The 57,671-nt window shown below is 62.9% G+C and carries 50 protein-coding genes and 1 tRNA gene (1 of these 51 only partly in view); 7 read left to right on the plus strand and 44 right to left on the minus strand.

The window, feature by feature from the left end:
- Window positions 1–89: 89 nt before the first annotated feature.
- A complete protein-coding gene (gene murJ / locus YQ44_RS19615) occupies window positions 90–1,637 on the plus strand; it encodes a murein biosynthesis integral membrane protein MurJ (RefSeq protein WP_071324810.1) in 1,548 nt (515 codons plus the stop codon).
- Between the two features lie 131 nt (window positions 1,638–1,768).
- On the opposite strand, the gene YQ44_RS19620 is transcribed toward murJ, so the two are convergent.
- The 12 genes from YQ44_RS19620 to gspG form a co-directional block, all read right to left on the minus strand.
- Window positions 1,769–2,266 (minus strand): FxDxF family PEP-CTERM protein, encoded by a 498-nt coding sequence (locus YQ44_RS19620; protein WP_071324811.1) that lies wholly within the window; start codon window positions 2,264–2,266, stop codon window positions 1,769–1,771.
- A gap of 226 nt (window positions 2,267–2,492) precedes the next feature.
- Window positions 2,493–3,182, minus strand: coding sequence for a type II secretion system protein (locus YQ44_RS19625; RefSeq protein ID WP_071324812.1), 690 nt, complete (start codon window positions 3,180–3,182; stop codon window positions 2,493–2,495).
- 5 nt (window positions 3,183–3,187) lie between these two features.
- Complete coding sequence (locus tag YQ44_RS19630; RefSeq protein ID WP_071324813.1) at window positions 3,188–3,592, minus strand: type II secretion system protein; 405 nt, start codon at window positions 3,590–3,592, stop codon at window positions 3,188–3,190.
- A gap of 3 nt (window positions 3,593–3,595) precedes the next feature.
- Window positions 3,596–4,096: a type II secretion system protein gene (locus YQ44_RS19635; RefSeq protein ID WP_071324814.1), complete on the minus strand. Its 501-nt coding sequence runs from the start codon at window positions 4,094–4,096 to the stop codon at window positions 3,596–3,598.
- Window positions 4,093–6,165 carry a secretin N-terminal domain-containing protein gene (locus YQ44_RS19640; RefSeq protein ID WP_071324815.1) on the minus strand — a complete coding sequence of 691 codons (2,073 nt, stop codon included), beginning with the start codon at window positions 6,163–6,165 and terminating at the stop codon, window positions 4,093–4,095. Before YQ44_RS19640 ends, YQ44_RS19635 begins: the two co-directional genes overlap by 4 nt.
- The gene (locus YQ44_RS19645) at window positions 6,165–6,686 is read right to left on the minus strand and encodes a hypothetical protein (RefSeq protein WP_071324816.1); all 522 of its coding nucleotides are present in this window, start codon (window positions 6,684–6,686) and stop codon (window positions 6,165–6,167) included. Before YQ44_RS19645 ends, YQ44_RS19640 begins: the two co-directional genes overlap by 1 nt.
- A complete protein-coding gene (locus YQ44_RS19650) occupies window positions 6,683–7,267 on the minus strand; it encodes a hypothetical protein (protein ID WP_071324817.1) in 585 nt (194 codons plus the stop codon). Before YQ44_RS19650 ends, YQ44_RS19645 begins: the two co-directional genes overlap by 4 nt.
- Entirely contained in the window at window positions 7,264–7,812 is a 549-nt protein-coding gene (locus YQ44_RS19655) for a hypothetical protein (protein WP_071324818.1), read from the minus strand. Before YQ44_RS19655 ends, YQ44_RS19650 begins: the two co-directional genes overlap by 4 nt.
- A 49-nt stretch (window positions 7,813–7,861) precedes the next feature.
- On the minus strand, window positions 7,862–8,686 hold the full coding sequence (locus tag YQ44_RS19660) for a hypothetical protein (protein ID WP_156894916.1): 825 nt from the start codon (window positions 8,684–8,686) through the stop codon (window positions 7,862–7,864).
- Entirely contained in the window at window positions 8,679–10,382 is a 1,704-nt protein-coding gene (locus YQ44_RS19665; protein ID WP_071326632.1) for a GspE/PulE family protein, read from the minus strand. Before YQ44_RS19665 ends, YQ44_RS19660 begins: the two co-directional genes overlap by 8 nt.
- Complete coding sequence (locus YQ44_RS19670) at window positions 10,382–11,587, minus strand: type II secretion system F family protein (protein WP_071324819.1); 1,206 nt, start codon at window positions 11,585–11,587, stop codon at window positions 10,382–10,384. Before YQ44_RS19670 ends, YQ44_RS19665 begins: the two co-directional genes overlap by 1 nt.
- Before the next feature lie 35 nt (window positions 11,588–11,622).
- Window positions 11,623–12,066: a type II secretion system major pseudopilin GspG gene (gene gspG / locus YQ44_RS19675; protein ID WP_071324820.1), complete on the minus strand. Its 444-nt coding sequence runs from the start codon at window positions 12,064–12,066 to the stop codon at window positions 11,623–11,625.
- Window positions 12,067–12,531: 465 nt separating this feature from the next.
- Between gspG and YQ44_RS19680 the strand changes: the two genes are divergently transcribed.
- The 3 genes from YQ44_RS19680 (at window position 12,532) to YQ44_RS19690 (ending at window position 17,077) form a co-directional block, all read left to right on the plus strand.
- On the plus strand, window positions 12,532–13,290 hold the full coding sequence (locus YQ44_RS19680; protein ID WP_071324821.1) for an NF038120 family PEP-CTERM protein: 759 nt from the start codon (window positions 12,532–12,534) through the stop codon (window positions 13,288–13,290).
- 41 nt (window positions 13,291–13,331) lie between these two features.
- Window positions 13,332–16,484: a S8 family peptidase gene (locus YQ44_RS19685; protein WP_071324822.1), complete on the plus strand. Its 3,153-nt coding sequence runs from the start codon at window positions 13,332–13,334 to the stop codon at window positions 16,482–16,484.
- A gap of 128 nt (window positions 16,485–16,612) precedes the next feature.
- Window positions 16,613–17,077, plus strand: coding sequence for a protease inhibitor I9 family protein (locus tag YQ44_RS19690; protein ID WP_083411962.1), 465 nt, complete (start codon window positions 16,613–16,615; stop codon window positions 17,075–17,077).
- Here the strand turns inward: YQ44_RS19690 and YQ44_RS19695 are convergent.
- The 4 genes from YQ44_RS19695 to YQ44_RS19710 form a co-directional block, all read right to left on the minus strand.
- On the minus strand, window positions 17,074–17,757 hold the full coding sequence (locus YQ44_RS19695) for a LuxR C-terminal-related transcriptional regulator (RefSeq protein WP_071324824.1): 684 nt from the start codon (window positions 17,755–17,757) through the stop codon (window positions 17,074–17,076). The two genes, YQ44_RS19690 and YQ44_RS19695, sit on opposite strands and share 4 nt — an antisense overlap.
- The gene (locus YQ44_RS19700) at window positions 17,754–18,455 is read right to left on the minus strand and encodes a winged helix-turn-helix domain-containing protein (RefSeq protein ID WP_071326633.1); all 702 of its coding nucleotides are present in this window, start codon (window positions 18,453–18,455) and stop codon (window positions 17,754–17,756) included. The genes YQ44_RS19695 and YQ44_RS19700 overlap by 4 nt, the downstream gene beginning before the upstream one ends.
- Before the next feature lie 192 nt (window positions 18,456–18,647).
- A complete protein-coding gene (locus YQ44_RS19705; protein ID WP_071324825.1) occupies window positions 18,648–19,286 on the minus strand; it encodes an NF038129 family PEP-CTERM protein in 639 nt (212 codons plus the stop codon).
- Between the two features lie 10 nt (window positions 19,287–19,296).
- A complete protein-coding gene (locus YQ44_RS19710) occupies window positions 19,297–22,293 on the minus strand; it encodes an ExeM/NucH family extracellular endonuclease (protein WP_071324826.1) in 2,997 nt (998 codons plus the stop codon).
- Between the two features lie 466 nt (window positions 22,294–22,759).
- Here YQ44_RS19710 and YQ44_RS29375 point away from each other — a divergent pair, with 466 nt between their 5' ends.
- Entirely contained in the window at window positions 22,760–23,500 is a 741-nt protein-coding gene (locus YQ44_RS29375) for a PEP-CTERM sorting domain-containing protein (RefSeq protein WP_232250948.1), read from the plus strand.
- A 54-nt stretch (window positions 23,501–23,554) separates the two neighbouring features.
- Here the strand turns inward: YQ44_RS29375 and YQ44_RS19720 are convergent, their stop codons facing one another.
- From YQ44_RS19720 to YQ44_RS19730, 3 genes are all read right to left on the minus strand, one after another.
- Window positions 23,555–24,577, minus strand: coding sequence for a TIGR03790 family protein (locus tag YQ44_RS19720; protein ID WP_071324828.1), 1,023 nt, complete (start codon window positions 24,575–24,577; stop codon window positions 23,555–23,557).
- A gap of 157 nt (window positions 24,578–24,734) precedes the next feature.
- The gene (locus YQ44_RS19725) at window positions 24,735–25,313 is read right to left on the minus strand and encodes an FxDxF family PEP-CTERM protein (protein WP_071324829.1); all 579 of its coding nucleotides are present in this window, start codon (window positions 25,311–25,313) and stop codon (window positions 24,735–24,737) included.
- Window positions 25,314–25,391: 78 nt separating this feature from the next.
- On the minus strand, window positions 25,392–25,946 hold the full coding sequence (locus YQ44_RS19730) for an FxDxF family PEP-CTERM protein (protein ID WP_071324830.1): 555 nt from the start codon (window positions 25,944–25,946) through the stop codon (window positions 25,392–25,394).
- 384 nt (window positions 25,947–26,330) lie between these two features.
- On the opposite strand from YQ44_RS19730, the gene YQ44_RS19735 reads away from it, so the two are divergent.
- Entirely contained in the window at window positions 26,331–26,750 is a 420-nt protein-coding gene (locus YQ44_RS19735) for a DapH/DapD/GlmU-related protein (RefSeq protein ID WP_232250949.1), read from the plus strand.
- A gap of 3 nt (window positions 26,751–26,753) precedes the next feature.
- Here the strand turns inward: YQ44_RS19735 and YQ44_RS19740 are convergent, their stop codons facing one another.
- The 7 genes from YQ44_RS19740 to YQ44_RS19770 all read right to left on the minus strand — a co-directional run bounded on the left by YQ44_RS19740 (window position 26,754) and on the right by YQ44_RS19770 (window position 35,071).
- Window positions 26,754–28,184 carry a mannose-1-phosphate guanylyltransferase/mannose-6-phosphate isomerase gene (locus YQ44_RS19740; RefSeq protein WP_071324832.1) on the minus strand — a complete coding sequence of 477 codons (1,431 nt, stop codon included), beginning with the start codon at window positions 28,182–28,184 and terminating at the stop codon, window positions 26,754–26,756.
- A 14-nt stretch (window positions 28,185–28,198) separates the two neighbouring features.
- Window positions 28,199–29,353 carry a sugar phosphate nucleotidyltransferase gene (locus tag YQ44_RS19745; RefSeq protein WP_071324833.1) on the minus strand — a complete coding sequence of 385 codons (1,155 nt, stop codon included), beginning with the start codon at window positions 29,351–29,353 and terminating at the stop codon, window positions 28,199–28,201.
- Between the two features lie 150 nt (window positions 29,354–29,503).
- Window positions 29,504–30,613 (minus strand): non-hydrolyzing UDP-N-acetylglucosamine 2-epimerase, encoded by a 1,110-nt coding sequence (gene wecB, locus YQ44_RS19750; protein ID WP_071324834.1) that lies wholly within the window; start codon window positions 30,611–30,613, stop codon window positions 29,504–29,506.
- Window positions 30,610–31,500, minus strand: a complete 891-nt coding sequence (locus YQ44_RS19755) for a hypothetical protein (RefSeq protein WP_071326634.1) — start codon at window positions 31,498–31,500, stop codon at window positions 30,610–30,612. The genes wecB and YQ44_RS19755 overlap by 4 nt, the downstream gene beginning before the upstream one ends.
- 47 nt (window positions 31,501–31,547) lie before the next feature.
- Window positions 31,548–32,639, minus strand: a complete 1,092-nt coding sequence (locus tag YQ44_RS19760) for a Gfo/Idh/MocA family protein (protein ID WP_083411966.1) — start codon at window positions 32,637–32,639, stop codon at window positions 31,548–31,550.
- Window positions 32,640–32,713: 74 nt separating this feature from the next.
- Complete coding sequence (locus tag YQ44_RS19765) at window positions 32,714–33,736, minus strand: DUF354 domain-containing protein (RefSeq protein WP_071324836.1); 1,023 nt, start codon at window positions 33,734–33,736, stop codon at window positions 32,714–32,716.
- A gap of 54 nt (window positions 33,737–33,790) precedes the next feature.
- Window positions 33,791–35,071 (minus strand): nucleotide sugar dehydrogenase, encoded by a 1,281-nt coding sequence (locus YQ44_RS19770; RefSeq protein ID WP_071324837.1) that lies wholly within the window; start codon window positions 35,069–35,071, stop codon window positions 33,791–33,793.
- Window positions 35,072–35,402: 331 nt separating this feature from the next.
- On the opposite strand from YQ44_RS19770, the gene YQ44_RS19775 reads away from it, so the two are divergent.
- Entirely contained in the window at window positions 35,403–36,497 is a 1,095-nt protein-coding gene (locus YQ44_RS19775) for a glycosyltransferase family 4 protein (protein ID WP_071324838.1), read from the plus strand.
- Window positions 36,498–36,517: 20 nt separating this feature from the next.
- On the opposite strand, the gene YQ44_RS19780 is transcribed toward YQ44_RS19775, so the two are convergent.
- The 18 genes from YQ44_RS19780 to YQ44_RS19865 form a co-directional block, all read right to left on the minus strand.
- Window positions 36,518–37,756, minus strand: coding sequence for a glycosyltransferase (locus tag YQ44_RS19780; RefSeq protein WP_071324839.1), 1,239 nt, complete (start codon window positions 37,754–37,756; stop codon window positions 36,518–36,520).
- A 124-nt stretch (window positions 37,757–37,880) separates the two neighbouring features.
- On the minus strand, window positions 37,881–40,124 hold the full coding sequence (locus YQ44_RS19785; protein ID WP_232250950.1) for a heparinase II/III domain-containing protein: 2,244 nt from the start codon (window positions 40,122–40,124) through the stop codon (window positions 37,881–37,883).
- Between the two features lie 187 nt (window positions 40,125–40,311).
- Window positions 40,312–41,250 carry a glycosyltransferase family 2 protein gene (locus tag YQ44_RS19790; RefSeq protein WP_071324840.1) on the minus strand — a complete coding sequence of 313 codons (939 nt, stop codon included), beginning with the start codon at window positions 41,248–41,250 and terminating at the stop codon, window positions 40,312–40,314.
- Window positions 41,250–42,677: an O-antigen ligase family protein gene (locus YQ44_RS19795; protein WP_071324841.1), complete on the minus strand. Its 1,428-nt coding sequence runs from the start codon at window positions 42,675–42,677 to the stop codon at window positions 41,250–41,252. Before YQ44_RS19795 ends, YQ44_RS19790 begins: the two co-directional genes overlap by 1 nt.
- A 10-nt stretch (window positions 42,678–42,687) precedes the next feature.
- The gene (locus YQ44_RS19800; RefSeq protein WP_071324842.1) at window positions 42,688–44,196 is read right to left on the minus strand and encodes a lipopolysaccharide biosynthesis protein; all 1,509 of its coding nucleotides are present in this window, start codon (window positions 44,194–44,196) and stop codon (window positions 42,688–42,690) included.
- Between the two features lie 114 nt (window positions 44,197–44,310).
- Window positions 44,311–45,006: an exosortase-associated protein EpsI, B-type gene (gene epsI / locus YQ44_RS19805; protein ID WP_083411968.1), complete on the minus strand. Its 696-nt coding sequence runs from the start codon at window positions 45,004–45,006 to the stop codon at window positions 44,311–44,313.
- A complete protein-coding gene (gene xrtB / locus YQ44_RS19810) occupies window positions 45,003–45,908 on the minus strand; it encodes an exosortase B (RefSeq protein WP_071324844.1) in 906 nt (301 codons plus the stop codon). Before xrtB ends, epsI begins: the two co-directional genes overlap by 4 nt.
- On the minus strand, window positions 45,909–46,784 hold the full coding sequence (gene epsG / locus YQ44_RS19815) for a chain length determinant protein tyrosine kinase EpsG (RefSeq protein WP_071326636.1): 876 nt from the start codon (window positions 46,782–46,784) through the stop codon (window positions 45,909–45,911). It lies immediately after the preceding gene.
- 14 nt (window positions 46,785–46,798) lie between these two features.
- A complete protein-coding gene (gene epsF / locus YQ44_RS19820) occupies window positions 46,799–48,214 on the minus strand; it encodes a chain length determinant protein EpsF (RefSeq protein WP_071324845.1) in 1,416 nt (471 codons plus the stop codon).
- A 62-nt stretch (window positions 48,215–48,276) separates the two neighbouring features.
- Window positions 48,277–49,065 carry a polysaccharide export protein EpsE gene (gene epsE / locus YQ44_RS19825; protein WP_071324846.1) on the minus strand — a complete coding sequence of 263 codons (789 nt, stop codon included), beginning with the start codon at window positions 49,063–49,065 and terminating at the stop codon, window positions 48,277–48,279.
- Window positions 49,066–49,111: 46 nt separating this feature from the next.
- Complete coding sequence (locus tag YQ44_RS19830; protein WP_071326637.1) at window positions 49,112–50,059, minus strand: EpsD family peptidyl-prolyl cis-trans isomerase; 948 nt, start codon at window positions 50,057–50,059, stop codon at window positions 49,112–49,114.
- Between the two features lie 698 nt (window positions 50,060–50,757).
- Entirely contained in the window at window positions 50,758–52,140 is a 1,383-nt protein-coding gene (locus YQ44_RS19835; RefSeq protein ID WP_071324847.1) for an undecaprenyl-phosphate glucose phosphotransferase, read from the minus strand.
- Between the two features lie 8 nt (window positions 52,141–52,148).
- The gene (gene epsL, locus YQ44_RS19840) at window positions 52,149–53,405 is read right to left on the minus strand and encodes an XrtB/PEP-CTERM-associated polysaccharide biosynthesis outer membrane protein EpsL (protein WP_071324848.1); all 1,257 of its coding nucleotides are present in this window, start codon (window positions 53,403–53,405) and stop codon (window positions 52,149–52,151) included.
- A gap of 42 nt (window positions 53,406–53,447) precedes the next feature.
- Window positions 53,448–54,110: a CAAX prenyl protease-related protein gene (locus tag YQ44_RS19845; RefSeq protein WP_071326638.1), complete on the minus strand. Its 663-nt coding sequence runs from the start codon at window positions 54,108–54,110 to the stop codon at window positions 53,448–53,450.
- A 176-nt stretch (window positions 54,111–54,286) separates the two neighbouring features.
- Entirely contained in the window at window positions 54,287–56,179 is a 1,893-nt protein-coding gene (locus YQ44_RS19850) for an ATP-binding cassette domain-containing protein (RefSeq protein WP_071324849.1), read from the minus strand.
- Between the two features lie 171 nt (window positions 56,180–56,350).
- Window positions 56,351–56,425: transfer RNA gene (locus YQ44_RS19855), tRNA-Arg, on the minus strand.
- Window positions 56,426–56,521: 96 nt separating this feature from the next.
- Entirely contained in the window at window positions 56,522–57,544 is a 1,023-nt protein-coding gene (locus YQ44_RS19860) for a hypothetical protein (protein ID WP_156894918.1), read from the minus strand.
- A gap of 6 nt (window positions 57,545–57,550) precedes the next feature.
- A protein-coding gene (locus YQ44_RS19865; protein ID WP_071324851.1) for an MBOAT family O-acyltransferase crosses the window boundary here: on the minus strand, window positions 57,551–57,671 show its 3' end. The gene runs 1,352 nt beyond the window's last position; 121 of the gene's 1,473 nt are visible here — the last part of the coding sequence; its start codon lies off the right edge, out of view — the gene reads right to left on this strand; it ends in the stop codon at window positions 57,551–57,553.

Here is a 57,671-nt window from a genome sequence, read left to right on the forward strand (position 1 = left end):
CTGGCAAGGGCATATCCGCAGCGAATCGGCAGCAATTGTTACCATATTTTAAGCGTTTGCCGCTACCGCGCCCGCTATAATCTGCCCCCATGAACTTGCTTAAAACCCTCGCCGCCATTTCCAGCATGACCATGCTGTCCCGTGTAACCGGTTTATTGCGCGAAAGCCTGTTCGCGCGCGCCTTCGGCGCCGGCGCCTACACGGACGCCTTCATCGTTGCCTTCCGCATCCCCAACCTGTTGCGCCGCCTGTTTGCCGAGGGCGCCTTCTCGCAGGCCTTCGTGCCCATCTTGTCCGAATACAAGAACCAGCATGGCCAGGAAGCGAGCAAGCAGCTGGCCGACCATGTGGCCACCACCCTCGTCTGGGCCACCCTGCTCGTGTCCGCCATCGGCATCGTCGGCGCGCCGTGGTTCGTGTATGCGATCGCCACCGGCCTGACCAAGGATGCGGGCGCCTTCGACGCGGCCGTATGGATGACGCGCCTGATGTTCCCTTATATTACCTGCATGTCGTTCGTGGCCCTGGCGGGCGGCATTCTGAATACCTGGCGCGAATTCAAGATCCCCGCGTTCACCCCGGTACTGCTGAACCTGTCGTTCATCGCCGCCTCGCTATTCCTCGCCCCGCACCTGAAACAGCCGATCTACGCCATGGCCATTGCCGTGTTTGCCGGCGGCCTGCTGCAGGTGGCCATCCAGATTCCCGCCCTGATCAAGATCGGCATGCTGCCGCGCCTGTCGATCAATCCCGCCATCGGCCTGTCCGACGGCGGCGTGCGCCGCGTACTGAAGAAGATGGGACCGGCCGTGTTCGCCGTCTCGGCAGCGCAGATCAGCCTGATGATCAACACCAGCATCGCGTCGCGCCTGGCCGAGGGCAGCATTTCCTGGCTGTCGTATGCGGACCGCCTGATGGAGTTTCCGACCGCCATGCTGGGCGTGGCCCTGGGCACCATCTTGCTGCCCAGCCTGTCGAAGGCGAACGTGGACGGCGACAAGGTGGAATACTCGGCCCTGCTGGACTGGGGCTTGCGCCTGACCTTTTTGCTGGCCCTGCCCGCCGCCGTCGGCATGGCGACCCTGGCCACGCCGCTGATCGCCACGCTATTCCATTACGGCAAGTTTACGGCCGAATCCGTGACCATGTCGACGCAGCCGCTGGTGGCCTACAGCCTGGGCCTGGTCGGCATCATCCTCGTGAAGACGCTGGCGCCCGCGTTTTATGCGCGCCAGGACATCCGCACGCCCGTGAAGATCGCCATCGGCGTGCTGATCGCCACGCAGCTGATGAATTTGCTGTTCGTGCCCTATATCGCCGTGGCCGGCCTGGCCCTGTCGATCGGCCTCGGCGCCTGCCTGAACGCCAGCTTCCTGTACTGGGGCTTGCGCAAGCGCGGCATTTACCAGCCCAAGCCGGGCTGGGCCAAGTTCTTCCTGCGCCTGCTGCCGGCCCTGCTCGTCATGGGCGGCGTGGCGGCCTTCGGCGCCATGCGCATCGACTGGATCGCCATGCAAGCCCATCCGCTGCTGCGGGCCGGCACCCTGGCCCTGGTGGTGGCCGTCTGCGGCGTGGCCTACTTTGCCACCTTGTTACTCGTCGGTTTCCGCTTCCGCGACTTCAAGCGCAGCGCCTGACCACATGCGCGGGGCATCGCAGCCTGCGCCCTGCCATAGCGGCGTACTGCCTGCGGCCTGGCGCCCGGCCCGGCATACTGCGCAGACGAAAAAAAACCCGCCGAAGCGGGTTTTTTCATTGCGGCGAAAGCTTAAGCAGCTTTCTTTGCGCGGCGGCGGGCGACGGCGCCCACCAGTGCCAGGCCACCCAGCAGCATGCCGTAGGTTTCTGGCTCAGGTACTGGCAGGGCCGATACGGAACCCAGGTACTGGGCTTTTGCCAGGCCCGTCAGGCCGGTGACGTGCACCGTGTATTCGCCTGCAGCCAGCTGGCCGCCCCAGCTCAGGCTTTGGATGCCGGCTGCCGTGCTGTTGGTCAGGTTGCCGTAACCGAGCAGCGTGGCCGAGAAATCCTTGATCGCGCCTTCAACCACGGAGAACGTTTGCAGTGCGCCAAACGAGGTCGACGATGGGGTGACCAGCTTGAAGGTCCAGAAATCGTCAACTGCGGTGTTCGCGGCAAACTTGGTGGTGATGGCCGACAGGGTGTCCGAACCCGATGGATCCAGGATACCCAGGTCGTACGTTGCTGCCGATGCGCTGAACGATGCTGCTGCCAGAATGCCTGCAGCGATAAATTTCAATTTCATAGTTTATCCCTTAAAAAGTAATTTATGGCTGCGATGCGCAGGCCACCAATAGTTTTAGTACCGAAAGTACTGATGAGAATGGTAGCATAAATGCACTAAAATACTTATAAATATTTTATCGAAGTTTCATACGAGATAACTATTTTCAAGGTGAAATATTTGCCAGTATCGACCACTTTCCGCAGGAAAATAGTTGCTGGCACATCTATGCCATTTCAGCGCACTTTTATCGCGAGACTGCCATTTCGTCCGCATCGGCAGGCGCATCGGGTAGCTCGGCAGGCTGCGGCGGCTCCGGCGCCGGCTCTTCTTGCGGCGGGGAAATAGGCCTGGAAAACAACGGTGGCGCCGGCGTGACCGGCTGCACGTCCGCTGCGCCGCCAGGCGCAATGGTTCCTGGTGGCATGTTCATGGGCTGCGCCGGCGGCAGGGGCGCTTGCCCGCTGACCATGAAATGCCATTCCGACAGATGCGCCTTGCCTTCGAAGCCGGCGAAACGCGCCTCGAAGTTCCCCACTTTCAACGGCGCGGCCTGCGACAGGCTATGCACGCCGATGATGCCATTGCTGCCAGGCTGGTACAGCAAGCCCCATGTGGCGCGCCCCGTGATGGGATCGACAAACAGCTTGCGCAAGTGGCGGCGCATGTGCGGCACGCGGGGGTCGCGCAGCAAGGCGGCCAGGCTGGGCGGCTGTTGCGGCTGGCCGGCAGGCGTGGCGGCCGCGTAGCTGAGCAAGGCATCGGAAAACTGCGCGCCGATATCGAGCAGCTCCTGCTCCGCCGCCTGGCGCTGCAACAGCGAACCCATCTTCAACCCTGCCGCCCCCACCAGGCCCAGTATCGCCACCACGATGATCAGGCTCAGATAGGTGAAGCCATGCTGGCGGCGCAGCGGGCGGGACGGCAAGGGGCGCATCGCCGCTACCAATCGGCGAAGGGCGTGCCGCTGCGGTCCTTGCCCGGCGCGCCGCTCTTCACGTCATACACCTGGCCCGGCGTATCGTCGGGCGGCGGCACGATGATCCAGCTGGCGTCGCTTTCGGTGATGGGGTCGATCGGCATGGCGCGCAGGTATTTCTTGTCCACCAGTTGCTCCAGGGTATCCGGGTAGCGCCCCGTATCGCCATGGAACTGGTCGATGGTGGTGCGCAGGTTGCGCAAGTTATCCGCCAGCACGGTTTCCTTCGCCTTGTCGAGGCTGGGGAAATAGCGCGGCACGGCCAGGGTCAGCAGCAGCGCCACGATGCCGAGCACCACCAGCAATTCGATCAGGGTAAAGCCGCGCGCACGCCGGGCATCGCATGGGGAAGGAGTATCAGCAGGCATGGTTCACCATAAACGGTAAGGCACGTTGTTCAGGCCCGTCTTGCTGGAAGTGGAGTAGACATCGTACACGTCGTCGCCCTCGCGCGGTTCGCTCGCCTCGCTGGCGTAGCTGCGCCGCCCCCACGTCTGCGCATCGCTCAGGCTGGCATCCATATTGAACGGGTCGCGCGGCACGCGGCGCAAAAAGAACATCTTGCTGCGCTTCGGGTTGCGCTGGTCCGGCACGCCCTCGACCAGCACGTCCAGGCTTTTCGGGTAGCCGCTGGCGTCGGGGGCGCGCACGATGCGGCCCTCGTCGCCGGCGCGCTTGTAGGCATCGAGCCCCTGGCGGATCTCGCGCAGCGCGCGCCGCAAGTCCTGCTCCTGGCGCCGCTGCACCGTCACCTGCGTGACGGGCACCACCAGGGTGGCCAGCACGCCCAGGATGGCCAGGGTCACCAGCAGCTCGATCAGGGAAAAGCCGCCCTGGCCGCCGGCGCACGACTGCGCGCGCGCCAGCCTCATTTGGCGGGCGGCTGCGCCACCGGCACGGGCTGGCCGGACGACAGCGGCAACGGCGCCATCTGCAGCGGCACGGGCTGGCCCGACGATATCGGCAGGGGCGACGCGGCCGGCTCGGGCGACGGCGCCACTTCCGGCGCCGGCACGGTTTGCGGCTGCGGCTGCGGTGCCGGCAACGATGACGGCAGCTGGCCGGGCACCATCATCGGCTGCGGCGGCGCCGGCTGCATGCCGACGGCGGACGGGCCGGAACGCACGATGACCGTGCCCGGCATCTGCGTCGGCGCCTTGGCCGCCATGTCGGGCCGGCGGCGGAAGCTGCCTTCGGTACCGGCTGAAAATTCCGATTCCTTCGCTTCCGGACGCTGTACCGTGCGCACCAGGTGCGGCGTGATCGACAGCACGATTTCCGTCTTCTGGCTGTCGTCCTTGCTGCTGCCGAACAGGCGCCCCAGCACCGGTATGTCGCCCAGGCCCGGCACCTTGTTGCCGGCGCTGCGCTCTTCATTGTTGATCAGGCCCGCCAGCACCTGGTTCTCGCCATCCTTCAGCTGCAGCATGGTCGATGCCTGGCGCGTGCCGATCTGGTACAGGGTCGAACCGCTCTTGGTGATGGTGGCCGCGCCCAGGTTGCTCACTTCGAGCGAGATGCGGATGCCCACCTCGTTATTCAGGTAGATGGTCGGTTCGGCGTTGACCGTCAGGCCCACGTCCAGGTAGCTGATCGACTCGGAGGCAAAACCGCCCGTGCCCGGCGAGATGGTGGTGGTAATCACGGGCACCTTGTCGCCGATGACGAATTTCGCCTTTTCGCGGTTGCGCACGCGGATGCGCGGATTGGCCAGCATGTTCGCGTCGCCGTCCGTCTTCTTGGCGTTCGCCGTCACGGACAGGTCGCTCACGCCGATGGTGCGCCGGTTCAGGTTATTCAGGTCGTTGATGGTCAGGCCAGCGCCTCCCGACGTGCTCAATGGCGTCAGGGTCAGGCTCGTCGGCCAGGCCACGCCCAGCTCCAGCAGGCGGCTGCGCTTGACTTCGAGGATTTCCAGTTCCAGCACCACTTCCGCTTCCGGCACGTCCTGCACCGCGATCAGGCGCTCGGCCAGGCGGATCGCCTCGGGCGTGTCGCGCACGATGACCAGGTTGAGCTTTTCATCGGCCACCACGTCGCGCGTCTTGAGGATGGTCTTGAGCGTGTTGGCAATCTGCTTGGCGTCCGCATTGGCGAGAAAGAAGGTCTTTACCAGTACTTCCTGGTATTCCTTCAGCTTGGCCGCCACGTTCGGATAGATCAGGATGGTGTTCGCATCCATCACCTGCTGCTCCAGCTGGTTCGTCACCAGCAGGAAGTAGACGGCCGATTCCACCGTGCTGTTTTTCAGGAAGATGGACGTCTTCGCGTCCGCCTTGACGTCCTTATCGAAGACGAAATTGAGGCCGGAGCGGCGCGCGATCAGCTCGAACACCTGCTTTAACGGCGCATCGCGAAATTCGATCGTGATCGGCTGCTTGTACGATTTGGCCAGGCCCGACTCCACCACGGGCGGCGCCGTCTTCTCGTCGACGTCGCGCAGCAGTTCGCGTGCCCCGGCATGGTTCGGCTGCTCGGTGAGGATGGCGCTCAGGCGCTGGCGCGCCGGGTCGTAGCGCTTGGCCTCGATGTCTTTTTGCGCTTCTGTCAGCAGCTTGCCCTGGCGCTGCTCGCGCTCCAGCGCGCGCAAGCCGCTGTTGGCGCGCTCGTTCTGCGCGTCGATTTCCAGCACGCCGAGAAAAGCCGCGCGCGCCAGATCGCCCTGGCCCGCTTGCGCATGGCGCTCGGCCTGCTGCAGGCGGCTGCTCGTGGCCTGTTCGCGCGCCTGCAGGTAGGCGCTGCGGTACTGCGCGTTGCCGGGGTCCTGCTGCAACGCTTCCTGCAGCTTTTGCAGGCCGGCCGGCACCTGGTTTTGCGCGATCAGCTCGCGCCCGTCGCGGTACGCCATGTGGCCGGCGCAACCGGCCAGCAACAGCAACAGCAGCGGCGACGCCAGGCAGGCGCGCCGAAGGAACGGCGCCGTGGAAAAGGAACGAGGCATCACTCGGAAACTCCAATGTTGAGCTGCTGAACCTGGTTCAACGGCAGGTAATTGAGCGTCATGACGGGCGGCGCGATGGTCACGACCTTGTAGGCGCCCTCGATGACGGTGTTCGCGCGCACGATATAGGTTTTATCGGCGCGCGACAGGAAGACTTCCCAGGCGCCTTCGGCGGCGGCCTTGCCCAGGTAGATGAACGGCAGCGGCGGCGCCATCGGCGGCGGTGGCGGCGGCGGCGCGACGACCGCCATTTTCGGCGGCGGCGGTGTCCAGTTCTGGCTGTGGAAGACGCCATCGGCGCCGCCAAACGTGTCGCCATCCTCACCCGCCACCTCGCTGCGCGGCAGCAGGGCCAGGATGGCCGGCTGCGCGGCCTCCGGCCTGGCCGCAGGCTTGCGCGCGGGCGCGACGGCGCGCTCCACGGCTTCGGCCACGTCGGACACGGGCTGGCGTTCGCCGAACAGCAGCAAGGCGCCCGCCCCCAGCAGCGCCGCCAGCATCAGATAGTGGCGCGGCGTCATGGCGCCCCCCCGGCATCCGTCGGCGCATCGGTCAACGCATCGGACAAATAAAAAGTCAGGCGCAAGCGTGCCTCGAGGTTGGTGTCGGCGATCTGCTCGCGGCGAAAGCTCAGCTCATCGAGCGAAGCGAAAGGCATGGCGCGCAGTGCCTGCAGCGCGAACTGCCACACGGCCGCATAACTGCCCTTCAGCGGCAACGTCACCTGGTAGGTGGCGATGCGGCTGGCCTTGTCGTAGCCGCTTTTATACTCGCCCTGCGCCAGCACCAGGCCATTCTTCGCCGCCAAGTCGAACAGCAGCTTGACCTGCTGCTCCGCATGGCGCTGCGGTCCCAGTACGGCATAGAAGCGGGCCAGGTTCTCGCTGGCGGTCGCCGGCGGCGCGACGGCCGCCACGGCCAGCTCGGGTTGCGGCAGGGGCCGCGCTTCCAGCTGCGTCGCCATGGCGCGCTGCTGCCAGGCCCAGGCCCAGGCCGCGATGCCCAGCAGGCACAAGGCCACGGCGATGCAGGCAGGCGCGCCCGCGCGGCGCAACAGCAGTTGCGCGCGCAGCCGCAGCATATTCAGGTCGATGCCCGTCATGGCTGGCCCCAGTGTGCTTCGACCTGGAAGCGCAAGGGCTTGTTCGGATCGAGTTCGTTGATTTCATGGCGCAGCAGCTGCACGCGCGAACCGAACAGCTCCTGCTGCTTGAGCTGAGCAAGGTAGTCGACCATGGCGTCGCTGCCCTTCGTCTCGGCCGTGATCTTCAGCACCCGCTTGCGCGCATCGGGCTCCAGCGCCAGCAGCGCGATGGCCGGTGGCGTGGCCGTGGCCAGCGCATCCTGCACGTCGCGCCAGGGCAGGTTCAGCTGCAGGATGGCGGCATTCACGGCCGCCGCCTGCGCCGGCGCGATCGGCGTGGGCGCCACCGGCGCCGGGCCCTGCATGACGGCCGCGACACGCTGCTGCGCGCGCTGCAATTGCGCTTCGCGCAGCTGCTGGCGTTGCAGCGCGGCCCAGCCGCCGTACGCCGCCGTGGAGATCAGCGCCACGCCCAGCGCGCCCGCCACCCACGCCCACGCCGGCACGCGGTGCATGCTGCGGCGCCAGCTGGGCGGGGCGAAATCGATATCCATATGCGTCATGCACGCCCTCCGTCGCATCGAGGTTGGGCGCAATCGTTATCCATATGTATCATGCCGCGCCTCCGCTGCGTGCCAGCTGCGCGGCCGGCGACGACGCGCCGTCCACGCCTGGCGGGGCGAACGCACTGCATATCAACGCACCCGGCGCGCGCGGCGCCAGCCAGTCGGGCGGCGCCGCGCCGCACAGCTGCAGCAAGCCTGGCGCGTCCATGCCCTGCAGCAGCGCTTCGCGCGCCAGCGTCTGCTCCATCCAGTAATGGCCGGCGTCATGCGGCACGGGCACGGCGCGCACGGCGTGCAGCACACCTTCGCGCGGCACACCCAGGGTCAGCGTCTGCGCCTGCAGCTGGCCAAACCAGGCGCCCGGCTTGAGTGCGCCCTGCCAGCGGTTCCAGCTGCGCACGAATTGCGGCGTGATGAAAATCAAGGCCAGCTTGCGGTCCAGGGCCACGCGCGTCAGCTGCGCCAGCAGTGCGCGCGGCACGGCGCAAAAGAATGGCGCGCGCGCATCCCAGGCACCGCTGCTTTGCCACAGGCCCGGCGCATCGCCATACAGGGCCTGGAAACGCAGCGCGGCAGCCGCCTCGATATCGGCCAGGCGCGTGGCGCCCTGCGGCAAATCCACCTGCCACAGGCGCGTCAACGCGTCGTCGAGCACCACCGACAGGGGCCAGCCCGCGTACTCGCCAGCCGGCAGCACCTGTTCCAGCGCCTGCCCGAGGGCGGAAAAATCGCCATGCAGGCTGTCGTCCGGCGCGTAGGCCCGCTCGGCCAGCGGCGTCCAGGCGGGCGCGCGCCAGCGGCTGCTGCGCCACAGGCTCACGCCATCCACCGCCACGCCCAGGCGCAGTCCATGTCCTATGCCTCTACGCATGCAGGGTGACCCTCTTGATTTCCGTGATGGTGGTGGCGCCCCGCTTCACCAGCTCCAGCGCCGCCAGGCGCAGGCTGCGCGTGCCGTTCGCATAGGCGGCCGCCTTGATCTGGCGGATCGGTTTTTTATCGACGATGAGTTCGCGGATTTCATCCGTCAGCACGAGGATCTCGGCGATCGAGCGGCGCCCCTTGTAACCGGTGCCGCGGCAGTCGCCACAGCCCTTGCCCTGCTTGAACTGGTAGTCATACACATCGGCCCGCACCAGGCCCACGCTGGCCAGCTCCTGCTCGTCAGGCGTGTAGTCGGTGGCGCAATGGGGGCAGTTGGTGCGGATCAGGCGCTGCGCCCAGATGCCGTTCAGGGCCGAGACAAACGCATACGGATCGATGCCCATGTGCGTGAAGCGACCAAACACGTCGAACACATTGTTCGCATGCACGGTGGTCAGCACCAGGTGGCCCGTGAGGGCCGACTGCACGGCGATTTCCGCCGTCTCGCGGTCGCGGATCTCGCCCACCATGATCTTGTCCGGGTCGTGGCGCAGGATCGAGCGCAGGCCCTTGGCAAAGGTCAGCCCCTTCTTTTCATTGACGGGGATCTGCAGGATGCCGGGCAGCTGGTATTCGACGGGGTCTTCGATGGTGATGATCTTTTCGCGCCCGTTGTGGATTTCCGTCAGCGCCGCGTACAGGGTCGTCGTCTTGCCCGAACCCGTGGGGCCCGTCACCAGCAGCATGCCGTAGGCTTCCTGCGCCAGCGTGCGCAGGGCCACCAGCGACGGCGCATCAAATCCCAGCGCTTCCAGCGTCAGGGCGCCATACGCTTCGATCATGGCGCGCTTGTCGAGAATACGGATGACGGCATCCTCGCCATGGATGCTGGGCATGATGGAGACGCGCAGGTCGATCTCGCGTCCGCCCGCCTCGACGCGGAAACTGCCGTCCTGCGGCACGCGGCGCTCGGCGATATCGAGTTCGGCCAGCACCTTCAGGCGCGAGATGATGTGCTCCGCCACCTCGATGCCGTTGACGGAGGTGGCATGATCGAGCACGCCGTCGACGCGGTACTTGACGGCCAGGCCGCCGGCCGTGCTTTCCAGGTGGATGTCCGAGGCGCCCGCCTTCAGCGCGTCATATAAAGTCGAGTTGACCAGCTTGACGGCGGGACTGGCCGCTTCCGAGACGCTGGCAAACGACAGCACGGCCGCCGTCTTGCCGTCGCGCCGGGCGTCGCCGGCGGCGCCAGGCAGCAGGTTATCGACGGCGCGCGCCGATTCTTCCTGTTTCGACAGGTAGGCGCCGATGTCGGCCTGCAGCGCCAGGCGCATGGCCAGCGGCGCGTGCGCGCCCTGTCCGGCGCGGGCAGCAAGCCAGGTCTGCAGGTCGAGGTCGAACGGGTCGGCGATCACCCCCACCAGCTGGCCGTCGCCGGCGCGCAGCAGCACGCTGTGGCGCGCCAGCGCCTGCGACAGCGGCAGCAGGTCAAACGCGGGCGCGAAGGCCAGCATGTCGGCCGTCTCCAGCACGGCCAGGCCAAACGGGCGCGCCAGTTCCTGCACCACCTGGCGCGCGTCGATGCCGCTCAATTGCTGCAACTCCTCGACCAGGCTGCGCTTCGATTGCTGGCACAGGCCGCGCGCGCGCTGCATCAGCGCGGGGTCGATCGCCACGACGGGCACGGAAGCGGTCTGCATCATGAGATATCGCCGGCAAGGTCAAAGATGGGCATGTACAGCAGGATCACGATGGCGCCGACGATCAGGCCGATGGCGGCCATCAGCAGCGGTTCGAAGGTGCGCGTGAAACGGTCGATCCAGCGGCTGATTTCGCCGTCATAAAAAGCCGCGGACTGGGTCAGCATGGGCCCCATGTCGCCCGTGCGCTCGCCCACGCGCAGCATGCGCAGCGAGATCGGTGTCGTCAGCTGGTGCTGTTCGAAGGCGGACGACAGCGGCTGGCCCGCTTCGATGGCGCCGCGCGCCAGCTGCAGCGACGCCTGCATGCGCGGCGACACCATCGCCTGCACGGTGGCAATGGCTTGCACGATGGTGATGCCGCCCTCGGACAGCATGCCCAGGGTCAGGTACAGGCGCGACAGTTCATAGATGCGCACGCGTTCGCCGATGCCGGGCAGCTTCGCCAGCAGGCGCGCCACGCCGCCATTGCGCAGCACGCGCCGCACGGCCGTAAAGACAACGCTGCCGGCAAGCGCCAGCCCCAGCAACAGCAGCAAGCCATGTTCGGTGACGAACTGGCCCCAGCTGAGCATCACTTGCGACATCCACGGCAGGTTGCGCCCGGCGCCCTGGTAGACCTCGGCGAAACGCGGCACCACATAGCTGATCAAAAAGGCACTGACGCCGCCGCCCACGGCCAGCAGGATGGCGGGATAAATGGCGGCACTGACGATCTTGGCGCGCACGGCGTCGATGCGCTGCTGGTAATCGATATAGCGCGACAGCGCGCGCGGCAGATCGCTCGTGCCTTCGGCCGCCTTGACGATGCCGATATACAAGGGGGGAAACAGTTCGGCCTGTTCAGCCAGCACGGCGGAAAAGCGCTTGCCCTCGCGCAAGCCTTCCAGCAGACGCGTGAGCACGCTGCGCGTGGCGGCGGCCGCCTCCTTTTCCAGCAAGGCTTCCAGCGCCTCGACGATGCCGAGGCCCGCGTTGAGCAGGGCCAGCAATTCCTGGCTGAACAGCAGCAACGGCAGCGCGCGCGCACGCTGGCGCCCGGCCGCGCTGAACGGCGTGGCGCGCAACGGCCGGATGGCGCTGACGAACAGGCCGCGCGCTTCGGCCTGGCGGCGTACATCGGCTTCGTCGCGACCGTCGATCACGCACGTCGACAGGGTGGCTACCGCCTGGTCCGTCGAGAGCGCGCGTACTTCAAACTGCATGATGACGTATCCGTGAGGGAAAAGTGGTGCTGGCGTTATTGCGAGCTGATATCGGCATTCTCGCCGCTGCCGCCCGGCTGGCCATCCTTGCCCATGGAGACGATGTCATATTCGCCCTTGCTGCCAGGGGCGCGGTATTGATAGGCGTGTCCCCACGGATCGAGCGGCACGCTTTTCTTCAAGTAAGGACCGTTCCAGCGGGTGCCGGCGGCCGGCGGCGCCACCAGCAGCGCGGCCAGGCCCTCTTCCGTGGTCGGGTAGCGGCCCACATCCAGGCGGTAGGTATCGAGCGATTTTTCAAATGCCTCGATCTGCGCCTTGGCCACCGTCACTTCGGATTTGCCCAGCTGGGCGAAATATTTGGGGCCGACGTACGCCGCCAGCAAGCCGATGATCACGATGACGACCAACAATTCGAGCAATGTAAAACCGCGCGCGCCGCGCGCTGCCGCCAAATTCTGCCTGTGTGCTGCATGCATCCGGTAACTCCTTAATACCAACCTTCACTATCTTGCGTCGCTGCGCGCGGCGGATGGCCACGCACGGACGACACGCGCTTGCCCGATGCGCATCAGCCTACCATGCCGCTTATGGTTAATACAATCTTTTCTTTGTACTGTGAACAACAAATTGCGCGGGAAACCATCAAGCCTGCGCGAAACGGCCGCCGTGCCGCGCGCACGTGACAAGCTGGTTAATTACTCAACTATTTTCAATGCGGAAACTATCTACTCTTGGTTAGCAATTCATAGTAAGTGATGAATTTTATTCATTCATTATTTGTAACTTTCAAATTAAATTTGAAAGAATATCGAACAATCAAATTGCCTCTTTTGCTATAGTAAAAATCAATTTTCTGCGCATTGGTCTTATCCGTCCGCGCAGCAAAGAGCACCCAAGACGCAAAACATATTGCATCCTAAATAATCACCAAGGGAAAATTCATGACTCGTATTGTGCATTCGAAGGCAGCTTCCGCAGCAAGTCCCTTCTCGGCCAAGCAGTTGACTGGTGCCGCCATCCTGGCCCTGTCCGTCGCCTGCGCCCCCGCCGCCATCGCGGACGTGATCAACTTCGACAATCTCGATAGCCAGTTCGTCGGCCATGGCGACGCGCTGGAAGTCGGCAAATTCCTGCTGACGGGCGCTTCGAATGTCACCGGCGCCAGTTATGGCGACCTGGTCGGCGCGGTGTTCGATGGCACGGACCCGGCCGCCTGCGGCATGGCGTGCCCGACCAACAATACGAGCAATTACTATGCCTCGCTCAACGACGGCATCGTCTACCTCGATCCGCTGAACCCGGGCGGCAGCGTCAGCCTGCAAGGCTTCGACGCCAGCTTCATCGGCTACGCCCAGGGCGTCAGCTACCCGGCGGTGGCCGGCCTGCTGCGCGTGCAAGGCTTCTATGCCAACGGTTCTTCCATCTATGAAACGTATCAGCTGGGCGGCCCCGTCGGCGGCAACTTCCAGTTCCAGCACTACAGCACCAGCGCCAACTTCGGCAGCCAGCAATTCGCCTCGCTGGCCTTCTTCGGCTTCACTTGCAACACGGCCGGCAGTTGCAGCGCCTTCAGCACCAACAAGGGCCAGTTTGCGCTCGACAATATCGTCGCCTCGGTACCGGAGCCATCGACCTACGCGATGCTGCTGCTGGGCCTGGCAAGCATCGGTTTCGCGGCGCGCCGCCGCCAGCAAGCCTGATTCGTCCCCTTACGCTACCGTTACCGTTACAGGAAATCCTCATGACATTCCGTCCCGCTTTGCGTCCCATTTCGCTCGCCGTGCTGAGCCTGTTTGCCAGCCTGAGCTTCCAGGCCCACGCCGACGACCTGCGCCGCCCCTACATCGTGCAACTGACCGATAAACCGATCGCTTCCTACGCCGGCTCGGTGGAAGGCCTGGGCGCGACCCAGCCTGCCGCCGGCGGCCGCCTCGACCTGGCCAGCGCGGAAGTGCAGCTGTACGGCGACTACCTCGAGCAGAAACAGGCGCGGGTACAGGCCCTCGTCGCCGCCGCGCCCGTGCAATACCAGTACAAGATCGTCCTCAACGGTTTCTCCGCCCTGCTGACCGACGCCGAAGTGCGCCAGCTGCAGGCCAGCGGCGAAGTGGCCAGCATCGCCCCCGACGAACCGCGCACCCTGCAGACGAACTACACGCCGACCTTCCTGGGCCTGGACCAGCCGGGCGGCCTGTGGAGCCAGCTGGGCGGCAAGCAGCATGCGGGCGAAGACATCATCATCGGCATCGTCGATGGCGGCGTGTGGCCGGAAAACCTGTCGTATGCGGACAAGGTCGACGCCAACGGCACCCCGACCTTCGACCCGAACGCCACCCTGGCCTACGGCGCCGCGCCAGCCGCCTGGAAGGGCAGCTGCCAGGCGGGCGAAGGCTTTACGCAAGCCCATTGCAACAACAAGCTGCTCGGCGCGCAATACTTCAACGCCGTGCGCCTGACCGAAACGGACAAGATCCAGCACTGGAGCGAATTCACGTCGCCGCGCGATTCCGTTGGCGACCCCAGCGGTGAAGGCGGCCACGGCACGCACACCTCGTCCACCGCGGGCGGCAATGCGGGCGTGCCCGTCACGGCGAACGGTTCGCCGCTGGGCGCGATTTCCGGCGTCGCGCCGCGCGCCCGCCTGTCCGTCTACAAAGTGTGCTGGTCCTACAACCTGGCCACCCAGCCCACGGGCGCGAAGAACGGCTGCTACGGCGGCGACAGCGTGGCGGCGATCGAAAAAGCCGTGCAGGATGGCGTACACGTGATCAACTACTCGATCAGCGGCGGCGGCAGCGTCAACGATCCCGTCGAGCAAGCCTTCCTGCATGCCTCGAATGCGGGCGTCTTCGTTGCCGCATCGGCCGGCAACGCGGGCCCGGCCAACACGGTAGCCCACGTCAGCCCATGGATCACGACGGTGGCCGCCTCGACGCACAACCGCGCCAACCAGGCCAACGTCACCCTGAGCAACGGCGCCAGCTACACGGGCGCCTCGCTCAACTACAACCCGCTGCCGGCGACCACCCTGATCCGCGCGCAGGACGCGGGCCTGCCCGGCGCCGATGCGCAAAAGCTGGCCCTGTGCTACCGCGCCGGCGACAATGGCGGCGTCGCCCTGCTGGACCCGGCCAAGGTCGCCGGCAAGGTCGTCAGCTGCCTGCGCGGCACCACGGCGCGCACCGACAAGGGCCTCGCCGTGCTGGAAGCGGGCGGCGCCGGCATGGTGCTGGTCGACACGGGCGTGGGCCTGGTATCCGACCCGCACGTGCTGCCGGCCGTGCACGTGAGCGCCGCCGATGGCGCGCTGATCAACGCCCAGGCGCAAACGGGCGTGGCCAAGGCGGCCATCTCGCGCTTCGTCACCAATGGCAACGGCCCCGCCGCGCCCGTGGTGGCCGACTTCTCGTCGCGCGGCCCGAACCTGTACGACGCCAACCTGCTCAAGCCCGACGTCACGGCGCCTGGCGTGGACATCCTGGCCGGCGGCTCGCCTGCCCTGTCGCGCGCGCAGCGCGACGCCGTGCAGGATGGCAGCCTGGTGCCGGCGCAAGCCTACATCTTCCTGCAAGGCACGTCGATGGCCAGCCCGCACGTCGCCGGCCTGGCCGCCCTGCTGCGCCAGCAGCATCCTGACTGGAGCCCGGCCGCCATCAAGTCGGCCCTGATGACCACCGGCAGCACCACCCTGCCCGACATCCAGACCGGCGACGCGCGCGGCATCCTGCCATGGGGCCAGGGCGCCGGCCACGTGACGCCGAACAAGGCCACGGATCCGGGCCTCGTGTACGACGCCAGCCTGGCCGACTACAAGAAATACATGTGCGGCGTCGGCATGACGGCCGAATGCGCGGGCGGCACGATCGCCGGCTACAACCTGAACGTGCCGTCGATCACCATCGCCAACGTGCTGGGCACGCAAACGGTGACGCGCCGCGTCACCAACGTGGGCAGCAGCAGCGCCACCTACACGGCCAGCGCCTCGATCAGCGGCTACAGCGTGGCGGTGGCGCCTGCCACCCTGGTGCTGGCACCGGGCGAAACCAAATCCTTCAACGTGACCCTGACGCGCACCACGGCGCCGGACAACGCATGGCAATACGGTGCGCTCGTCTGGAGCGACGGCGTGCACACGGTGCGCAGCCCCGTCACGGCCCGCTCGGGCCGCGCGGTGCAGTCGCCGGCATTGCTGCAGTCCGACAAGGTCAGCGGCTTGCGTTCGCTGACCCTGTCCACCGGCTTTGCCGGCAAGGTCGGCGCAGCGACGGGCGGCCTGAAGGAAGTGACGCGCAGCGCGCAAACCATCAGCCAGGCCGTGCCGGGCAGCGTGGAAACGCTGGCGCAGATGGCCACCGCCTGCAAGGCAGGCGCCAGCGGCGTGCGCGTGGTCAATGTCAGCATTCCCGCCAGCACGGTGGTGGCGCGCTTCGAAACCTTCGACCGTGACACCACGGAAGGCGCCGGCAATGACCTCGACCTGCTGCTGCTCAACAGCGCCGGCGCGACCGTCGCCACCTCGGCCACGGCCGGCTCGAACGAGGCGATCACCGTGACCACCCCGGCGGCGGGCAACTACAAGCTGTGCGTGGTCGGCTACGAGCTGGCGAATGGCGCGTCGACCGGCTTCGGCCTGTCGTCGGCCGTCGTCACGACGGCCGACAAGGGCGGCAACCTGAAAGCCACCCTGCCAGGCAAAGTGTATGTGGGCGGCAGCGCCACGGCCGGCGTCAGCTGGTCGGCGCTGGAAACGGGCAAGCGCTACCTGGGCGGCGTGGTCTTCCTTGATGGCAACAACGCGGCGGCTTCCACCACCGTGCTGTCGGTGGAAACCAACAGCCCGCTGCCGCTGGCAGTGCCGAGCCTGCGCAACGTGAAAGCGGACGCCAAGCTGTAAGCACCTCGTTCCAACGGCAACACGGCGCGCCCTGCGGGGCGCGTTTTTTTATGTGCGGCCGGTAGCGCCGCAGATACAGGCGTAGAATCGGCAGCACAGGTGCCTCCCCTACGCCTGGAAAGCATGCCATGCCCTCGAAACACTGGATACTAGCCGCGATCGCCGGCGTAAGCAGCATGGCCGGCGCCGCGCAGGCGGACCAGCACAAACCGGCGCAGCAGGCGCGACACGCCTATATCGTGCAATTGACGGATGCGCCGCTGGCCTCGTACACGGGCGGCGTGGCGGGCCTGGCCCCCACCCTCGTCCAGGGCCGGCGCCTGAACACGGGCAGCGAGGCGGCGCGCCGCTACACGGCTTACCTGGAAGAGCGCCAGCGCGCCGTGCTGGCGCTGGTGGCCAAGGCCCCCGTGCAATACCGCTATACGGTGACCCTGAACGGCTTCGCGGCCATGCTGACACCGGACGAGGTGGCGCGCCTGAGAGCCAGCCCGGACGTGGCGCAGGTGTCGCTGAGCACCATCGAATACACGCACGGCGACGGCGGCAATGGCAATGGAAGGCAGCAGGCCACGCCGCAGGACCAGCGCTAGTGGCTGAGCAGGCGCAGCGCGATGCCGCGCGACACGGCTTGCATGCGGTTGCTCACGCCCAGTAATTTATAGATGCGCTGCAAATGGCTTTTCACGGTGGCGCCGCTGATGCCGAGGATTTGTCCTACTTCATCGTTGCTTTTTCCCTCGCGCACCCAATGCAGCACTTCCAGCTCGCGCGCGCTGGCCGCGCGCGACGCGGCCGGGCCAGCCATGGACGTGCGCCCGCTGTCCTGCAGCGCCAGCCAGTGCATATGCAGGCAGGGCAGCAGCAATTCCAGCATGTAGGTTTGCCGCATTGCATCGGCCGACGACAGCGCGAACAGGGCGAAAAAACTGCCTCCCCCCGCCGCCGCATTGCCATGCACCAAGACCTGCCCGATGACGGCCGCCTTCTGGCCGCCCGCGCGCCAGGCCTGCGCCAGGCGCGCCACCTGGCCATCGCGTATATCGTTGATGTCGCGCAACTGCGCGGCATCGAGCACGCAGCTGTGCCACGCCTCGCTGCGCAGCACGCTCCCATCGGCGCCCAGCTGCGCGCAGACGAGGATGGCGTGCGGCAGCAAGGCTTGCAGCGGCCCCTGGCTCCACAGGAAAAAATCGCTGGGCGCGGCGATGCCATGCGCGCCCACGATGGCATGCAGCAGATACTCCTGTTCGCGTCCCGTCAGCAATATCATGCGCAGACAGCCGCATCGGCTGCCAGGTAGCGGTAACCGCTGCCGCGCACGGTTTCGATATGGTGGCCGCAGCCGCCCGGCTGCAACGCTTGCCGCAAGCGCCCCACATGGGCATCCACCGTGCGCTCGTCGAGGTAGGCGGCATGGCCCCATACCTGGTCCAGCAGTTGCGCGCGGCTATGCACGCGGCCCGGATGGCCCATGAGGAAATGCAGCAGCTTGAATTCCACGCGCCCCAGGTTGACGGCCACGCTGCCTGCCGTCACGCGCAAGGTGTGCGGATCGAGGCGCAAGGCGGTGGCCGCCGTGCCGCGCAGGGCCGAGGGCGCGCGCCGGCGCAGCAGCGCATGCACGCGGGCCAGCATTTCACGGGGACCGAAGGGTTTGCACAGGTAATCGTCGGCGCCGCTCTCGAGCGCCAGCACCTTGTCGTGCTCGCTGTCGCGCGCACTGGCCATGATGATGGGCAAGTCGCACAGCAGCCCATCCTGGCGCACCTGGCGCAGCAGCGCGATGCCGGAAGCATCCGGCAATTCCCATTCCAGCAGCAGCAAGTCCGGCGCAGCGGCCGCCAGCAGCGCCAGCGCACCGCGCGCGTCCGGGGCGCAGCTGACGCGGTAGCCGGCGCCCGTCAGGTTATGCGCCAGCAACGCTTGCATGGCTGGCGCGGGGTCCAGCACCAGGATATGGCCAGGCATCGATGCATCCTCCGGAAAAAGTTGGCGGCCGTCCATGAAAAACTAGACTGCTCGACAAGTTTTTACTATGCATCAAGCGTAAAACGCTGACTAATACAATTTAGTTTCCTGATTTATAGTTTTTACAAATAAATGGCGAAAAAAAACACAGCGGGCCGAGGGCGCGCTGTGTTCAAGCTGGAAAGACGGTGCTTAGGCTGGCGTCACCGCCCGGCGCCGGCGCAAGGCGAAACCGATCAGCGCCAGGCCGCCCGTCAGCATCATCCATTCCGACGCTTCCGGCACGGCCGAGATCGACGCGATGCTCGCATACGTGCTGCCGGCTATGCTCGCTGGCAAGCCACCGTTCAGCGGCGTCAGTTCGAATTGCAGCAGGTTGCCATTCACGTTGCCCAGGTAAGACGTGGCCGTGGCGTCGAGCAAGCCCACGCCGAAGGTCGTGCCCGCATTGCCTGCCGTGTTCAGGAAGTCGCCGCCAAAGACGATATTGAAGGCGAACTTGCCGCCCAGCGTCACGTTCTGGAACCAGTCGTTGTAGGCGCTGCTATTGCCGAAGGTCAAGGTCCCCGGCGCGCTGCCGGTGACGCTGCCCTCCTGCGTTTCCAGCGCGCCAAAGGCGCCCGTGAACTGGCTCAGGGTCGCGGTCGCGCCCGGTGCGGGGCTGTTGCCGGCGATGAAGGCGAAGTCGAGGAAACCGGCGCCCGAGAACTGGCTCGTGTCGATTTCCACGTGGTAGCCGAGCGGATCGGCCAGCGCCACGCTGGAGCTGCCGGCAAGCAAGGCGGCCAGCACGGCGCGGCACAGGGTAAGGTTGAGTGTCGATGCAAACATGATGAGGTCCTTAGAAGTTGCCGGCAAAGATGCTGGCCGAGTAATTGATCGTCACTTTCGACGGGTTAGTGAAGCTGACGGCAAACGAGGCCGTCGCGCCAGGCGCCAGGCTGGCCGCGTTGACGCTGACATACGCCGCGCCCGCATGGCTGCCCGTGGCGTTGGCCAGGGTCACGCCGGCCGGCAAGCCGCCGAACACGACCTGGAATGGCCCGTTGATGGCGGCCGTGCCCGTGTTGGTGAAGGAGAAGGTGCCCGTGTACTTTTGCGTCACGCGGTTGAAGGTCAAGCCCGAGCTGACCTGCGCCACGCCGGCCGTGATGTCGCGGTAGGCAGGCTGCAGGTCCAGGCTGATGACGACGGGATCGTGGTCCGAGGCGCGGTACGGCAAGGCGTTGTACAAGTCTTGCGGCTTGGCCGAATCGATGTTGTAGTCGATCACTTCCGGCTCGTCCGCATTCACATGCCATTCGGCCACGCCAGCTACTTGCGGGCTCAGCGAAGCACTGGCCAGGGCATGGTCGAGGTAGCCGCTCTGGCCGCCGAACACGTACGAGTACGGCATGCCGGACGGCCGCACGAAGCGCTCGAGCTCATTGACGAAGCCGGCGCCCGTGATGACCTGGATCGGGTCTTCCGCGCCATACGAGTTGAGGTCGCCGATGACCAGCACGTCGGCGTCGCCGGCCGCAGCGGCCACCTGCGGCACGAAGCTGCCCACCAGGCGCTGCGCTTGCTGCACGCGCGTGGCGTTCCAGCAGCTCTGGCTGTCGTTTTGATCCGCATCAAGACCGCCGCCGGACGGGCAGCTGCCCTTCGATTTCAGATGGTTGACGATCAGCGAGAATTTCTCGCCATTGCCGGCGCGGAAAGTTTGCGCCATCGGCGGACGGTTGTTGATGGCATTCGCGTCCGACAGGGCGCCGCCCACCAGGCCCAGCTTGGCAGGCTTGTAGATCATCGCCACGCGGATGGCGTCCGTGCCCGTGGCGGCCGGCTTCGGCACCACCGCGTACGTGACGCCGCCGATGGCCGCGTTCAGCTGCTCGACCAGGTAGGTGACGGCCGTCTCGCCATTGTTCTGGATTTCCATCAAGCCCACCACGTCCGCGTCGATGGCTTTCAGCTCGGCCACGATCTTGTCGCGCTGGCGCACGAACTCGGCCAGGTTGTCGGCGCCGCGGCAATTGCTCTTCGTGGTCGACGAACCGACGGTGCAGCCCTGCCCCGTCTGGCCAAACACGTTGTTGCCATTCGTAAAGGTCGTGAAGAAGTTCAGCACGTTGGCGCTCGCCACTTTCACGTTACCTGCGGCCAATTCCGGCGCGCCGGCGCGCGGATTGTCGCGCGAGAACTGCGGCGTTTGCGTCGGCTGCAGTTTATAGGCGGCGCCGCCACCGCCGATGGCGCCAAAATCGACCACGCCCGTCAGGTCGGATACCGTGTCGCCGCTGCGCACGGTGCCATCCTGGCCGATATACGGTATCGTCGGCGGTGCGACAAAGATGCCATCATCGAGCACGATCAGGTTGTTCGCATTGGCCGCGATCAAGGCTTGCGCCTCGGCGGAACCGGCCGGATGGCGGTTGGTCGGCACTTCGCGCCGTCCTGCCGACAGGGTCAGCTCGCCGCGCGCGCCCAGGTAGGCGTTTTGCGACACGGTCAACGGCTGCGTGAAGCGCACCAGCATGCCTTCCACGGCGCCCAAGTTGTCGTTTGGCAAAGTTACATTCGCCGGCACGACGCTGTGGCCCGCGCTTTGCGTGAGGATGGCCGTCACGTCCTTGAATTCCGTGTAGGAATTCTTTGCGCCCGACGGCGTATATTCGAAGACCGTGCCCGTCACGCGCACCAGCTCGCCCGGCTGCACGGTGGTGGTGTTCGCGCCGGTGTAGACAAAGATGCCGTCCGAAGTCGATGGATCGCCATCGCCGGCCGCATCCTGGAGGAAGAAGCCAGTGCCCACTTTCAGGGTGACCACGCCCTCCGTCGTCTGCACGGAATTGGCGTACGGGCTGGTGGCGCCGCTGCCCTGGATTTGCGGAATCGTGTGGCTGACGGCCGCCAGTCCCTGCACGGCCACGTCGATCCGGCACGCAGCCGTCTGCTGCTGGTCGTTGCCGAACTGCACGACGACGGGATAGTTGCCCACCGGTACGCCCGCTGCCACCAGCAGGCTGACGCTGGCGCTCTCGCCGGCCACGCCGGCGGCGCTGAAACCGGCCAGGCTGATGCCGGCCACGGCCGGCGAAGTCAGGATGGCGGCATTGACGACGCCATCGATGTCGGACGCGCGCAGCACGGCGTTGCCGCCATTGCCTGCGGCCAGCGCCAGGCTGGCCGGGCAGCTGGTGATGATCTGGTGCACCACGGGGCCGCCGCAGACGTGGCGTTCGGATGCCGTATTGCGCGGCGTCACACTGCCACTGCTAAAGTCGGCACCGTTGTCGTCCGTGTCGCCGCAGCCGCCATTGGCGCGCGAAATCGACAGCGTATTCGATGGCGCGGGCGCCACATTGCCCTCGTAACCGTTGGCCGTGCCGAAGCCGACCAGGTCGATGACGGCCGCACCCGTCGGGCTGGCGCCCGATTGCGCCGTCTTGCTATTGCTGAGCAGCACCTTGCCCGCCGTGCCCGACATCGCCAGGCTGCCGGTGGCGTCCGGCGTCGGCAGCGCTGCCGTCCCCCCCGCCCCCTTGGCTTGCTGGACCAGCAAATACTGGCCAGGTTGCAAGTCGATAGCCGGCAAAGCCGTCACGGCCCAGGTGGTGCCCGCGGCGGACGCGTACTGCACGCTCCAGTTGTTCACATTCACGGGGCTGGCGCCGCGGTTGAAAATTTCGATGAAGTCGTTGGTATACAAGGCGCCGCTATTGCCGCCGCCGCCATAGACCTGGCTGATGACGATATCGGAAGCGGCCAGGGCCGGCACGGACAGGCCGGCCAGCAAGGCGGCCATGACGGTCAGGCGCAGGGGCGCGCGCAAGGGGGAGAACGAGGTGTGCATGAGTATCCCGGTCGGTAAATAAATGGCGCCGGTCCCGGATGGTCGGCCGGCGCACGACAATTAACAAAAGTATTTCAGACTTGTTATTTGCATATTAAACGTCCACGATGACGACTTGATGACATTTGATTAATCCGAACGGCGTAAAAACCTTGCCCTTCGGCCTCTTCTGATGCCTGGTGAAACGTATTTTTTGAACAACATGCAGCACGGCCGATCAGGCCAAAAAGACGCTGCCAGGAAAAATGTGATATATTTAAGGCAAATAAGTTTGGTTCCTGATAACAACAACCAGCTTCGCAACAACGATACCGCGACAATGAGAGCAAGCCCCAGCCTCGCTTGCCTCTTGGAATGCACATCCGGCCATGCACACAAAGGTCGCATTACCGGTAGCAACATTAATCGCATCACGAACGGACAGCGCACCAGCGCGACGCTCGGGTGCATTCTGAAGAGATACACCATGTTCAAACCAAGCAAGCAATATTCCGTTCTCTGCGCCGCCATGGCGGCAGCCCTGTTCATGTCGGCAGGGATGGCCCAGGCGCAAAGCACGGCGCCCCAGGCCAATGCGGACAGCAAGCGCTGCGAAGCGGGCAATGCGGATGGCGGTGGCAAGGGCGCCGAATTCAACCCCGACAGTTCAAGCAGCGCCTGCAGCCTGGCGAATGGTTTCGTCAACTTTGGCACGCGCAGCAATGACGGTGTCGGCTCGACGCCCGAATTCGGCACGGGCGAGTCCGACCAGGTATTGCGCGCGCCGGCATTTTCCGGCAATAACCATCGCCTGGCCAACGCCCTGGGCCAGCCTGCCGATGCAGGCTACGCCGGCAGCGCCAGCCTGCTGAGCAGCACCGGCGAACACCATTTCGGCAGCCGCGACTTCGTGTATGCGCAGGAAGAACCGGCCATCGAGGGCCGCGGCTATCACGCTGGCCGCGGCCTGCCCGCCGGCGACGTGTATGAGCCATTGCTGGTCTCGTCGGGCGGCGGCATCGCGCCACCGGCCGGTGGCGGCGGCATCGGCGGCGGCGGCGCTGGCGGCGGCTTCGACCGCAGTGGCGGCGGCACGATCGACACGGGCGGCAATGGCGTCGTGGTGCCGCCGATTCCTCCCGTGCCGGAACCGGAAACCTATGTGATGCTGCTGGCAGGCTTGGGACTGCTGAGCTGGATCGGCCGCCGACGCAACGGCAAGGCATAAAAAAAATGGCTCGTACGAGCCATTTTTTTCGCCTGCCGTCATGCCAGCTTGCCGTCAGCGACGGAAGCTGGCGTAGGGCGCCGCCAGGGGGTCGCCGATGAACAAGCCCTGGGCGGGCCAGGCGACGCTGCCCCAGTACGCTTCGAGCGCCGTCATGCCGCTCAGGTAGCGGCGCAGCAGCACCGTGGGATTGGGAAATTTCTGCCAATAATTGCAGGGCTCGCTGACGGTGCCATAACTGGCGGTCGCGCCCGCCTCCAGCCAACGCTGGCTGCTCATCTGCGCCGTGCCCTGCAAATCGCCGCCGAACGAGGTCAGATGGTCGGCCAGGGCGCCCGGCAGGAAGCGCAAGGTGTCGAGCTTGTCCACCTTCGCCATGCCCGTCTGGTACACCATGATGTCCTGTGCGCCTTCCAGCACATCGGCCTTCATGTTCTTGATCGTCAGCTTGCGCTGGCGCACCATCCCGGCAGGCGGGAAAAATGCCGCGCGGCTGTTGCGCGCGCCTTCACTCGTGTTCAGGTAATAGGCGCTGGCGGCCGGCACGGCAAAACCGCTGGCGGTGCCGCGGTCGACGACCGCCTTGGCCTCTTCGACAAAATCGATGGGCAGCAACATCGACAGACGCAGGCCCAGCTGGCTGAAGGGCTGGCCCGTATTGCTGTTGAAGTAGGTGCTGGCCTTGCCGGCGCCGCAGCTCTTCGCGCACTGTCCGCCGTCATATCCCAAGGTAAAGGCCGACGTGATCGAATTGCACTCGACCGCATACGGCGCGCTCCACACCATCAGCACGGCCTGGATGCCCGGCTTCAGCTGGCTGTCGATGCGCTCCTTCAGTTGTGCGAACTGGTCCATGCTCAGCTTGCGCGGCCGGTTCGGGATATGCACATGCACGACATTGGCGGCAGGAATGGCGTGCGCCTGGCGGTAATATTCGCCTACCTCGATACTGTTCGGCTCTGCATCATTGATGACGATGGCCAATTGTGACGGCTGCAAGCCGGGCGCGGCGGCAGGTTCGGCGCCATGGGCGCTACTGGCCAGCAATGCCAGCGACAGACAGAGTGAAATACGCAATGGGGATACCGTGGCAAGATACACGTGCGATTGATCAAAACGGCCGTTTGCCGGCCGCCAATAGTGCCAACAATTATAGCCGCGAACATGGCCCCGGAAACGGGGCCCAAAAAAAACGGAGGCCGAGGCCTCCGCTTTTCCATTCACGCCACGGCCATCACGCCTGCTGCTTGCGGCGGCGCGCCATGAAGCCCACGAGACCCAGGCCTGCCAGCAGCATGGCATAGGTTTCCGGTTCCGGCACGGGATTGACCGACACGTTGCCGCTATAGCTGCCGCCGGCGGCCGAAGCCACGTAGCCATTGACTTCCAGGAAGTAATCGCCAGCGCTCAGGGGCGCCGCGCTGGATGACAGGACCCAGGCCTGGTCCGACGCCGTGAAGTTCACCAGGTCCAGCGCGCCTTGCAAGACGATGCCGCCGGCGTTTTTCAGGCTGAAGCCCGTCAAGGTCAGGCCCGAGTTCAGGCTCGGCTTCAGGGAAGTGGCCAGGCCGCTGAAATCATTGCTACCCGTCAAGGTAAACAGGAACTTGTCGCTGAAGAAGTTGTGCTCGGCGCCTGCCAACTGGCCCGGCGCCAGCGTAAACGAACCGAACAGGTTGCTGCCCGAATAATCGAGCAAGTCCTGCGTCAGGTCGACGGGCGCGTGGCTGATGTCGACGGGGGCCGCTTGCGCGCCCAGGCTGCTGCCGGCCAGCATGATCGCCAGGAACAGGGATTTGAGAATTTTGTTCATACTTTTCACCAAGAAAACAGCGGCCGGCACAGGCTGGCCGCAGGATAAAAATGCGGAAAGGGAGCGATGCCGCGGTGTTCAGGCAGACTTCTGGCGACGGCGCGCCAGGAAGCCCAGCAGGCCCAGGCCGCCCAGCAGCATGCCGTAGCTTGCCGGTTCCGGCACGGCCGACACCAGGCTGCCATTGCCGCTGAAGGTAGCGCCCGCACCCGAAACGAGGTTGCCGCTGACCTTGACGTAATAAGAACCGGCTGCCAGGTTGGCAAAGGACAAGGTCCACTTGTCATCCTTGCCCGTCAATACCTGCGCACCCTGCAGCAGGCTGTGGTTGGCGCTGTCGTACAGGCCCAGGCCCGTCAGGTTCAAGCCATTCGCCGCGCTCGTGCTGGTCGACGTCACCACCAGGTTCACATTGCTGAGCTGCGCCACGTTGAACGTGAAATGATCGTTGAAAAAGTTGTCTTTGTTGCCGGATTTAAACTTGTCGCCAAAGGTCAGCGATCCGCCATTCGCCAGCGTCACGGCCGTCGGCACGGAGCTGATGTCGACGACGGCGGCTGCGGCGGCCTGGGAAAACAGGGCGGCACCGGCAAATGCCACGGTGGCCACGACTGAGCAAATATGTTTCTTCATGCGACTCCACCAAACGTAATTGCAGGCTATAAGTTGCCCACGAGAATTGAATTAATTTAACCAGTGAGAATGATAGCATAAAGCAATTTATTGTATTATTCTTTTTTTAATGAATAATTTCTTTATGGCATCAAATTTGGATGCCGGTTTTTATCGCGGCATGCACAAACATAGTAAAGATATAATCAGTGCCAACGACAACAGGATGGGAAACATGGTGACTGTATGGCAACTTGGACAGCATTAAAGGCGGACACGTATCGGCAATTCGGTCGCAGCAGCTGGGGCTTGACCTTCAAGCAAATTTTACTCAGTAGGACCTTCCGTGTCGTCGCCACCGCCCGCCTCTGCCAGGCGGCATCGCAGGCGGGCGGCTTGTGGCCCATGTTCTTGCCCTTTTGCAAGCTGCTGCATCGCTACGCGGCCAGCCGGGCGGGCGTGGACTTCCCGTGGAAGGCGCAGATCGGCGCCGGCTTTTCCCTCACCCACGGCTGGGGCATGGTCATGAGTCCGGGCGCCGTCCTTGGCCGCAATGTCACACTGTTCCATGGCGTCACGCTGGGCCGCAGCGACCGCATTGCCAAGGATGGCCAGCGCATCACCGGTTACCCGACTCTGGAAGACGAGGTGTGGGTCGGCCCGCACGCCATCATCACGGGCGGCATCACCATCGGGCGCGGCAGCCGCATTGGCGGCGGCGCCGTCGTCACGGAAGACATCCCGCCGTATTCCATCGTCGTGGGCAACCCTGGCAAGGTCGTCAAGAGCGGCTGCACGCCGGATGTGATGCACCGCGTGCCCTGAACCTCAGGCGCGCTGGTAGGCGTCGGCGTAGCGCACGATATCGTCTTCCCCCAGATAGCTGCCCGTCTGCACCTCGATCAGGTGCAGCGGCAGCTTGCCCGGGTTTTCCAGGCGATGCGTCATGCCGATGGGAATGTAAGTGGATTCGTTTTCCGTCAGTAATTTGACGGTCTCGCCGCAGGTGACGCGGGCCGTGCCGCGCACGACCACCCAGTGTTCGGCGCGGTGATGGTGCATCTGCAGCGACAGCTGCCCGCCGGGATTGACGACGATGCGCTTGACCTGGAAGCGCTCGCCCATGTCGATGCCTTCGTAGCTGCCCCAGGGGCGGTACACGAGGCGGTGCTGGACATGCTCGGTGCGCGCATGCCGCTCCAGGTGCTCGACCACCTGCCGCACGCGCTGCACCTGATCGCGGTGCGCGACCAGCACGGCATCATCGGTCTCGACGACCACCAGGTCGTCCACCCCGAGCACGGCCAGCATGCGGCTGCCGGCCCGTACCAGGCAATTGTGCGCGCCATCGAGATAGGCATCGCCGCGCACGACATTGCCATGCTCATCGCCTGGCAAGGCTTGCCACAGGGCCGACCAGGAGCCGATATCGCTCCAGCCGATGGCGGCCGGCACGACGACGGCCCGCTGCGTGTGCTCCATCACGGCATGGTCGATCGAGACGCTGCGGCAGCGGGCAAAGGCGGCCGGCTCCAGGCGGAAAAAGTCGAGGTCGCGACAGCCGTGCGCGACGGCCAGCTCGCAATCGGCCAGCATGGCCGGTTCCAGCGCCTGCAACTCGCCGAGGCAGGCGGCGGCGCGCATAAGGAACATGCCGCTGTTCCACAGGTAGCGCTCATCGGCGAGCAAGGCGCGGGCCGTGGGCAAGTCCGGCTTTTCCACGAAGCGCTCGACCTGCCGCCCTTGCGCCGAGCCGGGCACCGCGGCGCCGGCCAGGATATAGCCGTAACCCGTTTCGGCGGCGGTCGGCACGATGCCGAACGTGGCCAGGGCGCCCGCGGCCGCCAGCGGCGCGGCCTGCGCGATCGCCCGGTGAAACGCGGCCACGTCGCCGATCAGGTGATCGGCGGGCAAGACCAGCATCAGGGCATCGGCATCGCGCGCCAGCAGATACTGCGCGGCGGCCGCCATGGCCGGCGCCGTGTTGCGCCCCAGCGGTTCCAGCAGGATGGCCAGCGGCGCCACGCCGATCTGGCGCAGCTGTTCTGCCACCATGAAACGGTGCTCGTTGCCGCACACCAGCAGCGGCGGCATGACCGTCAGCCCGACGGCGCCCAGGTCGCGCACGCGCAGCACGGTTTCCTGCAGCAGGGTCTGGCTCGATACCAGCGGCAACAATTGCTTGGGCAGCGCCTGGCGCGACAGCGGCCATAGACGGCTACCGGAGCCTCCCGACAAGATCACTGGATAGATGTTCATGTCGGGGCTCCTGGTTATTTGACTGCGCGTAATTCCACGGACATGTCGGCGCGCCGGCGGTTGCGCCGGTCGCGCGCATTGGCCCAGGCGTCGGGGTCATATTGCGACGCGTGCCGCATCTCGCCGGCCCGGTCGACGCTGTAATCCTTGAAGACGATCATTTCATCGAGCACCACGCCCGGCAGCACGCGCGTGTACTCGAACAGCACGCTGCGCACCACTTCGGCGCCCGCGCACACGTGGCTGCCGTGGCCGATCCAGGTCGGCCCGATGATCGTCGCGCCCGCCTCGATGCGGCTGCCCGAACCGATGTAGACGGGGCCTTCGATGCGCGTGCCGCCGCTCCAGTCGATGCTGGTATTCAAGCCGACCCACAGGCCGTCGTCGATCTGGATGCCGGGCACGTCCAGCTGGGCCACTTCGCCCATCAGCACGCTTTGCAGCACTTCCCAGTAATCCTTGACGCTGCCGATATCGATCCAGTTGTAGTCGCGTTTTTGCGCATAGAAAGGCAAGCCCTTCTCGACCAGCAGGGGGAACAGTTCCGAGCCGATGTCGAACGGCCGGTCGCTGGGGATCAATGCCAGCACTTCCGGTTCGAAAATATAGATGCCCGTGCTGACGCAATTGGACAGCGCATCGGCTTGCGCCGGCTTTTCCTGGAAGGCGCGGATGCGGCCGTCGGCGTCGCTGACCACCACGCCATAGCTCGACACCTTGTCCCACGGCACTTCAAGCGTGATGACGGATGCCAGCGCGCCCTTGCGGCGGTGTTCGAACAGGGCCGACTTGATGTCGAGGTCGATCAAGGCATCGCCGCACAGCACGATGGTCGTTTCATCGAAAAAGTTGCCGAATTCCTGGATCTTCTTCATGCCGCCGGCCGAACCCAGCGGCTCGGGCACGACTTCGCCCGCGTCATTCGTATAACCTTCGAAGGAATAGCCGATCTGCACGCCGAACTGGTGCCCCTCGCCGAAATATTCCTCGATTTTTTCATGCAGGTAGCTGACATTGACCATGATTTCGGTAATGCCGTAGCGGGACAGATGTTCGACCAGGTAAGCCATCACCGGCTTGCCCAGGATGGGTATCATCGGTTTCGGTAAATCATAGGTCAGGGGGCGCACGCGGGTGCCCTTGCCTGCAGCCAGTATCATTGCTTTCATCGTCGATCGCTTTCCATCGTTGTTTGGGGTGGATGCGGCGTCCGGCTGGCGTGCCGCCAGCCATCGGCCGTCTTGCGAGCGCATGGGCGGCGCTATCCGTGTCCGCCCTGTGCGCCAGTCCAGTCCTCTTTCAGCCTATCCCTTGCCTGCCTATGCCAGTTCCTGGTCCAGTTGCGCCACGATGCGCTGCGCGGCCTGGCCATCCCACAGGTGCGGGCGGCGGCCCTGCTTGCCTTCGCCGCGCAGCACCTTGCGCGCCTCGGCCACGATGCGCAGCGGATCCGTGCCGGCCAGGATATTGCTGCCCTCGTCGACGGTGACGGGACGCTCCGTATTGTCGCGGATGGTGATGCAGGGCACGCCCAGCGCCGTGGTCTCTTCCTGCAGGCCGCCGCTGTCGGTCAGCACCAGCGCCGCATCCTTCCACAGGTCGAGGAAGGCCATGTAGCCTTGCGGCCCCACCAGCGTGATGTTCGGTCCCAGGTCGATGCCAAACTTGTCGAGGTTGGCGCGCGTGCGTGGATGCACGGGAAAGATCAGGGGCAGGTCGGCGGCGATCTCGACCAGGGCGCCCGCTACCTTGCGCATGTCTTCGGCACTGTCGACATTGCTCGGACGGTGCAGGGTCACCACGCCATAGCGCGCGCCCGCGCCGCTGTGCGCCGCCTTGAAGGCCGACGTTTCAAATTGCTGCGGCGACTCGCGGCCCAGTTTTTCAGCCTGGTACAGGACGTTGTCGACCATCACGTGGCCCACGTAATGCACGGCGGCTTCCGGCTTGCCTTCGCGCCGCAAATGCTCGACGGCGCTCGGCTCCGTGACGAAGAACCAGTCCGAGATACTGTCCGTCACGAGACGGTTGATCTCTTCCGGCATGCCCATGTCGCCGCTGCGCAGGCCGGCCTCCACGTGCGCCACGGGAATGCCGAGCTTTTTCGCCGCGATCGAGCAGGCCAGCGTGGAATTGACGTCGCCCACCACCAGCACGGCGGCAGGCCGTTCGGCCTGGCACAGCTGCTCGAAGGCCAGCATGATCTTGCCCGTCTGTTCCGCGTGCGAGCCGCCGCCTGCCGCCATGAAGACGTCCGGCTCGGGGATGCCCAGCTCTTCAAAAAACACGTCGTTCATCTCGCGGTCGTAGTGCTGGCCCGTATGGATGATCTTGAACGCCAGGCGCGCATGGCCTTGCAGCGCGCGCACGATGGGCGCGATCTTCATGAAATTGGGCCGCGCGCCGGCCACCAGGTAGATCGTCTTCATGATGCCTGCTCCTGCGCCGCCGGCCAGTAGCGGTCCACCAGTTCGCGCGTGTTGCGGATATTGCCGCGGCTGGAAGCGCCAAAGACGATGGACTCGATGTTCGGCTGCTGGCACACCCATTCGATCGCTTCTTCGGGAGCGATGGCGCCCGAGGCGAAGACGGACATGGCGATCGCGCGGAACTTGCGGTCGCGCAAGGCGCTCTGGTAGGCGTCGAAGCCGCCGGACATGCGGAAGCCCACCTTGTTGATGTTCGAACAGACGATGGGGTTGTCGATGCCCTGCTCTTCGAGCACGTCGAGCAGCATCGGCAGATTCATCGTGATGAAGCCGGGCTCGGCGTTGTAGCGCTTGCGCACGTGATTGGAGAAGATCGAGAAGGCATCCTTGAAACCCAGGCCCAGCAACAGGTCGACCACCACGTTCTGCAGGAAGATCACGGGCGTATTCAGGCCGGCGAACATCTTCATTTCCGCATCCACCAGCAGGGTGATGATGCCTTCGATATCCTTGGTCGCCAAGGCCTTGCCGCCACGCAAGGCGGCATTCAGGAAGCCTTCATCGGGCGTAAAACGCTTGAGCGCGCCCATGATGCCGTCTTCCGTGACGGCATTCGCATACTTGTGGGCATACGGCATGCAAGGCATGAATTTGAAGTCCTTGTAGCGCACCGGGTCGGCGCGCATGTGATCGCACACCTGTGCGATACGGTCATGGGTCGTGCACATGAAGGATTTCACTCCTTCATCATAGGCACTATCGAGCACCTTGATAACGGCCTTGATATCCTGGAAACGCATGGCCTGGGCCCGCGCTTTTTCCTCCGACATATGATTCACGCCGAAGAACTGATTATCACCAAATAACAAACGATCGAGTTGATCCATTTCCTGCTCCATTCATATTTCGTATCGAATTCCTGCTGCGCGGCATGTCAGCGGCCGAAAAAGAAACCTTTTTTCTTTTTCGGCAGTTCCGGCAAGGCATCGCCGGACAGCACGCCAGGACCTTTTTCCGCATCGGCGATCAGCATCGAAATGACGCGGTCGGTCGCCAGCGCGGAAGCGAACGAGTTGACATTGTCGTCCGCGCGCTTGTCGACGATGCAACGGACAAAGTAATCGAGCTGGGCCGAGTACTCCTCGCCGCGCAGGTAAAAGTCGACCGGTTCCGTCAATTCCGTGGTGTAGCGCACGGTCCAGCCTTCGCCGTAGCCTTCCGGCGCGCCGCTGGCGTCGCGCAGATAGACCTGGATTTCCTGACGGTCGGCGGTGATGCGGCCGTTCTTGCCCCACACGCTGATCTTCGTCGACATCTTGCGGTAGGACTCATCGCTCCAGTTGACGGACAGCTGGGCGCTCTTGCCATCGGGGTAATACAGGGTGGAAAACACTTCATCGTCCGTGTCGGCCGAGAAAATCTTGTTCAGCACGGAGCCGCCCACGCCGCGCGGCGCGCCAAAATACCAGTTCAGCAGGTTCAGCGGATGGGCCGCGTAGTCGTACAGGCAGCCGCCGCCTTCCGAGCGCTGGGTACGCCACGTGGAACCCTTCGGCTTCAGCACCACCGGGCCGTAGGCCTCGGCCAGCATATGCGTCACCTCGCCGATCACGCCCAGGTCCAGCAGGCGCTTGACTTCCTGGAAGGCGCCGACGAAGCGGTAGTGGTAGCCGACCTGGTTGACCAGGCCTTTTTCCGCCGCCAGGCGGGTCGCCTGCTCGCCTTCCTCGGTATCGAGGCAGAACGGCTTTTCGCAAAATACGTGGATATTCTTGTTCAGCGCGGCCAGCACCATCTTGCCGTGCATGCTGGATGGCGTGGCGATGATGACGGCATCGAGTTCCAGTTCATTGAGCATGACGTCGAAGTCCGTATAGGTCTTGACGCCCGTATATTTGCCCAGGATGTCGAGCATGTAGCCGGTGGCGTCGCAGACGGCCGCCAGCGTGACACCGGGATGTGCATTGATCATGGAGTGATGGGACAAGCCCATCTTGCCCAAGCCTACTACTGCGAGGCGTATCATATTGTCCTGTCCTTTAGCGCTGCCGTGACAATGAGGGCCTGTGCCGCCATCGTCACGGATGTTGTTGATTAAAATTAGCCTTTGACGAGCTGCCGCTTGACCAGCTCATATGCGGCGCGGCCCTTTTCCAGCAGGCTGCGATTCGGCGGTTTCTGCGTGGCGCTGTCCAGGTAAGCCAGCGCCTGCGCGGCTGTCAAGTCGGGCCAGTGCTCGAAGGCGCCCACTTCCAGCAGGTGGCGGTCGACATCGAGCAAGGCATCCTGGTAGACGGAAATGGTGGGAATGCCCAGCACAGCCATCTCGCGCGTCATGGTGCCGCCGGCGCCGATGAACAGGTCGCAGTCGGGCGCGATATCGGCGATATCGAGCGCGGTGGTGACCACGCGCACGCCGGCAAACTTGGGATCCTGGTAATGCACGCCCTGCTCTTTTCCACGCGGCAATAACACGATATCGACCCGGTCTTTCATGCCCAACAGCAACTCATCAAGAAAATTGCGGCTGCCCTTGTAATACTGGGCCGTCCAGGGTTCCGGACGGATATACACCACGGGCCGCGCCCGCCCGGCCCGCTGCTGCACCGCTTTGGCGCCGAGGCGCTGGTCCAGTTCCCACAGATAGATCCCTTCCTTGACGCCCGGATAGTGCAGGACCTTGCGCGGATTGGCCCATTGCTTCTTCAATTTATCCATGCCGAGAAACTCCGGCACCATGATGCTGTTGGCGAATAAAAACGCGGGAATATTGCCTACCGCATGTTCGTTATCGTTCATGTAGATGGAACGGATACCCATCAGGCGCGCCACCACCGGCGAATGGAAGGAACTCTGCGAGATCGCCACGTCGATCTTCTTGCCACTCAGAAAGCGGCACAGCTGGTAGACGCGCACGGGGAAACCAAACAGCTTGGCCGACAGCTGGCCGCCATAATGCTTGCCCACCACCGTGTACTTGAAGCCATGCAAGTCGAGCAGCTCGACCGTGTTGGCCAGCGGCCGGCACGTGATCACGACCTCGTGCTCGCGTTCCAGTTCGCGGATCATGGCCCCAAACATATTGATGTGCGGCGAGTTGGTCAGTTCAAACCAGATACGCATGAATTACCCTTGCAACAATAAAAAAAATGCCGCGCCGATGCGCGGCGCCGGCCCTTACAGGCGCCAGACCTTGATGCCTGCCTCTTCCAGCGCCTGCTGGTCGAAACACGCCTTGACGTCGATGAAGCAGCCGCTCTTGATCAGCTTGCGCTGCAACTCTTCCACGGGCAGGTCGAGCAATTGCTGGTGCGACACGGCCGCCACGATGGCGTCGGCGCGCGGCAACTCTTCCCAGCTGAACAGGCGCACGCCATACTCGTGCATCGCCTCTTCCTGTTCCGCATATGGATCGTGCACGAACACTTCCACGCCGTAGGTCTTCAGTTCACGGATGACGTCGCCGACCTTCGAGTTGCGCAGGTCGGCGCAGTTTTCCTTGAACGTCAGCCCCAGCACATTCACGCGGGCGCCCTTGATGTAGCTGCCCGACGCGATCATGTTCTTGATGGTTTGCTCGGCGATGTACTTGCCCATGCCATCGTTGATGCGGCGCCCTGCCAGGATCACCTGCGGGTGATAGCCGAGCATTTCCGCCTTGTGCGTCAGGTAATACGGGTCGACGCCGATGCAGTGCCCGCCCACCAGGCCCGGCGAAAACTTCAGGAAATTCCACTTGGTGCCGGCCGCCTTCAGCACTTCCGACGTATCGATGCCGATCTTGTCGAAAATGATCGCCAGCTCGTTCATCAACGCGATATTCAGGTCGCGCTGGGTGTTTTCGATCACCTTGCACGCTTCCGCCGCCTTGATGCTGGAGCAGCGGTGCACGCCTGGCTCGACAATGGTTTCATACATGGTGGCAACGCGCTCGAGCGTCTGCGGCGTGTCGCCAGAGACAACCTTGATGACATTCGTCAACATATGCTTGCGGTCACCCGGATTGATACGCTCGGGGGAATAACCGACAAAGAAATCCTGCATCCACTTCAGGCCGGAAACCTCTTCCAGCACGGGGATGCACACTTCTTCGGTCGCGCCCGGATACACGGTCGACTCATACACGACGGTGGCGCCTTTTTTCAGGTACTGGCCCACCGTGCGGCTGGCGCCGATCAGGGGCGAGAAATCCGGGTTGTGGGCCTGGTCGACAGGGGTAGGCACGGCAACGATGATGATATCGGCCTCGGCCAGTATCTGCGGCTCGGACGAATACTCGGCCTGCACGGCCGCCGCCATTTGCTGGTCGCTCAGTTCGCGCGAAGGATCCGTGCCGCGCTGGCAAGACTGAACCTTCTCGACGGAAATATCAAAGCCGATGGTACGCCCCAGCTTGCCAAACTCCACGACCAACGGCAGGCCTACGTAGCCAAGGCCAATCACGGCAATCACACTCATAATCAGCTTTCAAAATATTAGGGAACGTATCTAAAGAGACAATGCAGCACGATGAAAAACATTGTCAAAGAAACTCCATTATAGAATAAAATACAATTGATGCAGCGCACCGTACGCAATTAAATTTCAAATGAAATATATTTCATAATGAAAAACATCATGCCTACGCCCGGGGATTGCCACTAAAAACGACACTTCCGCCATGCCACAGCGATTCTTCGTTTACTGTTGCAGGAACATCCACGCGTCTCGGTAGCGGCCACTTGCATGCCCACACGCCCGCAACACAGCCTTTTTAACAATATATTTCTTGCTGGACAGTATGAAAAGTATGATGAGTTCTTCCCCCTTATGCGTCATGATCGGTCCCGGACCACAATCCCAGGGTGGCATCGCCAGCGTCGTCCGCGTCTATGCGGAAGCAGGCCTGTTCGCAGACGGCGAAGTATGCATGTTGCCCAGTTTCAGCGAAGGCGGCAAAACCCACAAGCTGGGCGTGGCGGCACTCGCCCTGCTCCAGTATGCCGGCTTGCTAATGCGCGGCAAGGGGGCGGTACTGCACATTCATGTCGCCTCCGATGCCAGCTTCTGGCGCAAGTCGATCTTTATCTGGATGGCCTCCCTGGCCAGGCGCAAGATCATCTTTCACCTGCACAGTGGCGGTTTTGGCCGCTTCATAGACAATCTCGCGGGATGGCAGCGGCGCTACGCCATTGCCACCATCCGTCGCAGCAGTCAGTTGCTATGCCTGTCCACGCCGGCCCAGAACTGGCTGAAGCAGATAGCACCGGAGTTGCCGCTACGCCTGTGGCCCAATCCCGTGCCGGCATGCTTATTTGAGGACAACGAAGATCATATGGCACGTGAACCCGTTGTGTTGTTTTTGGGCGCACTGCTGCCAGCCAAGGGCGTCGCGGAATTGCTGCAGGCCTTCGCCACCCTGCATGCGGCAGATCCCTCTGCGCAACTGGTACTCGCCGGCAGCGGGCCGGATCTGGCGGCGTTGCAAGCGCAGGCTGCCGAGCTCCACATACAGGATAACGTGCATTTCCCCGGCTGGATCGATGCACAGGAAAAGGCCGGCTGGCTGCGCCAGGCTCGCGTCTTAACGCTGGCGTCCCACGTCGAGGGACAACCGATGGTCTTGCTGGAAGCCATGGCCAGCGGAACGGCAGTACTGAGTACCACGGTCGGCGGCATTCCCGACTTGATCGAGCACGGCGTGCATGGCCTGCTAGTCCCGGCACACGACACGGCGGCACTTACGGCCGAACTGCTGCGTTTATGGGGCGATGAGGCCTTGCGCAAGCGCTTGATTCAGGCAGCGCGTGCGCACGTCAGCGAGCGGCACCACGCGCTGCAGGTCAATACCGCGCTGATGCAGCTCTACCGGCAGCTGGCGACACCTGCGGCAGCGCCCCCCTGATCAGACACGGCACGCCAGGTTCAGCGTGCCGCAAGTTGGCGATATTCTGCGGCAACATCGTTGGCGATCACCTGGTAGCTGCGGTGCGATGCGATATATCCGGGCCCCGCGGCGGAGCGCGCTTTCGCGGCGGGAATATCGTGCAAAATATCCAGCAAGCCCTGCGCCATCGCTTCAGTCGAACTATCCACCAGCCAGCCAGCGCCGCTGTCGCGCAATACACGCACTTGGTCCGGATTGTCGTTGGCCACGACAGGCATCGCCAGGGCCAGGTACTCCATCAGTTTGGTGGGAGAGCATACGTCATGAATAAGGCCGCGGGGGAAATACGAGACAGCCGCATCGGCACTGGCCAGCAAAGTCCAGGCTTGCTGCGATGGCAGCCACCCCGTTATGCGCACGGCATCGGCCAGTCCCAGGCTACTGGCATGCGCGAGCAGGCGGTCAGTGTCGGCCGGCAAGGCCGACGCCCCGATCAGCAACAGCCGTGCCGCAGGGATCCGGGGGCGCACAAGCGCCAGCGCATCGATCATGCGTTCGATCTGCCGGCTCGCATCGAGCGTGCCAAGATAGGCAATCAGGGGACCATCCTGCCAATCGGGCGGACGCCGGGCATCCACCTGCATGCCTGACAACGATTGGGTATCCACGCCCATGGGCACGGCGCTCAGGCGCTCCCTGCGTATGCCCTTCTGCAACATCATCTGCAGCATCGCATCGCTCTGCACGAAAACATGCCGAGCGTGTGGCAGCACAACGCGATACAGGATGCGCTCCTCTATCAGCCCCTTCAACAGTACCAGGCGATTGCGCAAGCCGCCATGCGCCGCCAATTGCGCGCGCGCCCGGGCAATCCGCGCTTCGCACATGAGGAACGATACCCAGTACGCAAAGGGGATGCCCTTGCAGCGGGCGATCAGCAGGCCCAGCACGCCAATCGAAACCATGTCGCGCACCTGGATCACATCACACTGAGTCCGCTTCGCCTTCAGCAAGGCGCCAAGATAGGTGCCGAGATATGACAGCTCCCGGCGCAAGCGGCCGCCACGGGCGCTACCGGTGCGGACACGGGAAAATGCCGTGACCTCATCATTGGCCACGCCGCCCGGCTTGCCCACCAGGTCGCAATCGATGCCGAGACGCGGCAGATAGCGGCCAAACAACACCGCGACGTCGGCGCGGAAGGTGGGAAGCGGTTCAGGCACCAGTTGCAGGAGTCGCACCCTGCCCGGCGTTGTCACAGTCGCTTGCGTATCCATGAAAATAAACCTTGCCTAAAATATAATTTAATTATTGCAATTATATCATGGCGTTCAGCTTATCCCAGCAGTGCGACGCCCCTGTCCGGCCGGCAGATAGGGGCGCGGGCATTTTCTCAAGGTGTCAGTTCACAACCAGCACGCTCTGTGTGCCGACGGTAACCTGACGTCCGGTGGCAGTGGGAGTCACCGTCACGGCCGGATTCTTGCAGCCGACATCGAGCAGCATCAGAAAATCCACACTGGTGGCGGGCACTTCGTTCAGGAATACGGCATGGTCCTCGTAGGTGCCGGCCCGTGGCGGCGGCCCCGTTCTTTTTTCGAAACGCACGGCAGTCGCTCCGATGGGCTTGACGCAAACGGAACGTCCCTGATTCGAAATGGAGACCTTTCCTGCCGCATCGCGCAGTATCGGGGCCAAGGCGTGGAAATTCCATTCAAACGTACGCTTGGTGGCCGAACTCGCCTTATCGCGCACAATGACCGCATCGCTGCTGCGCAAATACCAGACCTGGCGTACGACGGAGCTGAGGGCGCCGGCATACGCCATCGTCGCGTCCCCCTGCACGAAGTCGAGTGCCGGGGTCGTTGAAAAGGCGGTAATCGTGCCGTTGTAAATCTTCGGTTCGCGGAACCCTTCCACGACCTGCCCCACCCCGCCGTCAAATGTCAGCGCATTCGTGGACTTGGTTTGGCGATACCAGCTGGTATGCATCGGCGACCCGAACCAGTCATACCAGCCTGTTTCGCTCAGCAAAGGAACGCCTGCGCTGGTCAACACGAAACCATTCTGGTTGCCATGGCTGTGGGATACCGAGCCATACGGACTGGATTTGAAGTATACGGACGTACGCTGCAGATTATTCAAGTCGCTATGCATCGCGGCCCAGCCAATACTCGGATACAAGGCGCCGTTGGCGGGAGGGCGCGGCGCGGCGGTCACGGTATTCACGGGCAGCGGGTACGGCGCCTGCAGCAAGCTCAAGGCATCCTCCGTACCGTTTATATTCTTCACATACCATGCCGCTTCCGGCGTGGCATAGCGGGCGACAAAAGCCTTCTGGAAGCGGTAGACCGGTTCGATTTCCTGTCCATCGCCGAAAAGATGGTTTTTGGCTCCCGGCGGCACGAAATGCATGAAAAACCGTGCCAGGCCAGCCGACCAGGGCTTGTTGAACAGATTGATGCCGGTAGCCTGCTCCAGGCCGGGCCAGATTTGCAAAGCATTATCGGCTGTAAATTCGGCATAGGCGGTACCTTCAGAAAAACCACCTTCCGGGCCGCTCCAGATCATCAGGGAACTGGCCAGATAGCGTACCGAGAAGTCAAACCACTTGTCGGCCTCGGGAATATCGCCCAGGGACAGGGAGGAGATCAGCGCCAGATAGCCCAGATTCGAACCGGCATGCGAATCATACGGATAATTGTCAATGCGGCCATTATTCGATGTCATGTCATTGTAAAAATCAATGACGCGCAGCTTGACCACATTCAACCACACCGCCTTGCGCGCCGGATCGAGCGCGGAACCCAGACTGTCCACGGCACGCACCAGTGCCAGGGACGTGGCGCGGCTGCCCTGGTCCTGGTTCAGATAACTTGTCGGGCCTGATGGGCTGAGAGCCGCCAGTGCATCGCCACGGCTCAGCGCCTCATTCAGGAAACGCTGCTCGCCCGTCAGGCGATACATGAGCGAGGCCGCCGTCAACTGCCGCGTATTCAAATTGATCGCTGTCCGAATCGACGTCATCTGGCTGGCAAAGGCGGCCGTGACCACTTTATCCGCAGACAGTTTCAAGGTCCAGTCGCTATCGCGAGGATAGGCCAGGGCTGTAGCCTGTCGCGTGACCTCGTTGGTCAAGCTGAGCAATGCCAAGCTGCGCTCGGCCTTGATATCCGCCGGCCAGGCGCTGGCCAGCGGCAGGTTCGCCTGCAAGCCGCGCGGTCTCGGTTTCTTCAGAATCGCGGCCCGCAAGTCGGCATTTTCCGGCAATTCAAATGGAATCGACGATGCACTGATCACAAAGGCGCGGTCGGCGGACCAATCCGTGCCACTTGTCGGACGGACGCGCCAGGTGTAAGTGCCAGCCGGCAGCGCTTTGCTCGGCAGATACCAGTTGCGCGTGCTCGTGTAGGTGCGCACCACGGTTGTCCCCGAACGTATCTCCAGCGTGTAGGAGGTAAAATTGGTCGGGTGACGTGCCCACGTAAAGCTCGGTGGATTCTGTACCTGGACATCCATATTGAACGGTGCAGGCCGCACGACCATGGCATCGGTCGATTGTGCCCAGTCTGCATGCGCGTAATGCGAATAAGGAAACAGCAACCAGGCTGCGCTGCACAACAAAGTGCGTTTAGCGGCTTTCATGCTTGTAGCCTCCATAAAAATAGAATGACATCCTTGCGGGCGGCGCCCATAACGCTGTGCCTCAAATTTGACGTCATCGCAAAGCTTCAGCACGAACACCTGAGGCGGTCGGCACTTATGTTGCAAACATTCTAATACATCAGCGCTTTCTGATTATACCTAAAGTACTTTCAGGCAATCCATAAAATTAGCTACGCATCCGCATTTCCCGCCACAATTCCCATCGTTTCAGCAGAGAACCATTGCCTACCGAACACATAATCAATGTAACCAACCATCGCAAATTAACCGCATGGCGGGCCGCCCTGCGCAGCGCGGCAAAGGCATCGGCACGGCGTCCATCCTGCAATGCATATCTGGCAACGCCAACGTATGCATCGGCAACGATACGTAATGCCGGCCGCCTTGAAGGATTGTCAACAGGTAATTGCAAGGCGCGCTCCTCCAGTCGGGAAAACACGCGCGGCATGACCCGCAGGTCGTACACGGTACACAGGCTGCCGGCGACATCCATCCGGTACGCAACCAGCTTGGCAGGACAAAAGACCAGTTGCAGACGCTCGGCCAAGCGAAACCATAAGTCCTGATCCTCGCCGAAATGATCGCCCTCCGGAAAACACTGTGGCATGGACTGCAAGGCTGCGCGAGGCACTGCGATTGAATTGGTGCAATAGAAAACGCCATGGGCGGCGCGGTATTCGTAAAAATTCTCCAGCGCGGAAAAGTGCGCGCCCGCATCGGTATCGAGTTGGCCATCCGCGGGATCCGTCATGCACAGGAACGAGGTGGAAAAAAAACTGCCTGCAGGATAGCGTTGGTACATCGCCACCAGAACCGCCAGGAATGCCGGGCCATACCAGTCATCGGCGTCGAGGAAGCACACCAGGTCGCCGCGCGCGGCGGCGATACCGGTATTGCGCGCGCGCGAAACACCGCCATTGGCCTGCCGGATCAAACGAATCCGCGGGTCGCCGATCGCCTCCACCATGGCGGCGCCGCCATCAATGGAACCATCGTCCACTACGACAATTTCAAAATCCTGATGACTTTGCGCCAAAACGGAAGCAATGGCAGAGGTTATATATTGCTCCTTGTTATACAGAGGAATAATGACCGAACACAACATTACGATAACTCTCCTTCCATGGCGTGGCGCCGTTGCGACGCCTGATCGCGCAGCGCCTGGCCAGCAGGAACGTAGTAACGCACCAGGACGGCCAACTGCAGCATATGAATGGGCAAGTCAGGCCCCAGGCTGGCCATGGACAGCGGCACCTCGCTGATCGATTTGCAAATGAGCAAAATAAAAAGCGCCAGCGACAAACCCTGGCTTGCCCGCACGGTCCTGGCGACAAAATACGCAATCACAAAGGTGTAGAACACGAGCCCGGCGGCCCCGATGCTGCCAGCGCTCGACAGGCTCTGGAAAAATTGACTATGAGCATGTGTCGCATAGGGCATGCCGACACTGTTACGGAATGCCTCGTCAAAAATATTCAGGCCATAGCCGAAGACGGGATACTTGCGCCACTCTTCGATCGCCACCTGCCATATCTGGTCGCGCCCCATGAAGGTCATCAGTTCGGCGCCGTCGCGTGTCGTGAAGAAGCGGGCGATTTTGTCACCCGCGCCGCCAAACATGAAGATGACCAGCATCGAGGCACCGCAGAACATCAGCGCCAGGACCAGCAGGACAGGCAGGTGAGGACGGCGGAAGTCCTGGATGCGCGCGTGGATTTCATCGCGCCGGCTATACCAGGCCAAGACCACGACAGACAGAACAAAGGCAATCCAGCTGGTCTTCGATTGCGTCAGGATCAGGCTGATGATGCCCATGGCCCAGCCAAAACGCATCAGCCAGCGATTTTTCAGCGGCTGGTACCACAGGCACAGCATGAACAGCACGCATAACGGCCCCAGGCTGTTCGCATGGCTGGTCAAGCCCGCATAGCGCAGCTTCAGCCCGGGAATCAATCCGTGATAGTTGGTGCTTAGAACAAGTCCATGCTTCCAGACGATGCAGGCGGCGCTGGCCACCAGCAAGGCATACAGGGCGTTGCGCAGCACGACCGTCATGGCATCGACATCGGCCTTGGTATTGGCGAACAATGCGGCCTGACAAGCGAGTAAGGCATACAGAAACTCGTGCGAAAGGTAAAAATACTGGCCAAAAAATGCCGGGCTCAACGTATTACTGATAAAGAATGCCCAGAATGCAAATATCAACATGCCCGGCAAAGGTTTGACATCGGTGCTCAGCAAGCGCCGCACTATCCGTTCGCCGCAGGCAAAAATCAGAAAGATGGAGGTAAAACGGCCTATCCATACAAGTATGGGACTCTTGTTGACGACGATCGCCAGCACGTCATCGGGAAAGGCAAGGTCTCTGCCCGATAACAACATGGACAATGCATAGGTGAGCAAAATCGGATAGGCAATGTACTGCACCAAGCCCAGTTCCCGTTTTTGCCCCCAATGCGCACTGAGGGCGACGCCCGCGACCACCACGATTGCGGCGATCAACACCACCAAGCCGACGATAAATTCAATCATATCAATCTCATCATACTGAACATTTACTACGAAGATAAACACCGACCCGTGCCGGCACCGGCGGACTGAAGCGTCCAAGCAGGTCGACGATGCGCCGTCCCAGCAATTGTGGATGAAGCAAGCCGGCCAGCAGGCACAGGCCGCCGCCGCCTAATGAACCGAGCAACAAGGCCGGCAACGGCCCGTGGCCATGCGCATGCCCCAGCAGCGACCCGCCATGCGCACCGGCCGCCGCCAGCAGCATCAGCACGACGGAGCGCCAGGCGCTGGGCCACAGGTCGATAATGCCCAGCTGCAAGCGCCGGCACGCCGTCACGCCGATCAGCAGCGCGCGCGCCAGCAAGGTGCCGGACGCGATGGCGGCCACCACCACCACGCCGAGGCTGGAAAACTGCCAGAGTGCGATACCCGCCAGCACGATCAGCGGCATCTGCAGCAGCGCCTCCAGGTGCTTGCCGCCCGTATTCCACAGTATGGGCGTCGACATGCCCCACGTGACATAGGCGGGCATGCCCAGCGCCAGCACCGTCAGCACGCGGCTCGATTCGCGCCAGGCATCGCCATACAGGGTGGCGATCAGGTCGCCGGCAAGGCAGGCCAGCACCACGAAGATGGGGCCGATGACGATCCAGGTGGCGGCGATGACGGACAGGTAGGCCTGCCGCAAGCCCGCCACGTCGTCCTGCAGGCGCGCGCCGGCCGCCAGGAAGGCCGGCTGCAAGGCGCTGAGGAACAGCGAATTGGGCGTGTTGGCCAGGTTGTAGCCCACCGCATACACGCCGACGGCGTGGGCATTCAGGATGCGGCCCAGGAAAACCCGGTCCAGGTTGTTCAAGAACCAGTTGCTCAGATTGGTGATGAAGACGGTGCCGCCCGTATGCGTCGAACGGCGCGCCCCCGCATACCACAGCAGCGGACGCAAGGAATGGGGGTGGCGGCAATACGTCAGCAACAGCAGGCTCAACGCCTGCACCAGCCAGGCGCTGACGAGGGTCCAGACGCCCGCGCCGAGCAGGGCCAGCGGAATGCCCACGCACAGGTAGCCCAGCACATAGCTGAGAATCTGCGCGATATTGAGCCAGCGGAAATTGAGCTGGCGCCGCAGCAGGTTGCTGCTGGGCGCCGTCATCGCGCTCAGCAGGCATGTCAGGCTCAGCCAGCAAACGATGGGCACCAGCCGCGGCTCCTTGAAGTAGGCGGCGATCCACGGCGCCAGCAGGTACAGGCCCAGCATGGCGGCCGCGCCGGACAGGCATTGCCACGTGAAGGCGAAGCGGATGTCGTCGTCATGCAGTTCCTGGTTTTGCACGAGGCCCCAGGCAAAGCCGAAATCGGCCAGGAAGGTACTCAGTGTCATGACCAGCAAGCCCATGGCGAACAGGCCGTAGATTTCCGGCCCCAGCAAGCGCGCCAGCACGATCTGCACGCCCATCTGCAGCACGAAGCGCGTCACCGTGCCGAGCGCTGCCCATTTGACGGCGCTTACCGCGCGCGTCTTGACGTCAGCGCTGGCGGACATGGCGCGACACAGGACAGGATGAGGCGCACTGGCGCTGCAACGTAGGGTTAATGGCAATTCCTATCGACAAAATATCAGGGCTCCACGCGGGCCGGCAGCGCCATTGCGCTCCGCTTATCCAGGGAAGTTGCCGATGATGCGCGCGCGGTCCTGCGGCTTCATGCCCGACAACATGGCGCGCACAAAACCTTCCTGTATCGCGTAGGCGGCGCCCGTGTCGCTGTCAATGCTCGACACGCGCACCAGCATGGCATCGGGAATCGCCCCGCTCAAGCCGTAACGCAATTCCTGCATGCGCTGGTCCAGGCCCGGCGTGAGCGCCTTGTCGCCGACGGTAATCCAGTAGGTGATCGGCTCCTGGCGCGGGCCATTCGTGGCATACAAATGTTTCACCGGCAAGGTGCCGTAATCGGTGCGCAGCTCGCTGCGGCCCGACTTCTGCACCTCGAAGCCCTGTGCGCCATAGCACACTTCCGGCAGGTGGACGGCCATATTGCTGCTCTGGTCGCCACCGTAGGCGATCGACAGCATGACGCGGTTGCCTTGCGGATCGACATAGGTGCGCGACAGGGTCTGGTTGTAGATCTTGTCCAGGCGCGCCTGGGTTTCCGGATCGACCTGCAGCGGAATGATGGTCGTGTCGATGGTCCAGCCACCGAACGCCACGGGGATGATGTCCGCGAGCTGGAACTGGCTCTTGCTGTCGGCAATCTTGACGCTCGGCGTCAAGTGCTTGGCCAGTCCGGCCGACGCCACCATCAGGATGCCGGCCAGCACGCTGACCTTGACGGAATTGGTCATCGATTTCATGCCTGGCTCCCCGATGCAGTGCGCGCGCGCAATTTAACGATCCATTGCAACAAGGTATCGGCAGACAGGATCAGGATCAGCGCCGTGATGAACAGCACCATGCCGGCGAAACCATGCAGGAAGCCCTGCCCCGCCGCATCGCCGAAGTAATAGGTAATCAGGGTCAGCACGATGACGCGCACGACGTTGGCCGAGAACGAGATCGGGATGATCAGGATGGCCAGGGCGATATTGCGCAGCGCCGACGTGTGGCGCACGACGTTCAGGTAAAACAGGCCCAGCGCCTCCAGCGACAGCAGGGTCTGCAGGCCGGCGCACGCGTCGGCCACCATCAGCTGGTACTGGCCGATCTGCAGGATCACGCCCGTGCGGGCGATCGGATAGCCGGCAAAGAACAGCAGGTGCTCGACCACGTACGACACGGCCATCTTCATCGGCATCGTCAGCATGATCACGATCTGGGCCGGCAAGGGCACCATGAACAGCATGAAGAAGAAGGGAAACCACAACACTTTCAAGGCACGCAAGCCCCGCTTCAGCAACAGTATGGCCGCCAGCATCCAGATGAAGGAGCCGATTTCAAAGGCCATGATATGTTGCGAACGGCCCAGCACATACAGGATCAGGGCGATGGCCAGCACCACCCAGCCCAGCGCGGTAGGTTCGCTGCCGCGGGTCTTTTCCAGCATGCCCGGCCAGTTGCGCCAGATCAGCCACAGCGACAGGACCAGGATGATGGGGCCATGCGCCTGCTCTTCCGTGGCCCAGATACCGGTGAACAGGCCGGTAAAGGACGGGATATACATGGCCAGCAGGCCGATGGCCAACGGCAGCCATTCCGGCAAGTATTCCTTACATTGCTGCAAGTTCAGGCCCGACCACCGCTTGGCTTGCGTATTCATTTAGAAGTCCACCATCACGGAACCGACCACCTTGGCGCCGCTCTGCACGATCTGCTCGGCCATGGCGTTGATATCGCTCAACAAGGATTGATTCTTGCGTGCCACGATCAGCACACCGCCGGCGCGTGCCGCAATGGCCATCGCGTCGGAACCGAGCGCATATGCGGCCACGTCATAGATGACGATGTCGAACAGCGACTCGAGTTCCGTGTTCAGGCTGGCAAACGAGCTACGGCTGAGCAACTCCTGCGGATTCGGCGGCAATGTGCCCGATCCCAGCACGGACAGGTCGACGAACGATTCGACCTTGGTGATGGCGTCGAGCTGGGCGCGGCCAGCGAGCACGTCGGACAGGCCCTGGCGCGTCTGGACATCGAAAATTTCATGCTGGCGCGGATTGCGCAAGTTGGCGTCGACCAGCAGCGTGCGTTCGCCCAGCTGCGAAAACACGACGGCCAGGTTGGCCGCAAACAGGCTGGCGCCGTCGCCGGACGCGCCGCCCAGCACCACCAGCGCCTTGTGCCCGCGGGCAAACCAGCGCAGCATGACCTGGCTGCGGATCGCGCGCAGGGTTTCCACTTGCGGGCTGAACGGTTCATAAGCTGCCACCAGCAGCTCCGAATACTTGCCCTCGCCTTTTTGCAGGTAGGGATAATCGAACTGGCGTGCCAGCACTTGCTGGATATCGGCTTCCGTGATCAGGCCCAGGCGCAGGGCCGCTTCGCCGAAGCGGATGCCGAGTTCCTTCTGCATGCGCAGCACGCGTTCTGCGTTCTCGGGCGTGATCTTGCCCGACTCGAGCAGCAGACCGCCAATACTGGAGTCGCCGGTACGTGGCACGGTGTTCATCGAAATGGGGAGCGCGGCTTGGTTCATCGTCATATCCATGTTTAACGTAAGCGCAGGCGGCGCGGCAGAATGCCGTTCAACACACCTTTTTTGCGCGGCGACTTGCGGGCATTCCAGTCGATGGCGCCGAAGACGGGAATCTGCAGCGTTTCTTGCAAGTCGGCTTCCGAACGCACGCGGCGATACAGCATCTCGATCACGATCGCCAGGCCCACGCCCAGCAAGGTGCCGAGGAAAATCGACAGCAAGGTATTGAGCAGCACGCGCGGACCGGCCGGGTCGATCGGCGGCACGGCAGGATTGAGCACGGAAATATCCGACTGCTCGGCCTGGCCTTCGATGCGCGTTTGCGACAGGCGCTGCGACGTCACGTCGAAGGCGCGCTGGGCGCTCTCGACATCCTTCATCAGCACGCCCATCTCGTCGCGGGTACGGTTCAGTTCCAGCACCTTGGCCTTTTGCGCCTGCAGGGCGGCGCGCACGGCGCCTTCGCGCTGCTGCAGGATCTGCGCATTGTTGCCCACGCTATTCGAGGTATTGGCCAGCTGTTCGCGCAGGTCGGCGCGCAGCTTGTCGACTTCCGCCTTGGCGCTCTCGTATTGCGGGTGATTGCGGCCCAGGCGCTGGGCGATTTCCGCCAGCTTGCCTTCGGCATTGCCCAGGCCAATCTTCAAATTCTGGATCAGCGGATTGGACGACACGTCGGGCGAGGCCATGCCATTGCTGCCCTGCGCCATGCGCTGGCGCGACGACGCTTCCATCGACTGGCCCTGGGCCATGACGAGCTGCGCCGACAAGTCATTCAGGCGGTTCGACTCCACATCGAGGCGGTTGTCGACGCTGACGATGCCATTGTCCTGCTGGTATTTGGAAAGCTTGCTTTGCGCCACTTCCAGGTTATCGCGCAGCAGCTTGGTCTGTTCGCTGAAATACGTCGAGACGCGGCGCATCGGATCGACCTTCAGCTGGATGCTGGTCTTCTGGTACTCGTCCGCGAAGGCATTTGCCACGGCAGCGACGAACTGCGGGTCGCTGCCCTTGAAGCTGATGTCGACCACGCTGCTTTCGCGCGATGGCACGATTTCCACCTTTTTCAGCAGCAGATCGGCCAGCCAGTCGCGCACGGTGCCGCCCTTGCCTTCCGTCGCTTCATTGAATTGCGCGATCACGGCCGGGCTTTCCGCCAGTTTCAAATGGTCGACGACGCGCAAGGCAACGTTCTTGCTGCTGATGATGTCGATTTGCGTCGCCATAAAACCAGGCAACAACTGGCCCGGCATGGCCAGGCCCGTCAGGGGATCGACACCTTTGTAGTTCAAGAGCAACGAACTTGTCGCCTTGTATGTTTTAGGCAATAGCAAACTGATCGACAACGTGCCGAGGACAGTGACCAGCAGCGTGATCAAGATCAACTTCTTGTGCGCACGCAGGATCAGTAGGAGCTGTGACAAATTCATGGGGAAACCTCAACACAGAATGAAAAACATCCGGCTTGCGCCGGAAAGATACGGACAGCGGCTTAGAACAGGCTTTCCTGCACGTACACCATATCGTCAACTTGCAGCAGGTCGTCATGCTTGGCGTTGATGATTTCCAGCTTGCCAGCCTCGTCGCGGCGCTTGATGCGAATGCCGCGCTCGGTGCCACGCTGCGTCAGACCGCCGCCGACGGACAAGGCCTGCAGCACCGTCATCGAACGCTCGAGGCGGAAGGCGCCCGGACGCTGGACTTCGCCATAGATATAGAAGCGCGGCGCGCGCTCGACGAAGATGACGTCGTTGCCGGCCACATCGAGGTCGCGGTTCAGGTCGGCCGAACGCACCATGTCGACGATGTCGATGACTTCGCGCGTCGTCTTGCCGTTGCGCTTGCGGATCAGGCTGACGGCATCGCCGCCATCCTGGCTGACGCCGCCGGCCATGGCCAGCATGTCCATCAGGCTGCGCTTGCCTTCAATCGGATAGCGCCCGGGACGGTTGACCTGGCCCAGCACCGACACTTGCTGGCTTTGCAGCTGCGTCACGATGATGTTGACCTGCGCTTTGCGCAGGAAGCCGCCGCTTTCCAGCAAGCCGCCCAGCTTTTTTTCCGCTGCCGAGACCGACAAGCCGCCCAGGGCCACATTGCCGACCAGGGGGAAGGTGATTTCGCCCGCCTCGCTGACGCGCGTTTCGAGCGCCAGGTCGGGATTGCCATAGACGGAAATTTTCAATACGTCGCCGGCGCCGAGCTGTACGTCGGCAGCGCCGGCAAAACCGGCACTCAGGGCCAACAGGGTGGCCATGCACCACATCAGAAGTCGTTTCATGATTCGTTTATTCCATTGATGAGTTACTTACCTAAAATGCTGCGACTTACTTCAAGCCAGCAACGCCACGATCATTTGCTTCCGAGGAACCCTGCGCCGGTGCGGCCGGAGCCGCGGCTGCCGGGGCCGGCGCGGCAGGCGCTGCGGCACTGGCCGCTGCCGCTGCGGCGGCGGGAGCGCCATCCTTGCCCAGGTATTCGATCTTGGCGGTGGCGCGCAGACGCTTCAGCTCAGCGTCGGCGGCATCCTTGTTTTTCTTGTTGAACAAAAATTGTTCGATCTGCGGCGCGGCCTGCGCCAGCGTCACGGGATTGTCGCGGATATCGGCCAGGGAGATGAGCAGCGTGCGGTCGCCCTCGCGGATGATGAACAGCTGGCCCTTCGGCATGGACAGCAATTTCGCGCTCAGCTCGGGCGCCAGGTCGGCGCTGGTGCGCGACAGCTGGGTGCGGGCAAACTTGACCTTGTGCGTCTCGAGCCAGGCCGCCACGTCGTCGAGCGTCTTGGCGCTATCCATGGCCGCCTTCAGCTGGTCGTTCATGTCGGCGCTGGCGATCACCAGTTCGCGCATGTCGAATTGCTTGCGCTCGCTGAAAAATTGCGGATTCTTGTGGAAGTACTCTTCCACTTCCTGCTTGGTGGGACGGGCGATCGTGCCGATGCGCTTTTGCATGTAGGCTTGCGCAACGATCAGCGCCTTGGCGCGTTCGATCGCCTGCACCACTTTGGGATCGCGGTCCGTCTTGTCCTTGGCCGCCTCGTTCTGCAGCAGCTGGCGGTCGATCAGCGATTCCAGCAACTGCTTGCTGGCCGCTTCCTGCTGCGGCGCCTGCACGTTGGCGCGCTGCATTTCCTCATTGAGCTGCAGGACGGTAATTTCCTCCCCATTCACACTCGCCAGCGCCTGGCCGGGCTTTTTTTCTTTGTTGCCACAAGCAGACAATCCTGCGACGGCCAGCACGACCAGGCCTGCGCACAGCAGACGGGAAGGCATGGCGGGCTTGCTCGAAGACACACGGGCGATTTGCGGTTGGTTCAAAATGACTCCTTCAGTTCAGGTAAGGAAATCCGCTGATAGTTTTGTGAACGTGATGATAACTCACTTAACAACAAAACATTGTCAAAAAAACAGATTTCGATTGAAATTATGGGTTGCGACCACATGATTGTCAATATTATAAATATGATACACAGTGTACTAGCTTGCTAGGAAACTATTTGCTTAAAAAACTATTAAAAGGTCTTAAAAACAACTGTTTCGTTAGAAACACAAGCCTTGGATGGCATGCATCTCAGTAAATGGTTTTCACAGGGCAATATTTCTCGCGCGGAAACACTCGCTGCCGTCACGCCGCACGGCAATTGGGCACAGGCCAATGCGGGAGAGCGGCGGGGATGGGGCCGGTCCTCTTGGAGCAGCATGTTGTGCAAGGCGGCCACGTGCGAGGCTGGCCGGGCGACACGCCGGCGCGCATGGCGCGCGGCTGGCCCGCCGCCAGGCAGCATGCCGCCGTCCACACCATGTCGCCGTGCTTGCCTCATAATCGTCTGATGGCTCGTCACATCACTGTTCAGCCAGCTCCGGGAGCCGGACATTTGAAACCTTGCATGATTGCGTCATTTTAACGCTTATTAATTCCCTGCAAAAAATATTCAAGTCCAGCCGTGCGCGTGCCGGCAACGGGCCCGCGCTCAATGCGCGTTGTCGCGCTTCAGCACCACCTTGACGGTGCGCAAAATGATCCACAAGTCGAGCCACAGCGACCAGTTGCGCAGGTAATCGAGGTCGAAATGGATGCGCGCCTCCATCTTGTCGAGTGTTTCCGTCTCCCCGCGCAAGCCATTCACCTGCGCCCAGCCGGTAATGCCCGGCTTGACCTTGTGGCGCAGCATGTAGCCCTTGATCAGCTTGCGGTACTGCTCGTTGTGCGCCACGGCATGCGGACGCGGCCCGACTATGCTCATGCGTCCCTGCAGCACATTAATGAACTGCGGCAACTCATCGAGCGAACTGCGGCGCAAGAAGCCGCCCACGCGCGTCACGCGCTGGTCGTTCTTGGTGGCCTGCACCACCTTGTCGCCATCCTCGCTGACCGTCATCGAGCGGAATTTATAGACGATGATCTCTTCGCCATACAGGCCGTAGCGGCGCTGGCGGAAGATCACCGGCCCCTTCGACGTCGACTTGACGGCGATGGCGATGACCAGCATGACGGGCAGCAGCATGATCTGGATCAGCAAGCCCAGCACGATGTCGCTGCCCCGCTTGACCATGCTGTTAAAGCCCGTGAACGGCGATTCGCGGATGGCGATCACGGGCATGCCGCCCACATTGTCGAAGCGCGCCTGCATCAGGTCGAAGATATAGATATCGGGCAGGAAGTACACGGAAGCCGTCGTATCCTGCAACTCATCGAGCATCTTGCGGATGCGCGGCTGGGCCGAAATGGGCTGGCTGATGAATATCATCTTGATATTGTGTTCGCGCACATAGGCGGCGATATCGGCCATTTTTCCCAGCATCGGTTCGCGCATCGTCTCGGGCCAGCGGTCATCGGTGCGGTCGTCGAAAAAGCCGCGCACGCTCATGAACAGGTTCGGATTGCGCTCCACGGTGGCGGCAAATTTCAGGCTGGCATCATTGGCGCCGATGATGACGACGGAACGCACCTCGCTGTCGCGCCCCGGATCGGCCACCATGCGGCGCGCGGCCAGATGACTGAGCAGCAGTATGAACGGGGTCAGCACGAACCAGGCCAGCACCAGCTCGCGGTCGTAATGGAACGCCAGCCCCGTCGCCGAACCGAGGAAGACGAGGATCAGGGCCGTGATGCCCCAGCTGACGAAAACATCGCGCGCATACGCCAGCATGCGGCCGCTGCGCCAGGTGCGGTAGGGGTCGACATACTGGAACACGGACGAAGAAATGAAAAACGCCAATATCATCAGTACCAGCGAATAGCCGGTAAAGGGCGAGCCCGACAAGGCGGACAACAGGTACAGCGTGCCCATGATGATCAAGGGATCAAGGATGCGCTGGAAAAACGAAATCAGGGGTATATCATTGACCGTCATAATACTCTTCAGAACTGGACACTGGCACTAAAGGAAACGCCTTTGGCGCGGTAGCTGCCCGTATTGATAATAGGGGCGCCTTTGCGGGTATCGCGGAAGGCGTTCAGACCCAGCTGGATATTCGGCTGCGGCGCATAGGTCAGCCCGAGCGACTCGGTACGCGTCGTATCGCTGACGTCAACAGGAAAGACCAGCCCGCTGGCGGCCGAGAAGTCGCGCTTCTCGCGCCGCACCTGGGCATCCATGCGCACCTTGGACGTGATATCCCAGGCCGCGGCCACGCTGGCGCCATTATTCAGACTGCTCGAAATCAGCGCATTTTCCACGACGCCATACTCATGCCACAGGGAGCCGGTGAAACGCACCTTGCCCAGCGGCGCCCAGTTCACCACGACACGGCCGTTGGCGCCACTCGAATCGCGCCCCGAATAGAAGGAATGGCTGCGGCGCACCCAACCGCCTAACACCTGCACCTGGGTAATGGCACTGTAGATCCAGTAAATATTCGCCTTGATCTCATCCTGGGTATAGCCATCGTCGACGCCGAACTGGCCACCGTTGACGCGGTTCGGATAGCTGCCATTAACATGTCGCAACTGCACGCCGATGCGACTATTGCTTGCTGGCAAATAATCAAGCCCCAGTTCCGTCGCCTTTTCCTCGCGATTGGACACGCGCTGCGACAGCAGGTCATACGAGTAACGTTCCCGGCTGTAAGCGCCACGCACGCGCCAGCTCGGATGAAAACGCCAGCCGCCGTCGACGTACTCGCGCTGGCGCGTCCGCAAATTGCGTTCGGTGCTCTGGAAATCGCTGAACGGCGTCAGGGTTTGCGAATACAGGGCGCCCGCATGGCCCTCGAGATGATTGCCGAGATGCCATTCAAGATCGGCCAGGAAATCCTTGCCGTTGTAGTTAAACTGGTCAAAATGCTGGAACGACACGCGCGACCACTTGGCCTGCCCCGTCAGGACCTGCCGTCCGATCGGCCGGTTGACGAGAAACCCCGCCTGTATCTGGCGCGATGTATCGGAACGGGGCCCGTTGTAGCCGGGGACATTGTCGTCGAGGCGCAACAGATTGTCGTCATACGAATACGACGTCGCCAGGAACGGGAAAATGGTATCGCTGAGCGAGGCCATGGCCGACGAACTGGCCATGCCGCCGGCCACGAGCACGCAGGCGGCGCGCAGGACAGACATGAGCGGCATGCCGGGCGACTGAGACGGCCGGCGACGGTGGCTTTTTGGCGGGGAATTCAACATGGGATATCGTCTTTTGAGAGAGCAAACAGTTGATTGGCAATATTACCAGTAAGTCCAGTATCCACCGGAAACAATCCAGAGACCCAGCACGCCATTCGTGACGCCGTGCGCCAGAATGGGCGACCACAATGACTGGCTGCGCATGTACAGCAGAGTATAGGCGGCACCGGCAACAATGCCCGCCAGCCACAGATTATGTTCAAAGCCAAACAGCACGACGCTGATGACAAAGGCCTTGGCGCTGGCCAGGCGGGGCTGGAAGGCGAGGAAGTCCGGGGCGTCGATCCAGCGCAGCAGGAAGGAGCGCCAGAACAGCTCTTCCATCACGGGCACCACCAAGGCTGCTCCGGCGATGCGCAGCACGACCAGGCTCCATTCGATCCGGCCCTCATTGCGGGGGTCGAAGCCATCGGCGCTGCCGACCGTCATCCAGCCCGCATCGAGGTTGATCCACAGCAAAAAAACAACAATGCCGGCCACCAGCGCCACGGCCAGCGCGCGCGCGCCCAATGGCACCCAGGCCAGTTCCGTGTAGCTGCGGCGCCAGTACAGCAGCATGCCCAGCACGACGCCGATCTTGACGGCGTACAGCCAGCGCAAATCCTGCGCGGCAAAGCCGAGCCGGCCCAGCATGTCGGCGATGAAGATGAAGGAAAGGTAGGCGAGGAATGGCGCTACCCGGGGCAAGGCGGCACGGTCAAACATGGTGCCGCGCTTCCGCGACAGGATCACGCGCCGGACGCGGTGGTCCGGAGCGCGTGTTTTTCATGACAAACATGCATCCCCCGATGTAAAAAATATAATTATATAATTATATCAAGCTGAACCGTTGCCGTGGCAAATAATCCTAACTTAATTACAACAGGAGAGGGGGAAAACTATCAAGCGTTGGCGCGCGCCTCGATCTGTTCCCATTTTTCCAGCGCTTCGAGCAGTTCGCTTTCGATCTCGGCCACGCGCGCGTTCAGGCGCTTGCCCTCGGCCGGCGTCTTCTTGTAGAAGTCGGGATGCGACAGCTCGGCGGCCAGCACCGATTGCTCGTCTTCCAGCTTGGCGATCAGCTTGGGCAATTCCTCGAGCTCGCGCTGCTCCTTGTAGCTGAGCTTTTTCTGCTTGGCGGCCGGTGCGGCCGCTTCGGCCTTGACGGCGGGCTTGCTGGCCGGCGCCGTGGCGACCGGCAAGGTGCGCACGCGCTCCCAGTCCGTATAGCCGCCGACGAATTCGCGCCACTTGCCTTCGCCTTCGGCGACGATGACCTGCGTTACCACGTTATCGAGGAAGGTACGGTCATGGCTGACGAGGAAGACGGTGCCGGTGTATTCTTCCAGCAACTCTTCCAGCAATTCCAGGGTATCGATATCCAAGTCATTGGTCGGCTCATCGAGCACCAGCACGTTGGCCGGCTTGGCGAACAGGCGCGCCAGCAGCAAACGGTTGCGCTCGCCACCGGACAGCGACTTGACGGGCGAACGCGCGCGTTCCGGGGCGAACAGGAAATCGTTCAGGTAAGTCATCACGTGGCGGCGCTGGCCATTGATCTCGACCCAGTCGCTGCCCGGGGCGATGGTTTCCATCAGGTTCGCCTCTTCGTTCAGCTGCGTGCGCATCTGGTCGAAATACGCCACCTGCAGCTTGGTGCCCAGGCGGATGGTGCCCGTGTCCGACTGTTCTTCGCCGAGGATCATCTTCAGCAGGGTGGTCTTGCCGGCGCCGTTGGCGCCGATCAGGCCGACCTTGTCGCCACGCAAGATGGTGGCGCTGAAATCCTTGACGATGACCTTGTCGCCATAGATCTTCGAGACGTTTTCCAGGTCCGCCACGATCTTGCCCGAGCGTTCGCCAGCCGATACGTCCAGCTTTACCTGGCCCTGCTGTTCGCGACGCGCATTGCGCGTCAGGCGCAGCGCTTCCAGGCGGCGCACGCGGCCTTCGTCGCGCACGCGGCGCGCCTTGACGCCCTTGCGTATCCATACTTCTTCCTGCGCCAGGAACTTGTCGAACTTGGCGTTTTCCACTTCCTCGATTTCCAGCTGCTCGGCCTTGCGGGTCTGGTACGCCGTGAAGTTGCCCGGATACGACAGCAAGCGACCGCGGTCGAGCTCGATGATGCGCGTGGCAACGTTGTCGAGGAAGGAGCGGTCATGGGTAATGAACAGCACGCTGCCCTTGAAGTCGCGCAGCAAGCCTTCCAGCCACAGGATGGAAGTGAAATCCAGATGGTTGGTCGGCTCATCGAGCAGCAGCACGTCCGGCGCCGAGACCAGCGCGCGCGCCAGCGCGACGCGCTTCTGCATCCCGCCCGACAGGGTTTTCATCAGCATGTCGCCCGTCAGGTTCAGACGATCGAGCACGGTTTCCACCTTGTTCGGCAAGCTCCACGCATCGGCCGCATCGAGTTTGACCTGGATGTCGTGCATGCGTTCCATCAATTCATCGTCGTTGCCCTGGCCAAACTGGCCCGTCAACGCGTCGTATTCCTTCAGCCATGCCTGCGATTCGCCCATGCCGGAAGCGACGGCGTCGAACACCGACATCTCCGGATCGAATTGCGGTTCCTGCTCCACGTAGGCGATTTTGATGCCTTGCTGCATGACCAACAAGCCGTCATCGAGCTTGAACTTGCCCGAAATAACCTTCAGCAACGAGGATTTCCCCGTGCCGTTGCGGCCGATCAGACCGACCCGCTCCGAGGTTTCCAGTGAAAATTCCGCGTAATCGAGCAGCGCGACGTGACCGAACGCAAGTTGCGCCGATGAAAGAGAAATGACAGCCATAATGAGTAAGAGTGCTCGGGCGCCGTTACCTGCACACCGCATGGTGCGCAAAACAGCCGCCGATTGGATGAATGAAGCACGCATTGTACCGATAACTCGGACTTCAATCGCCATCGACCGGTAACTACGCCTGGATGATCACAGGCTGCCGACGCGCGTTGCGTGGAAACGTGGTGTCGCCAGCAGGAATCGAACCTGCATTTAAGTCTTAGGAGGACCTTGTACTATCCATTGTACGATGGCGACACGCGCAGCGGCATTATACAGGGTGGCGCGCGCCATGGACATAGCGCGCGCCGGTGCGCGATGGAAAATCCGCCTGGCGCGGTGCAGCGCTCCGCGCTATGGCTGCCGGGCCGGCAACAGCACGGGCAAGACATGCTGCGCGGCCAGGCCATGCGCCACCTTGTTCCAGTGCCCATCCATCGGCAGGAAATCGAGCCGCTCGGCGCGCTGGCGCCAATGTTCCTCGAACACGGGCTGCATGTCGACCACGATGTGGCCATGTTGCCGGGCCTGCGCCATGAACACCTGGCGGTCGTCGCCATGCCACGACGGCTTGCCCTTTTTCGGCTCGTACAAGGTGTTGCGCTCGCCATCGACGACAAAGACCACTTGCCTGTCGGCGGCGCCCGGCACCGCCTTGAGCTGCGCAAAATAGTAGGCCAGCATCTGGTCGCGCGCCGCCGGCGCGGCATCGCCGCCCCCTGGTGCGGGAGCTTCGCGCCGCAGCGACGAGATCCAGTCCGGCAGCTTCAGGTTGTAATAGGTATAGCGCACGAGGGCCGAGTGCGCGAGCCAGCGCTTGAGCTTTGATTCGGCATAGTCGACGTGGACCGTCCGCACGCCATCGGGACCGGCCACGAACTGGCTGTGGCTGCGCGGCGCGGGCAACAGCAGGTTGTTCAGATTGCCCGAATCGATCAGCACGACCACGTTGCGCGGATGCAGGCGCGGCGCGTAGTGGCGCAGCATCTCGAGCGTATCGGCCAGGCCGTTGCCCGAGCTGGCGGCCGACACCACGGCGCCGCCCAGCATGCGATCCAGTTCCCCCTGCAGGGTGTCCGGGTAGTCGAGCATCAGGCTTTCGACGAAGCTGTCGCCCAGCACCAGCACGGCGGCATCGGCCTTGAACTCGGCGGAATTGGCAAACCCCTGCCCGTTGGTGACGCCGCGGCGCGCATTCGACAATGCCCAGCCATGGGAATACACATACTCCTGCCGGGGCAGGTAGCGGCTGAGCGGCATGCTGGCGCTGCTTTGCTCGAGGCGCAGGCCGGACGACACCGGCAGGCACTGCAACACGGCCTCGAGCACCAGCGCCATCAGCAGCACACCGATTCCTATCGTAATGGATGAACGCATGATGATTTAAAAGTTAAAGTACAGAAATTCGGATACGCCGCGGGTCTCGCTGATCGACAGCAGGAACAGGCACAGCAACAACAAGGCGCCCAGCAACAGGTTGCCGCGCCGGCCTTCCAGGCGGCTT

Origin of the sequence: Janthinobacterium sp. 1_2014MBL_MicDiv, assembly GCF_001865675.1 — a bacterium.
Taxonomy (GTDB): Bacteria; Pseudomonadota; Gammaproteobacteria; order Burkholderiales; family Burkholderiaceae_D; genus Janthinobacterium.

Excerpts from the sequence above, each read along its gene's own strand:
- murJ (WP_071324810.1), top strand. The coding sequence starts at position 90 with ATGAACTTGCTTAAAACCCTCGCCGCCATTTCCAGCATGACCATGCTG.
- YQ44_RS19620 (WP_071324811.1), bottom strand. The coding sequence starts at position 2,266 with ATGAAATTGAAATTTATCGCTGCAGGCATTCTGGCAGCAGCATCGTTC.
- YQ44_RS19625 (WP_071324812.1), bottom strand. The coding sequence starts at position 3,182 with ATGCGCCCCTTGCCGTCCCGCCCGCTGCGCCGCCAGCATGGCTTCACC.
- YQ44_RS19630 (WP_071324813.1), bottom strand. The coding sequence starts at position 3,592 with ATGCCTGCTGATACTCCTTCCCCATGCGATGCCCGGCGTGCGCGCGGC.
- YQ44_RS19635 (WP_071324814.1), bottom strand. The coding sequence starts at position 4,096 with ATGAGGCTGGCGCGCGCGCAGTCGTGCGCCGGCGGCCAGGGCGGCTTT.
- YQ44_RS19640 (WP_071324815.1), bottom strand. The coding sequence starts at position 6,165 with ATGCCTCGTTCCTTTTCCACGGCGCCGTTCCTTCGGCGCGCCTGCCTG.
- YQ44_RS19645 (WP_071324816.1), bottom strand. The coding sequence starts at position 6,686 with ATGACGCCGCGCCACTATCTGATGCTGGCGGCGCTGCTGGGGGCGGGC.
- YQ44_RS19650 (WP_071324817.1), bottom strand. The coding sequence starts at position 7,267 with ATGACGGGCATCGACCTGAATATGCTGCGGCTGCGCGCGCAACTGCTG.
- YQ44_RS19655 (WP_071324818.1), bottom strand. The coding sequence starts at position 7,812 with ATGACGCATATGGATATCGATTTCGCCCCGCCCAGCTGGCGCCGCAGC.
- YQ44_RS19660 (WP_156894916.1), bottom strand. The coding sequence starts at position 8,686 with ATGCGTAGAGGCATAGGACATGGACTGCGCCTGGGCGTGGCGGTGGAT.
- YQ44_RS19665 (WP_071326632.1), bottom strand. The coding sequence starts at position 10,382 with ATGCAGACCGCTTCCGTGCCCGTCGTGGCGATCGACCCCGCGCTGATG.
- YQ44_RS19670 (WP_071324819.1), bottom strand. The coding sequence starts at position 11,587 with ATGCAGTTTGAAGTACGCGCGCTCTCGACGGACCAGGCGGTAGCCACC.
- gspG (WP_071324820.1), bottom strand. The coding sequence starts at position 12,066 with ATGCATGCAGCACACAGGCAGAATTTGGCGGCAGCGCGCGGCGCGCGC.
- YQ44_RS19680 (WP_071324821.1), top strand. The coding sequence starts at position 12,532 with ATGACTCGTATTGTGCATTCGAAGGCAGCTTCCGCAGCAAGTCCCTTC.
- YQ44_RS19685 (WP_071324822.1), top strand. The coding sequence starts at position 13,332 with ATGACATTCCGTCCCGCTTTGCGTCCCATTTCGCTCGCCGTGCTGAGC.
- YQ44_RS19690 (WP_083411962.1), top strand. The coding sequence starts at position 16,613 with ATGCCCTCGAAACACTGGATACTAGCCGCGATCGCCGGCGTAAGCAGC.
- YQ44_RS19695 (WP_071324824.1), bottom strand. The coding sequence starts at position 17,757 with ATGATATTGCTGACGGGACGCGAACAGGAGTATCTGCTGCATGCCATC.
- YQ44_RS19700 (WP_071326633.1), bottom strand. The coding sequence starts at position 18,455 with ATGCCTGGCCATATCCTGGTGCTGGACCCCGCGCCAGCCATGCAAGCG.
- YQ44_RS19705 (WP_071324825.1), bottom strand. The coding sequence starts at position 19,286 with ATGTTTGCATCGACACTCAACCTTACCCTGTGCCGCGCCGTGCTGGCC.
- YQ44_RS19710 (WP_071324826.1), bottom strand. The coding sequence starts at position 22,293 with ATGCACACCTCGTTCTCCCCCTTGCGCGCGCCCCTGCGCCTGACCGTC.
- YQ44_RS29375 (WP_232250948.1), top strand. The coding sequence starts at position 22,760 with ATGTTCAAACCAAGCAAGCAATATTCCGTTCTCTGCGCCGCCATGGCG.
- YQ44_RS19725 (WP_071324829.1), bottom strand. The coding sequence starts at position 25,313 with ATGAACAAAATTCTCAAATCCCTGTTCCTGGCGATCATGCTGGCCGGC.
- YQ44_RS19730 (WP_071324830.1), bottom strand. The coding sequence starts at position 25,946 with ATGAAGAAACATATTTGCTCAGTCGTGGCCACCGTGGCATTTGCCGGT.
- YQ44_RS19735 (WP_232250949.1), top strand. The coding sequence starts at position 26,331 with ATGTTCTTGCCCTTTTGCAAGCTGCTGCATCGCTACGCGGCCAGCCGG.
- YQ44_RS19740 (WP_071324832.1), bottom strand. The coding sequence starts at position 28,184 with ATGAACATCTATCCAGTGATCTTGTCGGGAGGCTCCGGTAGCCGTCTA.
- YQ44_RS19745 (WP_071324833.1), bottom strand. The coding sequence starts at position 29,353 with ATGAAAGCAATGATACTGGCTGCAGGCAAGGGCACCCGCGTGCGCCCC.
- wecB (WP_071324834.1), bottom strand. The coding sequence starts at position 30,613 with ATGAAGACGATCTACCTGGTGGCCGGCGCGCGGCCCAATTTCATGAAG.
- YQ44_RS19755 (WP_071326634.1), bottom strand. The coding sequence starts at position 31,500 with ATGGATCAACTCGATCGTTTGTTATTTGGTGATAATCAGTTCTTCGGC.
- YQ44_RS19760 (WP_083411966.1), bottom strand. The coding sequence starts at position 32,639 with ATGATACGCCTCGCAGTAGTAGGCTTGGGCAAGATGGGCTTGTCCCAT.
- YQ44_RS19765 (WP_071324836.1), bottom strand. The coding sequence starts at position 33,736 with ATGCGTATCTGGTTTGAACTGACCAACTCGCCGCACATCAATATGTTT.
- YQ44_RS19770 (WP_071324837.1), bottom strand. The coding sequence starts at position 35,071 with ATGAGTGTGATTGCCGTGATTGGCCTTGGCTACGTAGGCCTGCCGTTG.
- YQ44_RS19775 (WP_071324838.1), top strand. The coding sequence starts at position 35,403 with ATGATGAGTTCTTCCCCCTTATGCGTCATGATCGGTCCCGGACCACAA.
- YQ44_RS19780 (WP_071324839.1), bottom strand. The coding sequence starts at position 37,756 with ATGGATACGCAAGCGACTGTGACAACGCCGGGCAGGGTGCGACTCCTG.
- YQ44_RS19785 (WP_232250950.1), bottom strand. The coding sequence starts at position 40,124 with ATGAAAGCCGCTAAACGCACTTTGTTGTGCAGCGCAGCCTGGTTGCTG.
- YQ44_RS19790 (WP_071324840.1), bottom strand. The coding sequence starts at position 41,250 with ATGTTGTGTTCGGTCATTATTCCTCTGTATAACAAGGAGCAATATATA.
- YQ44_RS19795 (WP_071324841.1), bottom strand. The coding sequence starts at position 42,677 with ATGATTGAATTTATCGTCGGCTTGGTGGTGTTGATCGCCGCAATCGTG.
- YQ44_RS19800 (WP_071324842.1), bottom strand. The coding sequence starts at position 44,196 with ATGTCCGCCAGCGCTGACGTCAAGACGCGCGCGGTAAGCGCCGTCAAA.
- epsI (WP_083411968.1), bottom strand. The coding sequence starts at position 45,006 with ATGAAATCGATGACCAATTCCGTCAAGGTCAGCGTGCTGGCCGGCATC.
- xrtB (WP_071324844.1), bottom strand. The coding sequence starts at position 45,908 with ATGAATACGCAAGCCAAGCGGTGGTCGGGCCTGAACTTGCAGCAATGT.
- epsG (WP_071326636.1), bottom strand. The coding sequence starts at position 46,784 with ATGAACCAAGCCGCGCTCCCCATTTCGATGAACACCGTGCCACGTACC.
- epsF (WP_071324845.1), bottom strand. The coding sequence starts at position 48,214 with ATGAATTTGTCACAGCTCCTACTGATCCTGCGTGCGCACAAGAAGTTG.
- epsE (WP_071324846.1), bottom strand. The coding sequence starts at position 49,065 with ATGAAACGACTTCTGATGTGGTGCATGGCCACCCTGTTGGCCCTGAGT.
- YQ44_RS19830 (WP_071326637.1), bottom strand. The coding sequence starts at position 50,059 with ATGCCTTCCCGTCTGCTGTGCGCAGGCCTGGTCGTGCTGGCCGTCGCA.
- YQ44_RS19835 (WP_071324847.1), bottom strand. The coding sequence starts at position 52,140 with ATGACGGTCAATGATATACCCCTGATTTCGTTTTTCCAGCGCATCCTT.
- epsL (WP_071324848.1), bottom strand. The coding sequence starts at position 53,405 with ATGTTGAATTCCCCGCCAAAAAGCCACCGTCGCCGGCCGTCTCAGTCG.
- YQ44_RS19845 (WP_071326638.1), bottom strand. The coding sequence starts at position 54,110 with ATGTTTGACCGTGCCGCCTTGCCCCGGGTAGCGCCATTCCTCGCCTAC.
- YQ44_RS19850 (WP_071324849.1), bottom strand. The coding sequence starts at position 56,179 with ATGGCTGTCATTTCTCTTTCATCGGCGCAACTTGCGTTCGGTCACGTC.
- YQ44_RS19860 (WP_156894918.1), bottom strand. The coding sequence starts at position 57,544 with ATGCGTTCATCCATTACGATAGGAATCGGTGTGCTGCTGATGGCGCTG.